At 73.2% G+C, this 57,671-nt stretch carries 47 protein-coding genes and 1 pseudogene (2 of these 48 only partly in view); 26 read left to right on the top strand and 22 right to left on the bottom strand.

Annotated elements, in window-relative coordinates; all coding sequences use genetic code 11:
• From HCJ93_RS17895 to HCJ93_RS17885, 3 genes are all read right to left on the bottom strand, one after another.
• Positions 1-6: the start of a S1 family peptidase gene (locus tag HCJ93_RS17895; protein WP_167996726.1), read on the bottom strand. Its footprint begins 1,158 nt before the window's first position; 6 of the gene's 1,164 nt are visible here — the first part of the coding sequence; the start codon lies at positions 4-6; its stop codon lies beyond the left edge, outside the window.
• A gap of 173 nt (positions 7-179) precedes the next feature.
• Positions 180-1,148 carry a hypothetical protein gene (locus tag HCJ93_RS17890; RefSeq protein ID WP_167996725.1) on the bottom strand — a complete coding sequence of 323 codons (969 nt, stop codon included), beginning with the start codon at positions 1,146-1,148 and terminating at the stop codon, positions 180-182.
• A 232-nt stretch (positions 1,149-1,380) separates the two neighbouring features.
• Positions 1,381-2,691: a cation:proton antiporter gene (locus tag HCJ93_RS17885; protein WP_167996724.1), complete on the bottom strand. Its 1,311-nt coding sequence runs from the start codon at positions 2,689-2,691 to the stop codon at positions 1,381-1,383.
• Positions 2,692-2,962: 271 nt separating this feature from the next.
• Here HCJ93_RS17885 and HCJ93_RS17880 point away from each other — a divergent pair, with 271 nt between their 5' ends.
• The 3 genes from HCJ93_RS17880 to HCJ93_RS17870 all read left to right on the top strand — a co-directional run bounded on the left by HCJ93_RS17880 (position 2,963) and on the right by HCJ93_RS17870 (position 5,200).
• Entirely contained in the window at positions 2,963-3,343 is a 381-nt protein-coding gene (locus HCJ93_RS17880) for a hypothetical protein (RefSeq protein ID WP_167996723.1), read from the top strand.
• Between the two features lie 78 nt (positions 3,344-3,421).
• The gene (locus tag HCJ93_RS17875; RefSeq protein ID WP_167996722.1) at positions 3,422-4,507 is read left to right on the top strand and encodes a GNAT family N-acetyltransferase; all 1,086 of its coding nucleotides are present in this window, start codon (positions 3,422-3,424) and stop codon (positions 4,505-4,507) included.
• A 105-nt stretch (positions 4,508-4,612) separates the two neighbouring features.
• Complete coding sequence (locus tag HCJ93_RS17870; protein WP_167996721.1) at positions 4,613-5,200, top strand: DUF2269 family protein; 588 nt, start codon at positions 4,613-4,615, stop codon at positions 5,198-5,200.
• A 147-nt stretch (positions 5,201-5,347) separates the two neighbouring features.
• Here the strand turns inward: HCJ93_RS17870 and htpG are convergent, their stop codons facing one another.
• Complete coding sequence (gene htpG / locus HCJ93_RS17865) at positions 5,348-7,246, bottom strand: molecular chaperone HtpG (protein ID WP_167996720.1); 1,899 nt, start codon at positions 7,244-7,246, stop codon at positions 5,348-5,350.
• A 79-nt stretch (positions 7,247-7,325) separates the two neighbouring features.
• On the opposite strand from htpG, the gene HCJ93_RS17860 reads away from it, so the two are divergent.
• Together HCJ93_RS17860 and msrA are read left to right on the top strand one after the other, a co-directional pair.
• Positions 7,326-7,799, top strand: coding sequence for a MarR family winged helix-turn-helix transcriptional regulator (locus HCJ93_RS17860; RefSeq protein ID WP_167996719.1), 474 nt, complete (start codon positions 7,326-7,328; stop codon positions 7,797-7,799).
• Positions 7,800-7,900: 101 nt separating this feature from the next.
• Entirely contained in the window at positions 7,901-8,413 is a 513-nt protein-coding gene (gene msrA, locus HCJ93_RS17855; RefSeq protein ID WP_167996718.1) for a peptide-methionine (S)-S-oxide reductase MsrA, read from the top strand.
• Positions 8,414-8,489: 76 nt separating this feature from the next.
• Here msrA and HCJ93_RS17850 read toward each other — a convergent pair whose 3' ends face one another.
• Positions 8,490-8,963 (bottom strand): carboxymuconolactone decarboxylase family protein, encoded by a 474-nt coding sequence (locus tag HCJ93_RS17850; protein WP_167996717.1) that lies wholly within the window; start codon positions 8,961-8,963, stop codon positions 8,490-8,492.
• A 162-nt stretch (positions 8,964-9,125) separates the two neighbouring features.
• Between HCJ93_RS17850 and HCJ93_RS17845 the strand changes: the two genes are divergently transcribed.
• The 3 genes from HCJ93_RS17845 to HCJ93_RS17835 all read left to right on the top strand — a co-directional run bounded on the left by HCJ93_RS17845 (position 9,126) and on the right by HCJ93_RS17835 (position 12,352).
• Positions 9,126-9,350, top strand: coding sequence for a hypothetical protein (locus HCJ93_RS17845; protein ID WP_167996716.1), 225 nt, complete (start codon positions 9,126-9,128; stop codon positions 9,348-9,350).
• Between the two features lie 122 nt (positions 9,351-9,472).
• On the top strand, positions 9,473-9,928 hold the full coding sequence (locus tag HCJ93_RS17840; protein ID WP_167996715.1) for a MarR family winged helix-turn-helix transcriptional regulator: 456 nt from the start codon (positions 9,473-9,475) through the stop codon (positions 9,926-9,928).
• Positions 9,929-10,075: 147 nt separating this feature from the next.
• A complete protein-coding gene (locus HCJ93_RS17835; RefSeq protein ID WP_167996714.1) occupies positions 10,076-12,352 on the top strand; it encodes a catalase in 2,277 nt (758 codons plus the stop codon).
• A 146-nt stretch (positions 12,353-12,498) separates the two neighbouring features.
• Here HCJ93_RS17835 and HCJ93_RS17830 read toward each other — a convergent pair whose 3' ends face one another.
• Positions 12,499-12,951 carry a phospholipase gene (locus HCJ93_RS17830; RefSeq protein ID WP_167996713.1) on the bottom strand — a complete coding sequence of 151 codons (453 nt, stop codon included), beginning with the start codon at positions 12,949-12,951 and terminating at the stop codon, positions 12,499-12,501.
• A 435-nt stretch (positions 12,952-13,386) separates the two neighbouring features.
• On the opposite strand from HCJ93_RS17830, the pseudogene HCJ93_RS30185 reads away from it, so the two are divergent.
• From HCJ93_RS30185 to HCJ93_RS17810, 3 genes and pseudogenes are all read left to right on the top strand, one after another.
• Positions 13,387-14,667 (top strand): annotated as a pseudogene (locus HCJ93_RS30185) (vWA domain-containing protein).
• Between the two features lie 74 nt (positions 14,668-14,741).
• Positions 14,742-16,355 (top strand): MFS transporter, encoded by a 1,614-nt coding sequence (locus HCJ93_RS17815; RefSeq protein WP_167996711.1) that lies wholly within the window; start codon positions 14,742-14,744, stop codon positions 16,353-16,355.
• Positions 16,356-16,571: 216 nt separating this feature from the next.
• Positions 16,572-17,624: a glycoside hydrolase family 5 protein gene (locus tag HCJ93_RS17810; protein ID WP_167996710.1), complete on the top strand. Its 1,053-nt coding sequence runs from the start codon at positions 16,572-16,574 to the stop codon at positions 17,622-17,624.
• A 114-nt stretch (positions 17,625-17,738) separates the two neighbouring features.
• Here HCJ93_RS17810 and HCJ93_RS17805 read toward each other — a convergent pair whose 3' ends face one another.
• Positions 17,739-18,383, bottom strand: coding sequence for a CBS domain-containing protein (locus tag HCJ93_RS17805; protein WP_167996709.1), 645 nt, complete (start codon positions 18,381-18,383; stop codon positions 17,739-17,741).
• A gap of 345 nt (positions 18,384-18,728) precedes the next feature.
• Between HCJ93_RS17805 and HCJ93_RS17800 the strand changes: the two genes are divergently transcribed.
• Positions 18,729-20,276 (top strand): vWA domain-containing protein, encoded by a 1,548-nt coding sequence (locus HCJ93_RS17800; RefSeq protein WP_167996708.1) that lies wholly within the window; start codon positions 18,729-18,731, stop codon positions 20,274-20,276.
• Between the two features lie 79 nt (positions 20,277-20,355).
• Here the strand turns inward: HCJ93_RS17800 and HCJ93_RS17795 are convergent, their stop codons facing one another.
• The 7 genes from HCJ93_RS17795 to HCJ93_RS17765 form a co-directional block, all read right to left on the bottom strand.
• Entirely contained in the window at positions 20,356-22,272 is a 1,917-nt protein-coding gene (locus HCJ93_RS17795) for an AMP-dependent synthetase/ligase (RefSeq protein WP_167996707.1), read from the bottom strand.
• Positions 22,273-22,479: 207 nt separating this feature from the next.
• Positions 22,480-23,556, bottom strand: coding sequence for a tryptophan dimethylallyltransferase family protein (locus HCJ93_RS17790; RefSeq protein ID WP_240967668.1), 1,077 nt, complete (start codon positions 23,554-23,556; stop codon positions 22,480-22,482).
• Positions 23,557-23,803: 247 nt separating this feature from the next.
• On the bottom strand, positions 23,804-25,150 hold the full coding sequence (locus HCJ93_RS17785; protein ID WP_167996705.1) for a cytochrome P450: 1,347 nt from the start codon (positions 25,148-25,150) through the stop codon (positions 23,804-23,806).
• A 30-nt stretch (positions 25,151-25,180) separates the two neighbouring features.
• Complete coding sequence (locus HCJ93_RS17780) at positions 25,181-25,810, bottom strand: GTP-binding protein (protein WP_167996704.1); 630 nt, start codon at positions 25,808-25,810, stop codon at positions 25,181-25,183.
• Positions 25,785-26,162 (bottom strand): DUF742 domain-containing protein, encoded by a 378-nt coding sequence (locus tag HCJ93_RS17775; RefSeq protein ID WP_167996703.1) that lies wholly within the window; start codon positions 26,160-26,162, stop codon positions 25,785-25,787. The genes HCJ93_RS17780 and HCJ93_RS17775 overlap by 26 nt, the downstream gene beginning before the upstream one ends.
• Positions 26,159-26,539, bottom strand: a complete 381-nt coding sequence (locus HCJ93_RS17770; RefSeq protein WP_167996753.1) for a roadblock/LC7 domain-containing protein — start codon at positions 26,537-26,539, stop codon at positions 26,159-26,161. Before HCJ93_RS17770 ends, HCJ93_RS17775 begins: the two co-directional genes overlap by 4 nt.
• Before the next feature lie 14 nt (positions 26,540-26,553).
• Positions 26,554-27,747, bottom strand: coding sequence for an ATP-binding protein (locus tag HCJ93_RS17765; protein WP_167996702.1), 1,194 nt, complete (start codon positions 27,745-27,747; stop codon positions 26,554-26,556).
• Between the two features lie 462 nt (positions 27,748-28,209).
• Here HCJ93_RS17765 and HCJ93_RS17760 point away from each other — a divergent pair, with 462 nt between their 5' ends.
• From HCJ93_RS17760 to HCJ93_RS17750, 3 genes are all read left to right on the top strand, one after another.
• On the top strand, positions 28,210-28,632 hold the full coding sequence (locus HCJ93_RS17760) for an Hsp20/alpha crystallin family protein (RefSeq protein ID WP_167996701.1): 423 nt from the start codon (positions 28,210-28,212) through the stop codon (positions 28,630-28,632).
• Between the two features lie 111 nt (positions 28,633-28,743).
• On the top strand, positions 28,744-29,250 hold the full coding sequence (locus tag HCJ93_RS17755; protein ID WP_167996700.1) for a DUF2267 domain-containing protein: 507 nt from the start codon (positions 28,744-28,746) through the stop codon (positions 29,248-29,250).
• 357 nt (positions 29,251-29,607) lie between these two features.
• Entirely contained in the window at positions 29,608-31,314 is a 1,707-nt protein-coding gene (locus HCJ93_RS17750; protein ID WP_167996699.1) for a hydrogenase maturation protein, read from the top strand.
• A 14-nt stretch (positions 31,315-31,328) separates the two neighbouring features.
• On the opposite strand, the gene HCJ93_RS17745 is transcribed toward HCJ93_RS17750, so the two are convergent.
• Positions 31,329-31,775, bottom strand: coding sequence for a universal stress protein (locus HCJ93_RS17745; protein WP_167996698.1), 447 nt, complete (start codon positions 31,773-31,775; stop codon positions 31,329-31,331).
• Positions 31,776-31,879: 104 nt separating this feature from the next.
• On the opposite strand from HCJ93_RS17745, the gene HCJ93_RS17740 reads away from it, so the two are divergent.
• Positions 31,880-32,326: a helix-turn-helix transcriptional regulator gene (locus HCJ93_RS17740; RefSeq protein WP_167996697.1), complete on the top strand. Its 447-nt coding sequence runs from the start codon at positions 31,880-31,882 to the stop codon at positions 32,324-32,326.
• Positions 32,327-32,381: 55 nt separating this feature from the next.
• Positions 32,382-34,766: an ATP-binding cassette domain-containing protein gene (locus HCJ93_RS17735; protein ID WP_167996752.1), complete on the top strand. Its 2,385-nt coding sequence runs from the start codon at positions 32,382-32,384 to the stop codon at positions 34,764-34,766.
• Here the strand turns inward: HCJ93_RS17735 and HCJ93_RS17730 are convergent.
• The 3 genes from HCJ93_RS17730 to HCJ93_RS17720 are packed head-to-tail and all read right to left on the bottom strand — an operon-like array spanning position 34,751 to position 36,793.
• Positions 34,751-35,002 carry a hypothetical protein gene (locus tag HCJ93_RS17730; RefSeq protein WP_167996643.1) on the bottom strand — a complete coding sequence of 84 codons (252 nt, stop codon included), beginning with the start codon at positions 35,000-35,002 and terminating at the stop codon, positions 34,751-34,753. The two genes, HCJ93_RS17735 and HCJ93_RS17730, sit on opposite strands and share 16 nt — an antisense overlap.
• A gap of 20 nt (positions 35,003-35,022) precedes the next feature.
• Positions 35,023-36,033, bottom strand: a complete 1,011-nt coding sequence (locus HCJ93_RS17725) for a TerC family protein (protein WP_167996696.1) — start codon at positions 36,031-36,033, stop codon at positions 35,023-35,025.
• Positions 36,026-36,793, bottom strand: coding sequence for a dienelactone hydrolase family protein (locus HCJ93_RS17720; RefSeq protein WP_167996695.1), 768 nt, complete (start codon positions 36,791-36,793; stop codon positions 36,026-36,028). Before HCJ93_RS17720 ends, HCJ93_RS17725 begins: the two co-directional genes overlap by 8 nt.
• Positions 36,794-37,013: 220 nt before the next feature.
• Here HCJ93_RS17720 and HCJ93_RS29890 point away from each other — a divergent pair, with 220 nt between their 5' ends.
• The 5 genes from HCJ93_RS29890 (at position 37,014) to HCJ93_RS17695 (ending at position 46,220) form a co-directional block, all read left to right on the top strand.
• A complete protein-coding gene (locus HCJ93_RS29890; protein WP_277350732.1) occupies positions 37,014-40,253 on the top strand; it encodes an FtsX-like permease family protein in 3,240 nt (1,079 codons plus the stop codon).
• Entirely contained in the window at positions 40,250-43,117 is a 2,868-nt protein-coding gene (locus HCJ93_RS17710; RefSeq protein ID WP_167996694.1) for a YML083C domain-containing protein, read from the top strand. Before HCJ93_RS29890 ends, HCJ93_RS17710 begins: the two co-directional genes overlap by 4 nt.
• Positions 43,118-43,119: 2 nt before the next feature.
• Positions 43,120-44,115, top strand: coding sequence for an ABC transporter ATP-binding protein (locus tag HCJ93_RS17705; RefSeq protein ID WP_373563588.1), 996 nt, complete (start codon positions 43,120-43,122; stop codon positions 44,113-44,115).
• A gap of 121 nt (positions 44,116-44,236) precedes the next feature.
• Positions 44,237-45,556 carry a flavin-containing monooxygenase gene (locus tag HCJ93_RS17700; RefSeq protein ID WP_167996693.1) on the top strand — a complete coding sequence of 440 codons (1,320 nt, stop codon included), beginning with the start codon at positions 44,237-44,239 and terminating at the stop codon, positions 45,554-45,556.
• Between the two features lie 91 nt (positions 45,557-45,647).
• Complete coding sequence (locus HCJ93_RS17695; protein ID WP_167996692.1) at positions 45,648-46,220, top strand: GNAT family N-acetyltransferase; 573 nt, start codon at positions 45,648-45,650, stop codon at positions 46,218-46,220.
• Between the two features lie 723 nt (positions 46,221-46,943).
• Here the strand turns inward: HCJ93_RS17695 and HCJ93_RS30345 are convergent.
• Together HCJ93_RS30345 and HCJ93_RS17690 are read right to left on the bottom strand one after the other, a co-directional pair.
• A complete protein-coding gene (locus HCJ93_RS30345; RefSeq protein ID WP_375256634.1) occupies positions 46,944-47,021 on the bottom strand; it encodes a 50S ribosomal protein bL37 in 78 nt (25 codons plus the stop codon).
• Between the two features lie 140 nt (positions 47,022-47,161).
• Complete coding sequence (locus HCJ93_RS17690; RefSeq protein ID WP_167996691.1) at positions 47,162-47,686, bottom strand: DUF488 domain-containing protein; 525 nt, start codon at positions 47,684-47,686, stop codon at positions 47,162-47,164.
• A 929-nt stretch (positions 47,687-48,615) separates the two neighbouring features.
• Here HCJ93_RS17690 and HCJ93_RS17680 point away from each other — a divergent pair.
• From HCJ93_RS17680 to HCJ93_RS17665, 4 genes are all read left to right on the top strand, one after another.
• A complete protein-coding gene (locus tag HCJ93_RS17680; RefSeq protein WP_167996690.1) occupies positions 48,616-49,821 on the top strand; it encodes a S8 family peptidase in 1,206 nt (401 codons plus the stop codon).
• Between the two features lie 142 nt (positions 49,822-49,963).
• On the top strand, positions 49,964-53,338 hold the full coding sequence (locus HCJ93_RS17675; protein ID WP_167996689.1) for a pyruvate carboxylase: 3,375 nt from the start codon (positions 49,964-49,966) through the stop codon (positions 53,336-53,338).
• Positions 53,339-53,477: 139 nt separating this feature from the next.
• Positions 53,478-54,056 carry a TetR/AcrR family transcriptional regulator gene (locus tag HCJ93_RS17670; protein WP_167996688.1) on the top strand — a complete coding sequence of 193 codons (579 nt, stop codon included), beginning with the start codon at positions 53,478-53,480 and terminating at the stop codon, positions 54,054-54,056.
• 82 nt (positions 54,057-54,138) lie between these two features.
• Positions 54,139-54,957: a VOC family protein gene (locus HCJ93_RS17665; protein ID WP_167996687.1), complete on the top strand. Its 819-nt coding sequence runs from the start codon at positions 54,139-54,141 to the stop codon at positions 54,955-54,957.
• 58 nt (positions 54,958-55,015) lie between these two features.
• On the opposite strand, the gene helR is transcribed toward HCJ93_RS17665, so the two are convergent.
• Together helR and HCJ93_RS17655 are read right to left on the bottom strand one after the other, a co-directional pair.
• On the bottom strand, positions 55,016-57,157 hold the full coding sequence (gene helR, locus HCJ93_RS17660; protein WP_240967676.1) for an RNA polymerase recycling motor ATPase HelR: 2,142 nt from the start codon (positions 57,155-57,157) through the stop codon (positions 55,016-55,018).
• Positions 57,158-57,423: 266 nt separating this feature from the next.
• On the bottom strand, positions 57,424-57,671 hold the final stretch of the coding sequence (locus HCJ93_RS17655) for a DEAD/DEAH box helicase (RefSeq protein WP_167996685.1). 1,276 nt of this gene lie beyond the right edge of the window; 248 of the gene's 1,524 nt are visible here — the last part of the coding sequence; its start codon lies off the right edge, out of view — the gene reads right to left on this strand; its stop codon occupies positions 57,424-57,426.

Raw genomic sequence — 57,671 nt, 5'->3', positions numbered from 1 at the left:
TCTCATGGAAGAAGCCCTTCGTCGTTCCAGCGAGGTGGGGTGGAACAACCGAGGTCTGAGAGCGCTCTCACTCGAGTGGGGCAGAGCGTAGCGGCTCTGCGTCGTCAGGTCCATGCCAATGAAGGGCTGAATGTTCCGGAGGGACGGGGCGGTTGTGTCCGCTCACGTCCGCTGCCCGCTCATCTCGCCCGCGCGGCGAGCCGTTTCGCCTCCCGGGCGGCCTCCTTCGCCTCCCGCACGGCGCGGTCCAGGGCGTCTGCGGCCGCACGCGCCTGCCGCTCCGCCTCACGCCGCTCGTGCTCGGCCCGCTCCAGCTCCGCACGCGCCGCACCGAGGTGCTCCTCCAGGTCGGCCACGCGCCGCTCTGCCTCACCGCACCGCTCCCGCGCCTGCTCCGCGGCCGTCTCGGCCGCCGCATGCTCGTCGCGCCGTTCCCGCGCGCGCTCCTCGGCGGCCTCGGCCGTCTCGGCCGCCGCGCGGGCCTGCTCCTGGCGCCGTCTGCGCCGCTCGGCCAGCTCGTCCCGCTTCGCTGCCGGGGAAGCGGTGCTCTCCGACGGGGACTGGGACGGCCCGGACGGGCGCCGTTCCGAGCGCTTCGAGGTGGCGGCCCTGCCCGTGCCGCCCCCGGTGACGGCGAACTCCGCGGGCGGGGTGAGCGCGGTCTCCAGACGGCCCTGCGCCCAGCGGTCGGCGGCCTGCGGATCGGCCAGCACGGCCCGCAGCGTCTCCTCCAGGTCCCGCTGCACCGAGTCCGACAGCGGGTGCCCCGCGTCCCTGGCCAGCCCCGCCGCCTGCCGGGACAGCTCGGCGACGATACGCCGCCGCTGCGCCGACAGCTCCCTCAGCCCGGCCGGATCCAGGGTGCTGAAGGCCTCGCGCAGGGCCCGCCCCAGCTCCAGGAACTGCTCCGCCTCCTCGGGCCGCGAGCGGCGCAGCAGGTTCGCCGCCCAGGCGGCGAGGGTGGGCCGGCGGGCCGCCCGGATGCGCCGGGCGTCGTCGGCCCGCCCGGCCGACCGGGCCTCGGCGGCCCGCTGCTCCCGCCGGGGCACGAAGCCGGACGGCGGCAGCGCGTACAGCTCGTCGAGCACTGCCTCGACGTCGTCCTCCGCCGCGCCCTTCGCGCCCTGCCGACCGCCTCTGCGCCCCATGATCCCCAGACTCCACCGAGCGGGGCCCCGCCGCACGCCGGGCAGCCCACGCCGGGCTGCGCTCGTGCCGGTGGTACTCCCGTCGTGGCCGGCCCCTTCCGTCTGGCAGATGCCCGCGCGCCGGACTCCGCCGGGCCCGCTGAACGGGCGCCGCCGGAAGCCACGAGATCCGGAAAGAGGGGTCAGGACCGTGAGATGCGGACGCCCGCGAAGGACAGCTCCGGCGCCGGCCCTACAGCCGCTCTCCCGCCACCTCGTCCTCGTCCGGCTCCGTTCCCTCCCGGCCCGCCCGGGCGCGGTGGAGGCGCAGCCGGTCGAGGCGGGCGATGACGGGGGAGGCGGAGACACCGTGCAGGGCCACGGAGGTCAGCACCACGAAGGCCACCACGGCCCACAGCTCCTCGGCCGCCACCCCGAAGCCATGGGTGCCGAGGGCGTGGGCGAGGTAGAACAGCGAGCCGATGCCCCGGATGCCGAAGAGGGCGATGACCGCCCGCTCGCGGAAACCGGCCGCCGTGCCCCACTGGGCGCACCAGCCCGCCAGGGGCCGTACCACGCACAGCAGCAGCACTCCGACGGCCGCACCCTGCCAGGTCAGCGGCATCAGACCGCCCTGTGCGACGAACACCCCCAGCAGGAACAGCAGCCCGGCCGTCAGCAGCCGTTCCACCTGCTCCACGAAGTCGTGGAGCACCATGTGGTAGCCGTGGGCGTGCTCGGCCGCGCGGATGCGGTAGGCGGTGACGAAGACGGCCAGGAAGCCGTAGCCGTGCACCAGTTCGGTGACCCCGTAGGCCAGGAAGGTCGCGCCCACCGCGACGAAGCCCTCGCTGTGCTCGGACAGCCGCAGAGCCTGCTTGCCGGCCCGGAAGAACAGCCAGCCGAGCAGAGCGCCCAGGGCGAGACCCGCGGCGATGCCGGCCGCGGTCTTGTAGAGCACGTCCGTCAGGACCCAGTGGGTGAGCTCGCCCCCGGTCACGGTGCCGCCCGCTGCGGCCAGCGCGGCGGCGCCGAGCACGAAGGGGAAGGCGAGCCCGTCGTTCAGCCCCGCCTCGCTGGTCAGCGCGAAGCGCACCTCGTCCTCGTCGTGCTCGGAGTCGGTCGGGGCGCCCACACGCACCTCGGAGGCGAGGACCGGGTCCGTGGGCGCGAGCACCGCGGCCAGCAGCAGCGCTGCGGCCACCGGCCAGTCCAGCAGTCCCCGGGCGAGCGCGGCCACGGCCGCGACCGTCAGCGGCATGGTGATCCCCAGCTGCCGCCAGGTGGCCCGCCAGCGCAGCCGGCCGAAGGGCCGGTTCAGGGCGAGTCCGGCACCCATCAGCGACACGATCACGCACACCTCGGTGAGGTGCTCCACCCACACCCGGTCGGCCACCGGGTCGATCTCCGGCAGGGGCACCCCCGGCAGCAGCTGGATGCCGACACCGCAGAGCAGGAACACCAGGGGCAGGGACAGCGGGCGTCCCGCCACCAGCCGGGGCACCACGGCCGCCGCGAGGGCACCGAGACCGATCAGGGCGAAGAGAAAGTCAGGCATGGTCACGGTTCCCATGTGCCCTGGCCCGCCGCCGGCACGCGAGGGTGCGACGGGAATCCTCGCGGCACCCGGACGTGCCGTGCGGAAGCAGGGGATCCGGTGTGAGACATGAGGTCCCGGAGGACCATCGAGCCCAGGGCGGGGGGAGTGGGCCGCGTTGCGGGGTCCGGGCCTTGACGGGGCGGGACACGCTCGGCGGTACTGGAAGGCGCGCCGGGTTCGTCGGGGGGCTCGCCCGGCGCGAGGACGGCCTCGTCACCCCCCTCTGGAGGTGACCGTGCGGCGACGACGGGCAGCGGCGGTGGTGCTGCTGGCCTCGGTGGTGCTCCTGTTCCTCCGACTCCCGGCGCCCGCCACGGCCGACGCCGGCCCCGCGTCCGCCGCCCAGACCCGGACGGCTCCACGGGAGGCGCTGCCCGAGGGCGCCGGTACGCCCGCCCCCGGCGAGCCGGACGCCGCCGCTCACCGCCCCGTCGCCCGGTCCGCGCGGACCGCCGCCGTCACCGCGGTCCCCCGCCCGGCCGAGGGCTCCCGCCACTTCACCGGCGGCACTCCCGCCGGCCGGTCCGCCGCCGTACCGTCCGCCGGAGACCCACCACGCCCCGCACCGGGCGGGACGGCCCGCGCCGCCGTCGTGCTGCAGACCTTCCGCTGCTGAGCGGACAGGTCCTGGCGGCGCGCCCCCGGCGCCTGCCTCCGTACCCCGGCCACCTCCCACACCACCCAGGAGACCCGCATGCCTGACAAGGGTGTCGTCATCGTGCGTCCCGACGAACTGGGCCCCGCCGAACACAAGACGTGGAGACTTCTGCGGGCCGAGGGCGACGCTCCCGAGAACCCGTTCCTCGACCCGGTGTTCGCCACCGCGGTCGGCCGGGTCCGGCCCCAGGCCCGCGTGGCCGTGCTGCAGCAGGACGGCACACCGGTGGGCTTCTTCCCCTACGAGAAGGGCCCGTTGGGCCACGGCAGGGCCATCGGCCTTGGGGTGTCGGACAGCCAGGGCGCCGTACTGCGCCCCGGCATCCGTCTCGACCCGCGCCGGCTGCTCGCCGCCTGCGGCCTGGCGTCCTGGGAGTTCGACAACCTGGAGGCGGGGCAGCGTCCCTTCCTCCCGCACGCCGCCGAGGCGCTCGCCGACCCGGTGATCGACCTCGACGAGGGCTACGAGCAGTACGCGGCCCGGCTGCGCCGCACGTCCTCCGGCTTCCTCCGCCAGACCCGGGCCAAGGAACGCCGGCTCGCCCGGCAGACCGGCGAGGTGCGGTTCGAGTACGACTGCCGTGACCCGGACGCGCTGCGCGCGCTCAAACGGTGGAAGTCCGCCCAGTACCGGCGCACCGGCCGCCGGGACCGGTTCGCCCAGCCGTGGATCAACGGGCTGGTGGACCTGCTGGCGCACGGCGACGCCCCCGACTGCCGCGGGCTGCTCTCCGTCCTGTACGCGGGGGACCGGCCGGTGGCCGCCCACTTCGGACTGCGCTCGCCGACGGTGCTCTCCTGGTGGTTCCCCGCCTACGACCGCGACCACGGCAGGCACTCGCCCGGCTCGATCCTGCTGCTGCACCTGCTCAGGGCGGCCGCCGCGGACGGCGTCCGGATGGTCGACCTGGGCAGCGGTCCCGCCCGCTACAAGGACACCCTCAAGACCCGTGAGCTGCGCGTGTACGAGGGCGCGGTGATCCGGCCGGGGCCGGCCGGCGCCGTCTGCTGGCTGGGCAGGGAACCGGCGCGGGCGGCCCGCCGCGTGGTGCGCAGCCACCCCCGGCTCGCCCGCCTGGCCCGGCGGACGCTGGAGCAGGCCGGCCGGCTGCGAACGGGCTGATCACCGCGGAGCAGCCGGGCGGGCGGCGCGTACGCCCAGCCCGGTACGCGGGGTTACTCCCGCCGCCGGACGCCTGCGGCGCGCCCGCCCGGCACGGTGGTGCACATGAAGCCACTGACCGAACCGAAGCAGTCTCCGCAGGCGCGGACGTCCGCCGGGCCGAGGCTCGGCCGCCGGGCGCGCCGCACCTTCCTCGTGGTGCACGTCGTGGCCGCGGCGGCCTGGCTCGGGCTCACGCTCGGCCTGCTGGCCCTCGGCATCACCGCGGCCACCACCCGCGGTCCGGCCATGACCGAGGCGGCGCTGCGGGCGATGAAGCTGTTCGCCGACTGGCTGCTGCTGCCGCTGGCCCTGCTGACCCTGGCCAGCGGCCTGGTGCTCGCACTCGGCACGTCGTGGGGCCTGGCCCGGTACCGCTGGGTCTGCACCAAGTTCTGGCTGACGCTGGGCACCACCACCGCGACGGTCTTCGCACTGCGGCCGGGGGTGAACTCCGCGGTGGCGGCGGTCGCCGCCGGGCAGCCGCTGCCGGACGCCGGCGACGTCCTGTTCGGGCCTGCCGTATCGCTGTCGGCGTACGTGTTCATGACGGTGATCTCCGTCCTGAAGCCCTGGGGCCCGACCCGCCGCGGCCGCCGGCTGCGCGCCGCCGCCACGGCCCGCCGGCCTCGGAGGACGGTCCCGGCCGCCTGAGCCTGCGGAACTTCGAGGACGCCGGAGAGGGGGCGGGGCGGCCGGATGCGAACCGGCGTCCTCCGGGCTGCAGTCACGGCGCACTGCCTCCCGGCCACGACCCCGCCCCTGGCCGGCGACCGTACTCCCCGGGGAGTACGGGAGTTGTCACAGCGTCCGCTGCAGACGCTCCGCCGCCAGCTTCACGAAGCGGCCCGGGTCCTTGGGCCGGCCGCCCTCGGCCACCACGGCCAGGGCGTGCAGCAGCTCGGTGGTCTCGGCCAGTTCCGCCTTGTCCTCGCGCTCCTTGAAGGCGCGGTTGAGGCCCTTCACCAGCTCGTGGTCCGGGTTGAGCTCCAGGATGCGCTTGGTGTGCGGTACCTCCTGGCCCATGGCCCGGTACATGCTCTCCAGCGCCGGGGTGAGGTCGTCGGCGTCGGCGACCAGGCAGGCCGGGGACACCGTCAGACGCGACGAGAGGCGCACCTCCTTGATGTCCTCCTCCAGCTGCTCCCGCATCCAGCCGAGCAGGCCCTCGTACTCCTCGGCCCGCTTCTCCCGCTCGCTGTCCTTCTTCTCGTCGTCCTCGGAGCCGAGGTCGATCTCGCCCTTGGCGACGGAGCGCAGCCGCTTGCCCTCGAACTCGCCCACCGCGTCGACCCAGACCTCGTCCACCGGGTCGGTGAGCAGCAGCACCTCGACGCCGCGCTCGCGGAAGGCCTCCATGTGCGGGGAGTTGTCGATGGTCTGCCGGGACTCACCGGTGACGTAGTAGATGTCCTTCTGGCCGTCCGGCATCCGCTCCACGTACTGCTTGAGCGTGACCGTGCGGTCCTCGGACCTGGTGGTGGCGAACGAGCAGACGGCGAGCAGCGCGTCGCGGTTGTCCGGGTCGACGACCAGGCCCTCCTTGAGGACCGCGCCGAACTCCCGCCAGAAGGCGGCGTACTTCTCGGCGTCGTTCGCCATCATGCTCTTGACCGAGGAGAGCACCTTCTTGGTCAGCCGGCGCTGCATCATCCGGATGTGCCGGTCCTGCTGCAGGATCTCGCGGGAGACGTTCAGCGAGAGGTCCTGCGCGTCCACCACGCCCTTGACGAAGCGCAGGTACGGCGGCAGCAGCTCCTCGCAGTCGTCCATGATGAAGACGCGCTTCACATACAGCTGGACGCCGCGCTTGAAATTCTGCGTGAACAGGTCGTGCGGGGCGTGCGCGGGGAGGAACAGCAGGGCCTGGTACTCGAAGGTGCCCTCGGCCTGCAGCTGGATGATGTCCAGCGGGTCGCGCCAGTCGTGGCTGATGTGCTTGTAGAGCTCGTGGTACTCCTCGTCGGACACCTCGTCGCGGGAGCGGGCCCACAGGGCCTTCATCGAGTTGAGCGTCTCGGGTTCCGCGTCCTTGTCTCCCTCGCGCTTCTCGCCCACCAGCCGGATCGGCCAGGTGATGAAGTCGGAGTAGTGCTTGACGATCTCCTTCAGCTTCCACACCGACGTGTAGTCGTGCAGCTGGTTGTCCGGGTCGGCCGGCTTCAGGTGCAGGACGACCGAGGTGCCCTGCGGGACGTCGTCCACCTTCTCCAGGGTGTAGGTGCCCTCGCCGCGCGACTGCCAGCGGGTGCCCTGCTGCTCGCCGGCCCGCCGGGTCACCAGCGTGACCTCGTCCGCCACCATGAAGGCGGAGTAGAAGCCCACACCGAACTGGCCGATCAGCCCCTCGGCGTTCGCGGAGTCCTTCGCCTCCTTCAGCTCCCGCAGGAACTCGGCGGTGCCCGAGTTGGCGATGGTGCCGATGAGGTCGCCGACCTCGTCGTAGGACATGCCGATGCCGTTGTCCCGCACGGTGAGGGTGCGGGCGTCCTTGTCGACCTCGAGCTCGATGTGCAGGTCGGACACATCGGCGTCGAGCGAGTCGTCCCGCAGTTTGGCCAGCCGCAGCTTGTCGAGCGCGTCGGAGGCGTTGGAGACGAGCTCGCGGAGGAAGACGTCCTTGTTCGAGTAGACCGAGTGGATCATCAGCTGGAGCAGCTGACGGGCCTCTACCTGGAACTCAAACGTTTCGGTCGGCATGGTGCGCCCTTACCTCACAGGTCCATGGGGTGACGTGCGTCCTTTGACATAGGTATGAAACCATACCTATTGTGCCGGAGTGACCGACTCGACCAGTGCCACGGGCCGGGAGCTCGACCGCACGGCCTCCGGCCTCGCGGCCTGCCTGCCCGCGCTGTCCCGGGCCCTGGACCGCCGGCCCGCCGGCCACCCGCACCCCCGGCCGCCGGACGGCCAGCTCGCCCTGCTGCGCTTCGTGGCGGGGCGCGAGGGCGCCACCGTGCGCGAGGCGGCCGAGGCACTGCTGATGAAGCCCAGCAATGTGAGCGCGCTGGTCTCCCGGATGACCGAGTCGGGGCTGCTGGAGCGGCGGCAGGACCGCTCCGACCGGCGCGTCGCCCATCTGTATCCGACCGCCGCGGCCCGGCGCCGGCTGGCCGAGGTGCGCGACCAGGAGACCGCCCGGATCAGACAGGCCCTTTCATCCCTCAGCGACGGCGAGATCGGGGCCCTCGCATCCGCGGTGGGGGCGCTCGCCGCGCTCACCCGCCACCTGGACTCCTCCGCCCGCTGACCCCGGGGGACGGCGCCGATGATCATGGCTGGAACAATCATGCCTCCGGTGGGGTTGACCCCGTTGAACGGTCGCCGACGCGCACGCTGGGAGAGGACGAGATGACGAGGACCGAGGAGAAGGCGCTGCTGGCAGGCGGCTGCTTCTGGGGCATGCAGGAGCTGATCCGCTCGTTCCCGGGCGTGATCTCCACACGAGTGGGGTACAGCGGTGGTGACGTTCCCAACGCCACCTACCGCAACCACGGCACCCACGCGGAGTCGATCGAGATCACCTACGATCCGTCCGTCACCGACTACCGCACGATCCTGGAGTACTTCTTCCAGATCCACGACCCGACCACGAAGAACCGGCAGGGCAACGACATCGGCCTGAGCTACCGCTCGGCGATCTTCTACTACAACGACGAGCAGAAGCGCATCGCCGAGGAGACCATCGCCGACGTCAACGCCTCGGGGCTGTGGCCCGGCGAGGTCGTCACCGAGGTGTCGCCCGCCGGCCCCTTCTGGGAGGCCGAGCCCGAGCACCAGGACTACCTCCAGCGCTACCCGGACGGCTACACCTGCCACTTCGTGCGGCCCAACTGGAAGCTGCCCAAGCGCAACGCGTCCTGACCGCGGCCGCAGCCGCCGGCAGCACGGAACGCCCCGCGCCCATGCGGACGCGGGGCGTCGTGGTGCGTGCCGGGGGTCAGTCGAACTGGCCGACCCGGTAGTTGCCGCCCGGCAGCCGGTTGATCACATTCAGCCGGTTGTAGGTGTTGATGATCGCGATCAGCGACATCAGGGCGACGAGCTGGTCCTCGTCGTAGTGCTTGGCCGCGTTCTCCCACGCCTCGTCGCTCACGCCTCCGGAGGCGTCCGCCAGCCGGGTGCCCTGTTCGGTCAGCTCCAATGCGGCGCGCTCGGCCTCCGTGAAGACCGTGGACTCCCGCCAGGCGGCGACCATGTTCAGGCGCAGGGCGCTCTCCCCGGCAGCGGCGGCCTCCTTGGTGTGCATGTCGAGGCAGAAGCCGCAGCCGTTGATCTGGCTGGCGCGGATCTTCACCAGCTCCTGGGTGGCGGCCGGCAGCGTCGACTCCGAGACCGCCTTGCCCGCGGAGTTGATGTGCTTCAGTACCTTCGCGCCGAGGGCGTTGGAGAAGAGATCGACTCGAGCATCCATGATGATCTCCTTGGTCAGCTGGTCGGTTACGCCCTACTGACGGAGCGGCGCCGGGCGGTGTGACCGGCTGCGGATGTGAGGTGCGTCTCACCCCTGGCGGGTCGGGTGGCCGGAGACGGGGGACAATGTGTGGCCGGAGCAGGGACGGGGAGCGGAGCGCCGGTGAGCGAGCGTCAGGAACGCGACTGGACGGACATGACACCGGGCGACTTCGACCGCGAGGCGCCGCTGCGCCTGAACGTCGGCAGCGGCCCTGTCGTCGTCCCGGCCGAGCCCGACGCGTACGGCACCCCCGCTCTCTTCGGGCAGCAGCGCCCGGACCGCCCCGCGCGCCCCCGCCGCCCTCAGGGCCCCTCCGCGCCGGCCGTCCAGGAGCAGTTGTTCTGAGCGGGCTCCTGTGAGCGGGGCCGCGGGCCCCCGTGCGGACGCCGCTTGACCTCAAGTGCGCTCGAGTTTCTACGTTCGATCCCGTCCGGCCCGAAAGGGCGGCTATCGAGGGGATCGCAGCCATGCAGTACTCGCACAGCGACGCGGAACTGATCAAGCAGCCGATCGGCTACTGGGCCTGGGCGGCCCACAAGGCGGTCGTCACCCGCACCCGCACCGCCCTCGCGGAACTGGATCTCACCCAGCCCCAGTGGTGGATCCTGGCGCAGACCGCCCGCACCGGCGGACGCACCCGCGACGAGCTCCTCGACATGCTCTCCGGCTACCTCGACACCGGACGCGAGGGCATCACCGCGGAGATCGACGCCTGCGTCGCCCACACCCTGCTCGACGAGGACGGCGAGGGGCGGCTGACCCCTACGGACCAGGGACGGGCCCGGTACGAGAAGGCTGCCGCGTTGCAGGACGAGCTCTGGGCCGAGCGCCACGCGGGCATCTCCGACGAGGAGTATCTGACCACCATGAAGGTGCTCCAGCGGTTCATCCACAACACGGGCGGCCGGGCCTGGCACCACTGACCGGACGCGGCCGGGCGGCAGGTTCACCCCATCGCGGCACGCCCGGTGCGAGGGGTCCGGGGGCGTGAGAACTTGACGGCATCGTGCCCCCTTTCCGGGTACTCAGCCGTGGCCACTGCCCTCAGCGGACCGTAGGAGTGTCATCCCATGAGCGAGGCCAACCCCTTGAAGCGGGCTTCCCGGAAGATCGCCGACGCCCTCCCGGGGGACGCCGCCCCCTCCGACGGCATCCCCGGGCGCCCGGCCCTCGAGGAGCCGTCCCTCGAGGAGCCGGTCGCCCCCCGCGAACCGCTGCCGCCCAAGCCCGACCAGACCGGCCCCGCCACCATGTCGCCGACCGGCCGGGCCACGGGGGCGGACCAGGCCGACGTCGCCCAGGCGGGCAGCTACCTGACCACCGCGCAGGGCGCCCGTCTGCACGACACCGACCACTCGCTCAAGGCAGGACCGCGGGGCCCCGTTCTGCTCCAGGACCACCATCTGCGCGAGAAGGTCATGCACTTCGACCACGAGCGCATCCCGGAGCGCGTGGTCCACGCCCGGGGCGCCGCCGCGCACGGAGTCTTCCAGAGCTACGGCACCGCCGCCTCCGTCACCAAGGCGGCCTTCCTCGCCAAGGACGTGGAGACGCCGGTGTTCGTGCGCTTCTCCACCGTGCTGGGGTCGCGCGGCTCCGCGGACACGGTGCGCGACACCCGCGGCTTCGCCACCAAGTTCTACACCCAGGAGGGTGTCTTCGACCTGGTCGGCAACAACATCCCGGTCTTCTTCATCCAGGACGCCATCAAGTTCCCCGACGTCATCCACGCCGGCAAGCCGCACCCCGACCGGGAGATCCCGCAGGCCCAGAGCGCCCACGACACGTTCTGGGACTTCGTCTCCCTGCATACCGAGGCCACCCACCACACCCTGTGGAACATGTCCGACCGGGGCATCCCGCGCTCCTACCGCATGATGGAGGGCTTCGGCGTCCACACCTTCCGCCTGGTCGCCGCCGACGGCTCCACCACCCTGGTGAAGTTCCACTGGAAGCCGAAGCTGGGCGTGCACTCCCTGGTGTGGGAGGAGGCGCAGATCATCAACGGCGTCGACCCCGACTTCCACCGCCGGGACCTCGCCGACGCCATCGAGGCCGGCGCCTACCCGCAGTGGGAGCTGGGCATCCAGACCTTCCCCGACACCCCCGAGCAGACCTTCGAGGGCATCGACCTGCTCGACCCGACCAACATCGTGCCCGAGGAGCTGGCGCCGGTGCAGCCCATCGGGCTGCTCACCCTCAACCGCAACCCGGCCGACTTCTTCGCCGAGACCGAGCAGGTCGCCTTCCACGTCGGGCACCTGGTGCCCGGCATCGACATCACCGACGACCCGCTGCTCGCCGGGCGGCTCTTCTCCTACCTGGACACCCAGATCACCCGGCTCGGCGGCCCCAACTTCCCCCAGCTGCCCATCAACCGGCCGCACGCACCGGTCAACGACATGCTGCGCGACGGCATGCACCAGACGGCCGTGCACCGGGGTGTCGCCCCCTACCGGCCCAACTCCCTGGACGGCGGCTGCCCGTTCACCGCCGGCGCCGCCGAGGGCGCCTATGTGGAGACCCCGGTCCGCGTCCCCGAGGCGACCAAGGTGCGCGAGGCCCCCGAGTCGTTCGCCGACCACTTCAGCCAGCCCCGCCGCTTCTGGCTGAGCATGAGCCCCGTGGAGCGCGAGCACATCATCGGCGCCTACACCTTCGAGCTCGGCAAGTGCTACGAGCAGGCCGTCAAGGAGCGCGCCCTGCGGACCCTCGCCAACATCGACCCCGAACTCTGCGAACAGGTCGCCAAGGGCCTCGGACTGCCCGCCCCCGAGCCGACCGTGCCGCTCGCCGACGTCGAGCCCAGCCCGGCACTGTCCCAGATCGGGGGGACCTGGCCGGTGGACGGCCGGATCATCGGCATCGTGGCGGGACCCGACAGCGACCTCGAGGCGGTCCACGCGGTGCGTGACGCGGTGCTGGAGGCCGGGATGGTGCCCCTGGTCGTCGGCCCCACCGGCGGTGTGCTCGGCTCGGGCGGCAACGCGGTGATGACCCAGCGCAGTTACGTCACCGCCCGGTCCGTCGAGTTCGACGCCGTACTGCTGGCCGGGCCGCCCGCCGTCGGCGACGACGCCTACGGAGCGCGGGACGCCAAGGGAGTGCCGTCCGCCGCGCTGCGCCCGGCCGCGGACCCGCGGGTCGCCCTGCTGCTGTCGGAGGCCTTCCGGCACGGCAAGGCGATCGGCGCCTGGGCGGGCGGCGAGGCCGCCCTGGCCGCGGCCGGCGTTCCCGCCGACGCGCCCGGCGTGGTCGTCGCCGGCTCCGGCCCGGCCGCCCTGGAGCAGCTGCGCGCACTCCTCGCCGGGCACCGCGTCTGGGAGCGCTTCGACACCCGGAACTGATCCGCGCCGGCCGCGCACCGGTCGCATCCGACGTACGGCGAGGCGAACGGGGACGAACGGGGGACGAACGGCGAGACGAACGGGGAAGGGCCCGGCCTGGACGGCCGGGCCCTTCCCTTTGACGTCTGCCGTCGGCTGGGACGGCGTCAGCCGAAGGCCTTGACGGCCTGGTAGTACGTCCATGCGGTGCTGTTGCAGGCGGTCCGGGTCCCGCCGCTGTAGTTGGCGCAGACCCGCTTGAGATCTTCGTAGAAGGCGCTGTCGAGTCGTGCCTTGTTGGCGCTGAAGGTGCCCGCGGCCTTGTAGTTGCGGTAGCCGAAGTCGTGGCGGGCGCAGGACATCTGGAAGGGGAAGCCGAACGGATTGTCCGGCGAGGACGAGCAGTAGTCGGTGCTCCAGTCGAACTGGTAGGCGGCCCAGGCGGACTGGTTGGCCCGGGCTGCGGCCCACTGGTTGTAGCTGGACGCGCTGGTCTGGGTCCAGCTCGCCAGCACGGCCGGCTTGTCGGCGGGTACGGCGTCGGCGGTTCCGGCCGTGGCGAGGACGGCGGCGAAGGCCAGGGCCGGGGCAGTGAGTGCGGTGGCGAATCTACGGTGCATCCCACACCTCCGTGAGACTGCGGCCCGCCCACCGGACCGCAGGTTCATGACAAATGAATGCCCGGACTATTGAGCCTTTCAACCACATAGGGGCCGATGAGCCGTCAACTCACCCATGGACGAGCACAATTCACCGTGGCGAGTGAAGCAGGCGAACGCATCTGCTCACCGCGATGACGACTCACTCCGTTGACAGACTGGGGGGCCGTCCGCGCAGGGTGAGTGCTGATGGCCGCTCACACCGCGAACGAGGAACCCCGCGCCGAGGACTCCTCCGGTGACGCCTTCCGCATCTCCCTGTGGCGGCGCGTGCGCAGATACGCCGTTCCGGCCTCCGTGATCGACGTGCCGGCGACTGGGCGGGCGCCTGCTCCGCCGCGCACATCGACCACGAGACCGATCTGCGGTCCCTGGCCCGCACCCACGGCCACGCCCTTGTCTCTCGGGTCCGCGCCGATCTGCGGCACCTGGTCCCCGACCTGTGTGCCGACCACGGCCGTCGACCGGCACCGGCGGTGTTGTGTCTCGCCCGCCTTCGCCGCCCGCACACCTGTGGAGCAGCCGGCCGGGGTGTGGGTGCACGAGGTGTCGCACCTGCTGCGCGACCACCACGGGCGCAGCGACCGGTTCGCCGCGCAGCACGGGCTGAACGGACCGGGGGAGCGGCTGCGCATGAACATCGCCGCGGACTGCGAGATCAACGACGACATCCACGGCGACGGACCGGCCCGCCCGGAGGGCGCCGTCGGCCCGGCCACGCTGCACCTGCCGTCCGGCGAGCCGATGGAGGAGTATCTGCGCCAGTTCCGCCTGGGTCCCCGCACCCAGGACTGGGCCTTGCTGGACTGAGGCAGTGGCGCCGACGGGCAGCGCCGGGAGTGGGACCTCGGTGCCCAGGCAGCGCACGGTCTCAGCGAGCAGCCGCGCGACGCGGTGCGCTTCCGCGCGGCGGAGAGCATCCGGGCCCGCCGCGGCAGCGCGCCCGAGAGCTGGCGGCGCAGGGCGGAGGAGGCCTCTCACCCGCCGCAGCCCTGGCGGCAGTTGCTGCGCGACGCGGTGCGCTTCCGCGCGGCGGCAAGCATCCGGGCCCGCCGCGGCAGCGCACCCGAGAGCTGGCGGCGCAGGGCGGAGGAGGCCTCTCACCCGCCGCAGCCCTGGCGGCAGTTGCTCGGCGCTGCACTGCGCGCCGCCGTCGCGGGCTCCGGCGCGGGCGAGGACCACAGCTACGGCCGGCCGTCCCGGCGTTCGGCGGGCGTGCCCCGTGCGGTGCTGCCGGGTCTGCGCCGCACCCCGCCACGCGTGGCCGTCGTGATCGGCACCTCCGGCTCGGTCAGCGACCGGGAACCGGGCAGTGCGCTGCTGGAGGTCGCCGCCATCTCCCGGGCCGTCGGCGGACGCCGCGACACGGTGTTCGTGGTGCCTTGTGACGCCGCGGCCCACGACCTGCACCGGCTGTGCCGGACCGAGGGGATCCCGCTGGTGGGCGGCGGCGGAACGGACCTGCGGGCGGGCTTCGCCCGCGCGCTGCGCGCCTGTCCCGGTGTGCCGGTGGCCCTCACCGACGGGCATACGCCCTGGCCCGGGTCCCGGCCGCCCTGCCGCACCGTGGTCGGCCTGTTCGCGCGACCGCGGTCGTTCCCTTCCGTGGACGAGGACGCCCCCGACCACATGCCCGACGCGCCGCCGGACTGGGCCCGCGTGGTCACCATCGGCTGACCCGCGGCCCGCCCGCCGGGGGCGGCGTCCGCTCGCCGGATGCGGCGGCCGGGAGGCGGTTGCAGACTGAACGAATGAGCACGTACGAAGGGCGCGGCCAGACCGCTCCCGGACCGCGTGAGACGCCGCGCCAGTATCTGGCACTGGCCGCGATGCTGTTCGCCGTCTCGATGACCTTCATCGACCAGACCATCGTCGCCATCGCCGCCCCGGACATCGTCCACGAGCTCGATCTGTCCACCTCGGGCATGCAGTGGGTCGTCAACGCCTATCTGCTGTCCCTCGCCGCCTTCTTCGCCCTGGGCGGCCGGCTCGCGGACCTGCTCGGACCGAGACGCGTGGTGATCGCCGGAACGCTGATCTTCACCGTCTCGTCGGTGCTGTGCGGCTGCGTGCCCGAGGGCGACGTCGCACAGCCCTGGCTGATCGTCTTCCGGGCCACCCAGGGCTTCGGCGCCGCGCTCATGTTCCCGGCCGCCCTGGCCGTCGTCGTCGCGGTGTTCCCGGTGGAGCGGCGGGGGCGTGCACTCGCGCTGTTCTTCGGTCTGTCCGGAGCGCTGACCGCCGTCGGGCCGCTGCTCGGCGGCTGGCTCACGGCCTGGACCTGGCGCGCCGTCTTCTGGGTCAACGTCCCGGTGGCGGTCGTGGCGCTGGTGCTGACCTTCCTGGCCCGGATCGCCGACCGGCCGCGCCGCGAGTCGCTGGACCTGCCCGGTGCCGCCCTGGTCGCCGTCGGCATGGGGCTGAGCGTGCTCGGCTTCCAGCAGGCCTGGTCCTGGGGCTGGGACAGCCCGGCGACCTGGGCCTGCATCGTGGGCGGCCTCGCCGTGCTCGTGGTGTTCGTCCGCTACGAGTGGCGGGTCCGGCATCCGCTGATCAACCTGCGGGTCTTCCGCGATCGGGCCTTCGCAGCCGACATCGCGGTGCTCTTCTTCGCGATGCTCGCCTTCGTGCCGCTGTTCTTCTTCGCCTCCGTCTACGCCCAGGTGTCGCTGAGCGCCTCCCCGAACCAGGCGGCCCTGTTCCTGCTGTACTTCTTCGCGGGCTTCGCCATCGCCTCCCAGTGGGGCGGGCGGATCCTCGACAAGAGCGGGGCGCGCCCCGCGCTGAAGCTCGGCGCCGTGCTCGGCACCGTCGGCTTCGCGCTCTGGGCGGGGGAGATGACCAACCTGTCGATGCACGACCAGTGGCCGTACGCCGCGCTCGCCGGAGCGGGCATCGGGTTCATCCTCGCCCCGGCGTCCACGGACGCCGTCAACCGCGCCATCGACGCCTCCTACGGCGAGGTCACCGGCGTGACCCAGACCGTGCGCAACTACGCGGCGAGCGTGGGTCTCGCCGTGTACGGCACGGTCCTCACGCACGTCACCACGGACAGGGTGGTCGGCACCCTGACCTCGCGGGGCATGCCGCAGCAGGAGGCCGAGGACGTGGCCCGCCAGGTCACCGAGACGGTGAGCGGAAGCGCCGACACCCGCGTGCCGGAGGGCAGCGGGACGGCCGCCGAGACGATGCGGGAGGTCATGGCGGCGGTGCGGATGGATTTCGCCGAGGCCAACCAGTGGGTGTTCTACGGCATGGCGATCGCCCTGGGGCTCGCCTTCCTGTGCGCCCTGCGCCATCCGGGCGGCCGGGTGGAGACCGCACCGGTGACGGAGGAGACCCGCCCCGGCGTCCCCGACGGCTGACCGCCCGCCGTTCCCCGCCCGCCGGCCCCGCGCCGGTACGCCCGCCGATCGTCCTGCTCGCCCCGCCGACGGGCTTTCGGTCCCGCCCATGGCCCGGGCCGGGCAGGCCGCGGTCGTTTCCGCACGGGCGTCATGGACCTTGCCAACCCGTGCCGGCTCTTGTTCCATGCATCGTCAGGAAAGTTTCCTAACTTCCGCGTGATCGGAGCCCCCCACATGAGACCGGCACGTACTTCCCGGCGCCCGGCCGCACTGACCGCGGCCCTCGGCGGCCTCCTCCTCGCCCTCGCCTCCGCACCCGCGGCCACCGCCGGCTCACCGGCCGCCGCCACACCCGTCGAGGCCAACGGACGGCTCCGGGTCTGCGGCGTCAAGCTCTGCAACGAACGCGGCAACGCGATCCAGCTGCGCGGCATGAGCACCCACGGCACCCAGTGGTACCCGCACTGCCTCACCGACGGCTCGCTCGACGCCCTCGCTCACGACTGGAACGCCGACGTCCTGCGCGTCTCCACCTATGTGCAGGAGGGCGGCTACGAGACCGACCCCCGGCACTTCACCGACCTCGCCGACCGGCTGATCCGGCAGGCGAGCGAACGCGGCATGTACGTCATCGTCGACTGGCACGTGCTCCACCCCGGCGACCCCCACACCAGCCTCGCCGCCGCCCGCACGTTCTTCACCGAGATCGCCCGGCGCCACGCCGGCCGGAACAACATCCTCTACGAGATCGCCAACGAGCCCAGCGGAGTCGGCTGGTCGCGCATCAGGAGCTACGCCGAGCAGCTCGTGCCGGTCATCCGCGGCGTCGCCCCGGACGCGCCCGTCCTCGTCGGCACCCGGGCCTGGTCCTCGCTCGGCGTCTCCGAGGGGGCCGACGAGACCGAGATCGTGAACGACCCCGTGCGGGCCGCCAACATCATGTACACGTTTCACTTCTACGCCGGCTCGCACCGCGAGGAGTACCTGGCGACCCTGTCCCGCGCCGCCGACCGCATCCCGGTCCTCGTCACCGAGTTCGGTACCCAGAACCACGCGGGAGAGGGCGCCGACGACTTCGCGATGTCCCAGCGGTACCTGGACCTGATGGCCGACAAGAAGATCAGCTGGGTCAACTGGAACTTCTCCGACGACCGCCGCAGCGGCGCCGTCTTCGACACCGGCACCTGCGACGCCCAGGGCCCCTGGGCGGGCACCGCCTCGCTGAAGCCGGCGGGGGTCTGGATCCGCGACCGCATCCGTACCCCCGACCAGTTCCCCGCCGCCTGACGGCCTCCGGCCGGCTCCCTCCCCGGCCCCGGTCGCGTCTCCTGACGGTCACCCGGCGTTCACCCGTCCGGGGGCATCCGCTCCCCGACGGGCGAACGCACCCGCCGGCGGAGCTCAGTCACCGGCCTCCGGAAGCGGCCGGAACTCCACGTCCACCACGCCGTCCACGTCCCGGCACAGCTTCTCCAGCTCCTGCACCGTCGCCCCGGTGGTGAGCCGCCCGGTGAGCACCACATGGCCGTGCGACACATCCACGTGCACCGCCGACGGAGCCTCACCGAGCTGCCTGACCAGGACCTCCTCCACGATCTCGGTGCGGATGGCCTGGTCCTTGCGCACGAAGACCCGCAGCAGATCGCTCCGGCTCACCACGCCGATCAGCCGGCCGTCCCCGTCGACGACCAGCAGCCGCTTGATGCCCCGCTCGGCCATCACCCGGGCGGCCTGCACCACGTCCCAGTCCTCGAGGGCGCACACCGGCGGCGAGGTCATCAGACCTCCCGCATCGGTGGCCCAGGCCTTGGCGAGGCGCCGCGCCGCCTCCGGCGTGCCGTCGCCGCCGTCCTGCGACCACCCCCACATCTTGTGCAGCAGATCCGCCTCCGACACCACGCCCAGCGGCCGGTCCTCGGCGTCCACCACGGGAACCGCCGTGATGTCGTACTCCAGCAGCAGGTACGCGATCTCCTTGAACGGCATCCCGGGCGGAATGCGGACGACCGCGTCGCTCATCACGTCGCGCACCTTCTGGTGGCTCATCGGGATGCTGTCCTTCCGTGGTCCGGTCAGTGCTCCTCCTCTCCATCATCGCCGGACGGGCGCCGCGGCCCCCCGCAGCCGGCCGTGTGACGGTCGTGTCACACACGGCGCCCGCCCCGCGCACGGCGGGTAACGCCCGCCGCGGGGGGCGTGCGCACTGGCCCGTGCCTCTTCCGGCCGGTGGCGGCGCGCCTGGCCAGGTCAACGGAAGATCCCCCACCGGTCTCGGCGACCGGTCACCGTGGCCGCTTCGAGACACAGCTGTGACGCTCCGCAGCGCACGTTCCGGTGTGCTCCGCCGTCACAGTCACAGAAGTCGGCCAACGCACCCAGGGGGCACCGAAGATGAAGTGGCACCGGACACGACGGCTCGGCGGGGCGCTGCTCGCGCTCACGGCGGCGAGCGGTCTGCTGCTCACCGGATGCAGCGGGAGCAGCGACGGAGGCGGCAAGAGCGCCACCGACAGCCGCTACGACGGCTCGCGCGGCGACGGCTCGGCGCCGCTGCCCGCACCCGAGGGGCCGAGGAACGGCGCGAGCGAGGGCGAGCAGGACTCCCGCGGCATCGCGCCCGAGCCCGACTACCTGTCCACGTTCGCGCTCGACGTGGACACCGCCTCCTACGGCTACGCCCGCCGCACCCTCGCCGACGGCCGGCTGCCCGACCCGTCCACCGTCCGGCCGGAGGAGTTCGTCAACAGCTTCCGCCAGGACTACGAACGCCCCGGCGGCGACGGCTTCACCGTCACGGTCGACGGGGCCCGCACCGGGGAGAAGGACTGGTCCCTGGTCCGCGTGGGCCTCGCCACCCGGGCCGCCGAGGACTCCGCCCGCCGCGCCCCCGCCGCCCTGACGTTCGTCATCGACATCTCCGGCTCGATGGCCGAACCGGGCCGTCTGGACCTGGCCAAGAAGTCCCTCGGCGTGATGACCGACCGGCTGCGCGACGACGACTCGGTGGCCGTGGTCACCTTCAGCGACGAGGCCGAGACGGTCCTGCCGATGACCCGGCTCGGCGGCAACCGGGGCAGGATCCACGACGCCGTCGAGGGCCTGTCGCCCACCCACTCCACCAACCTCGCCGCGGGGGTCGGGACCGGCTACGAGACCGCCGTCGAGGGATTGCGCAGGGGCGCCGTCAACCGGGTCGTCCTGGTCTCCGACGCGCTCGCCAACACGGGGGAGACCGACGCCGAGGCGATCCTGGAACGCATCGCGGAGCACCGCCGCGAACACGGCATCACCCTCTTCGGCGTCGGCGTCGGCAGCGACTACGGCGACGCCCTGATGGAACGCCTCGCCGACCGGGGCGACGGCCACACGGTGTACGTCTCCGACGAGGAGGAGGGCCGCAGGGTCTTCTGCGAGGAGCTGCCCCGCAACATCGAGCTGACCGCCCGAGACGCCAAGGCCCAGGTGGCCTTCGACCCGGAGACGGTCGCCGAGTTCGCCCTGGTCGGCTACGACAACCGCCGCGTCGCCGACGACGACTTCCGCGACGACCGGGTGGACGGCGGCGAGGTCGGACCCGGGCACACCGTCACCGCCCTGTACGCGGTGCGCACCCGGCCCGGGGCCGACGGGCACCTCGCCACCGCCACCGTGCGCTGGCTCGACCCGGGCACGCGCAGCCCGCACGAGGAGTCCGGCGACCTGGAGACCGGCGCCCTCGAGGAGTCCGTGTGGTCCGCGGACCGGGGCCTCGCCGTCACCGCCACCGCCGCCTACTTCGCCGACGCCCTCCGTTCCGCGGGCCACCGCGGCAGCGGCTTGCCCGGCGCCCCGTCACTCGGCGAACTCGCCCAGCGCGCGGACGACTTGGCGGCGCGCACCGAGGACGAGGAGGTGCGCGGACTCGCCCGGGCGATCCGCACCGCCGACCGCCTGGACTGAGCGGGCGGCGCCCCCAGCCGTCCCGACCGGCGCCCGGGCCGCGGGGCGCCGGCCGGCAGTCCGGTCCGCGGGGCGCCGGTCAGGAGTACAGCGCCTCGATCTCCTTGGCGTACGCCTCCTGCACTGCCTTCCGCTTCACCTTCAGCGAGGGCGTCAGCAGTCCGTTCTCCTCGCTGAACTCGCCCTCCACCACCCGGAAGGCGCGGATCGACTCGGCGCGGGAGACGGCCTCGTTGGCGTAGTCCACGGCCCTCTGCACATCGGCGAGCATCCTCGGGTCCCGCACCACCTCGGACATCGGGGTGTCGGCGGGCATCTTCCGCACCGCGAGCCAGTGCGCGACCGTCTCCGGGTCGAGGGTGATCAGCGCGGCGACGAACGGCCGGTTGTCGCCGACGACCAGGCACTGCCCGATCGGCGGCCGGCTGCGCAGCCGGTCCTCGAGCACGGCCGGGGAGACGTTCTTGCCGCCGGTGGTGACCAGGAGGTCCTTCTTGCGTCCTGTGATGGTGAGGAAGCCGTCCTCGTCGAGGGAGCCCAGGTCCCCGGTGGCGAACCAGCCGTCGTCGAGGACCTCCTCGGTGGCGCTCGGGTTGTTCCAGTAGGAGCCGAAGACGATGCCGCCCTTGACCAGCACCTCGCCGTCGTCGGCGATCCGGACCGCCGTGCCCGGCACCGGCAGGCCCACCGTGCCGGGGCGGGGACTGAGCGGCGGCACGATGGTCGCCGCGGCGGTGGTCTCGGTCAGCCCGTAGCCCTCGTAGACCATGATCCCGGCCGCGTAGAAGAACAGGTTGAGGTCGCGTTCCAGCGGGGAGCCGCCGCTGATGGCGTAGCGCAGCCGGCCGCCCAGCTCCTTGCGGACCCGGCGGTAGACGAGCAGGTCGTACAGCGCCCAGGCGGCGTACAGGCCGGGGCCAGGACCCTTGCCCCGGCCCAGGAACTTGTTCAGATGGGCCTCGCCGAAGCGGACCGCGATGCGGTGGGCGCGTTCGAAGGAGGCGCCCCGGCCGATCTTCTCGGCGGTGGCACGGCCGGTGTCGTGGATCTTCTCGAAGAGGTAGGGGACGCCGACCAGGAAGGTGGGCCGGAACGCCTTGAGGGCCGGCCGCAGGTCGTCGGGCTTGATGCTCGGGCAGTGGCCGATCTCGATGCGGCCCATCAGGCACGCGATCTGCAGGGTGCGCCCGAGGATGTGGGCCAGCGGCAGGAACAGCAGCGTGGAGGCGACCTGGTCGGTGACCTCCTTGAAGATCGGGTGCAGCAGCTCGACCGTGTTGGCCGCCTCGGCGTGCAGATTGCCGTGGGTGAGGACGCAGCCCTTGGGGCGGCCGGTGGTGCCGGAGGTGTAGCAGATGGTCGCCGTGGTCTCGGGGGTCAGGGCCGCGCGCCGCTTGGTCACCTCCTCGTCGGACACGTCCCGGCCGAGGGCGGCCAGCTCGGCGAGGGCGCCCGAGTCCAGCTCCCAGATGCGCGGGGGAGAGGCGTGCGAGGCGGTGCCCGCGGTGACCGTGGCCGTGTTCTCCCCGGTCTCCGTGACGACGTACCGGGCGCCGGAGTCCCGGACGATCCACTCCACCTGGGCCGCTGACGAGGTGGCGTACACGGGGACCGACTGACCGCCGGCCGACCAGATCGCGAAGTCCAGCACCGTCCACTCGTAACGGGTGCGGGACATCACCGCGACCCGGTCACCGGGCTCGAGTCCGGCCGCGATCAGGCCCTTGGCCACCTCGGTGACCTCCCGGGCGAAGGCCGCCGCCGTCACCAGCTGCCAGGCGCCGTCCCGCTCCCGGCGCAGCACCACTTCGTCCGGCGCCTCGGCGGCGTTGGTGAACGGGATGTCGGCGGTGCTGCCGGCGGCCGGCCGCGGGACGAGCGGCTGGGCACGCACCTCGCGGACGACGCCTTGCTCGTCCCGCACGGTCTCGACCCTGGTGCGGGTGGCCAGGTCGGTGCGTCGTTTCGCCCGCTTCAGATCCTTGCGTACGCCCATGGCGGCTCCCGGTCGCGCTGTTGCTGATGTGCTCGGACGGTGCTTGCGGTCCCTCGTTCTTACTCCAGAGTCAACTTACTCATGCGTAAGGATGCGTCAATGGGCCGGACCCTGCAGAAACGACGATGAGCGCCACCGGGGGCGCTCATCGTTCGGTATCGGCCCGGGACGCGAGCGGGCGTCCGGGCCAGGGCGTTGTTCCCGCGCTCAGTACACCGGCTGCGCGGAGCGGGCCGGGGCCCTGTTGGGCGGCCTGACCGCATACGCCTCCGAGGAGAGATACGCGGTCACCCGGGGCGGGCTGCCCTCCTGGTGGGCCAGGGCCAGATAGGCGATCAGACCCACCCCCTCGTCCAGGCGGCGCGAGGTGAGGGCTCGCAGGGCCTCGTTCAGGACCGCGGTCCCGATGCCGAGGTCCCTCATGATCTTCGCCGCCCGTCGCAGGGCCTCCCCGTCGTGCTCGGCGTAGTCACGGACGGGGACGTGCAGCGTGAACCCGCTCGGCCGGGCGGCGCCGGTCTCGGTGAAGGAGTGGCAGGTCAGCCCCGGCCGCCGGGTCAGCAGCGGCACGTCGGCGCCCGCCGCCGCCCGGAAGAACCCCTCGACCGATCCGGGGTCGGGGCCGGCCGGCATCCGCGACAGGCCTCCCGCCGCCTGTGCCGAGAGGGCGTCGTGCCGCAGATAGACCTTCACCCGGGGCGCGTCCCAGTCGCCCAGATCCAGGGCGAGGAACGGGTAGCCGTCCGCCTCCGGCAGGACGTCGGGGGCCCGCTCGTGCCCGAGGCGCCGCAACGCCTCGCGCACCGTCGCGGCGGAACGTTCCTCCCCGTTGGCGGCCGGATTCAGGTACACCTTCAGGCCCGGCACACCGCCCGGACGCAGCTCCAGGGCGTACCACAGGGCGAAAACACCCCGCGGCCGCGCGGGCAGGAACAGCTCCACGAGCGCGTCCAGCGAATCGGTCGCGAAGCCCCACCGCTGCGTCATGGCCCGCACCGCCGCCAGGCCCGCCCGCCCGTTCCGGGCGAGGCTCCCCGCCCCGCACCCCGGTTCCACGAGCACCCGCACGGCCGGAGCAGACCCCGGCCGGCAGGACAGCGAGAACTCGACCGGTGTGTGGTCGTCGGACAGGAAGCTCTGCGACGGCGGCGGCAGATCCAGCGACCGCCCGGCCACCGTGCCCAGCGACCCGGCCACCACCTCCGCGTACCCGTCCGCATCATCCTCGGACAGCCCGGCCACCGCACAGAGCCTGCGCAGCTGACCGCCGGTGAAGCCTCCCAAGGTGGTTGCACCCCCGCTCGCGGGACCACCGGCGAGCCCCGCGTTCACCGGCCGCTCCCGCGCCGCACAGGAAGATACCCGCCTCGAGAGGCGGGTATCGAAGGTCTCGGCGACTGTCCGGCGTCCATGGATATGTGGTCCACGGCATCTCCTCATGCAGAAAAGCAGGTCCTCGTGCCGGGTTCCTCACTACCCCTGCCGTTCAACCATCATGCGGATCAGTCGCTTTGGACCGATGTTGTACATATCACCTCGTGAGCCACCTCAGGAACTGGCTCCACATGCCGGTGCGTTCGGGCTTGGGGGCGGGGCCCGGCTCCTCGTGCCGCTGGGGTGCTGTGGCCGCCTGGGGAGCGGTTCCTCGCGGCACACCCACCGGTGTGAACCGGGCGGGCAGGGCGGTGAGCGCCCGGTGGAACGGGCCCGGCCGCCAGGTGAGGCTCTCCTCGGGAACCGCCAGATGTACGTCGGGCAGCCGGTTGAACAGCTCCTCGATGGCGGTGACCGTGATGTGCCGTGCAGGTTCCTTCGACGGGCAGACGTGCGGCCCCGCGCTCCACGCCAGATGGGCCCGGTTGCTGCCGGACCGCCGCGCCTCCGTCTGCGCCGGACTGGTGTTGGCCGCGGCGAAGCTGATCAGTACCAGATCACCGGCCTGGAGCTGCTGCCCCGCGAACTCCATGTCCGCCGCCGGGTAGTGCGGGGCGAAGTTGGACACGGGCGGGTTCTCCCACAGCGTGTCGTCGAGGGCCTCGTCGATCAGGCCGCCCTCGCGGGCGTACCGGTCGTTGGTGAGCAGCCGGTGCAGGGTGTTGCCGATCAGATTGCGCAGCGGTTCGACGCCCGATCCGAGAAGCAGCGCGAGCTGATGCACCATTTCCTCGTCGGTGAGCCGAGCCTGATGCTGCATCAGCCAGGAGGTGACATCCTCTCCCGGCCGGCTCCGCTTGAGCGTGACCAGCTCGCCGACGGCCTGGTACAGCACCTCCGTGGCCTTGTCGGCGTTGATGCCGTCGAACATCCCGGAGATGCCGAACAGCACCCGGTCGCCGATGTCGGCCGGACAGCCGAAGAGCTCACTGAAGATGAACAGCGGCAGCTGTTTGGCGTAGTCACCGAGCAGGTCCACCGAACCGCGCGCCGCGAACTGGGAGATGAGGTACCGCGAGACCTGCTCCGTGCTGCGGCTCAGCCGGCGCATGTCGATCCGCGCCATCGAGTCCGTGACGGCCTGACGCAGCCTCAAGTGCTCGGCGCCGTCGGCGAACATGCAGTTCGGCCGGTACGCCAGCAGCGGCGTGACCGGGCTGTCCGGACTCACCTTGCCCTCGTTGAAGGCACGCCAGCGGCGTGCGTCCTTGCGGAAGGAGCCGGAGTCGTGCAGGAGCTGCAGCGCCGCCGCGTAGTCGGTCACCAGCGTGGCCTCCACGCCGGGGGCGAGTTCCACGGGCGCCGCGGGCCCGTAGTGACGCAGGAAGGAGTAGTACGCCTGCGGGTCGGCGGCGAAGTCCGGCCCGTACAGCGGGACCCGGCCGCCTGAGCCGTGGGCCGGGCAACCCGGGGGCGGGACCGGGGTGTTGTCGTGAGCGTTCATATGGGCTCTCAGTTCACTGTCGAGCGCGGTCTAATGAGAGGTCTGGTGCGGTGCCGGATGGGTGGTCTGCTGGGAGCGGTCGAGGAGGTAGCGGACCAGGGTGGTCAGGGCGGCGGCCGAGGACTTCTCGTCGCGGGCGTCGCAGGTGACGACCGGGGTGTCGTCGAGCAGGTCCAGCGCCTCCCGCAGGGCCCGTTCGTCGCGCAGCGGGGTGCCGTCGAAGTGGTTGACGGCGATGGCGTAGTCCAGGCCGTAGCTCTCGATGAGGTCGATCACCGGGAAGGAGTCGGCCAGGCGCTCGGGATCGACCAGCACCAGTGCGCCGAGGGCGCCGCGGGCCATGTCCTCCCACATCTGCACGAACCGCTGCTGACCGGGCGTGCCGAACAGGTAGAGCACGACCCGGTCGCTGATGGTCAGCCGGCCGAAGTCCATGGCGACCGTGGTGGTCGTCTTGCCGTGGACCCCCTTGAGGTCGTCCACCGACTCGGCGGCCTGGGTCATCGTCTCCTCGGTGGACAGCGGCTCGATCTCGGAGATCGAGCCGATGAACGTGGTCTTTCCCACCGCGAAGTGGCCGACCACCAGGATCTTGACCGCGGTCTGCGTCCCTCCGCTGCGGACATAGGCCCGCTCACCCAAACTTGGCGCGGAGACCATTGAGCACCTCCTCCAGGATCTCCCGGTCCGCGAGCTGGGCCGGCGCCACCGGCGGGCGGGTGATCAGATAGCCGCCCTCGACCAGCGAGGCCAGCAGGATCCGCACGACTCCCAGCGGCAGCCTGGTGTGGCCGGCGATCTCGGCGACCGAGAGATAGCCGGCGGAGCAGATGTCGAGCAGCATCTGTTCCTCGGGGGACAGCCGCAGCGGCCGCTGCGCATGGCCGGGGGACGCCGTCACCAGGGTGATCAGCGACAGCTGCTCCTCGTCGGGCAGTTCGCGTCCCTTGGTGATGACGTACGCCCGTACTAAGGCGGTGTCCTCCGGGTCCCAGCCGTCGTGGCCAGTCATGAGCGGGCGCCGAGGTTCTCGCGCGGCGGAGTCGTCAGCTCCTTGCCGAGCCGCGTCACCAGCTGCTGCATGCGGAAGGTGATGTCGGCCATGTCCACGTCCGCGGTGGCGGACACACCCAGATAGGCGCCCTCCCCGGCGGAGATCACGAACACCCAGCCGCCGTCGAACTCCACCAGCGTCTGACGCCACCGCTGGCCCGGGTCCTCACAGAAGAAGCCCAGCGTGCGGCTGAGCGACTGCACCCCGCTCATCGCCGCGGCGACCCGGTCCGCGTCGTCCCTGGCGAAGTCCTTCGTCCGGGCCATCAGCAGACCGTCGGCGGATATCAGGACGGCGTGCAGGGCCCCCGGAATCTCCAGAGCGCTGTCGAGCATCCATGACAGATCGTTCACGAGACCTCATGTCCTTCGCTGCTTGCACCGGGTGTGCTGCTCGTCGGGTCTGTCTGGCCGGGCGACGCTGCCCGGCCGGACCGCGTGCCCCGCTGGAAGGCGCCCATGATCCGCGCCTGTTCGGCGTCCGAGCGGCCCGGGCGGGGGGCCGGCTCGCCGCCGGTCTGCGGCACGATCGCCATCGGCCGCTTGCGGCGGCGCCGGGGCAGACCGTCCGCGGTGGTCGCCGGGGCGAGCGCCGGCTCGGGCCCGCCCTCCGAGGTGGCCCGTGCGGCCGGAGGCGCGCCGGTGGTGTGGACGGCGGCCGGAGCGGGAGCCTTCTTCTCCGGCATGGCGGTGAGCAGATCGTGGGGCAGCAGCACCACGGCACGCACACCGCCGTAGGGGGAGGAGGAGTCCACCGACACCTCGAAGCCGAACCGCTCGCACAGCACGCCGATCACCGCGAACCCGAACTGCGGGGGGTTGCCCAGGCTCGCCACACCGGTGGCGCGCTCGCTGCTCAGCAGCTTCATCGCGCGGGCGCGCTCCTCCTCGCTCATGCCGACACCGGCGTCGTCGACGACGATGCAGATGCCCTTCGGCACGGTCCGGATGTTGATCTCGACGACGGTGTCCGGGCTGGAGTAGCTGGTGGCGTTGTCGAGCAGCTCGGCGAGGGCCAGGGCGACCGGCTCGACGGCCCGGCTGGTGATCCCGAAGTCGACCTGGGAGAGGATCTCCACCCGGCGGAAGTGCCGGATCCGGCCCTGGGCGCTGCGCACCACGTCGTAGACGGAGGCGGTGTCGCGGCGGCCGCCCAGCCAGCCGTCGCACAGCACCGCGATGGACTGGGCGCGCCGGCCGAACTGCGAGTTGGTGTGGTCGATCTCCAGCAGGTCCTGCAGGATCGCCGAGTCGCCGTACTTGGTCTGCAGCCGGGAGAGCACCAGCTGCTGCTCGGCGGCGAGGCCCTGAAGGGTCCGCATGGCGGACTTCAGAACCGTCTTGGTCTCCTCCTCGGCCTGCTCCTGCGCCGCCCGCACCGACTTCGTGTGATCGTTCTCCAGCTGCGCGCAGTGCTCCTCGAGCGCTCGTACCTCCTGCCGCACGGTACGCGCCGCCCGGCGCTGGCGTTGGATCACGACGAGGGCGGCAGCGAGGGCGGCGACCAGAGCCCAGAACAGGGGGCTCGCTGCGAATGACGTCATAGGACTCTCTTCAGGCGACTGGCGGCCGGCGGGGCCGGCGAGGTGTCGGCGTCCATGGTAGGCGGTCCGCCCGCAACAAAAACGCGGTGATCGTATCACCGTCCGAACACATGAACTGACGTCAAGACCCTTGTGCGACCGCAGGGTTGTCCCCTTGTCGATGTGCCGATCGATCGACGGACGGACCGGCGGGTGACCGGTGGGCGGGGTGAGGGCCGTCACGGCGGCGGTTCCGTCCGCGCCGATGGGCGGACCGCGGACCAGAACGCTCCGTGAGCGTGCCGTTTCCCGAGGTGGGATGGGGTGAGGGGCCGGGCGCGAAGAGGGCTCCCGGCTACGACGCCGGTTCGGAGCTCACCGAACCTGAGCCGGGGCTTGTCAAGTTTCCTCTCCGGAGCTATATAAGAAGGTGATCGAAGAGCATCGCATCGGACGTCACAGTGAAGGGAGGAGTGGACTGTGATGCTCATGCGCACCGACCCGTTCCGCGAGATGGACCGGCTCGCACAGCAGGTCTTCGGTTCGGTCGCCCGCTCGTCGGGGATGCCGATGGATGCGTACCGGGCGGGGGACGAGTTCGTCGTCCACTTCGATCTCCCCGGCCTCGACCCCGAGTCGATCGAGCTCGATGTCGAGCGCAACGTCCTCAATGTGCGCGCCGAGCGACGCTCTGAGGCCCCCGAGGACGCCGAAATGATCGTCGAGGAGCGGCCCACCGGCACCTTCAGCCGGCAGCTGTTCCTCGCCGACACGCTCGACACCGAGCGCATCGAGGCCGCCTACGACGCCGGTGTCCTGACGCTGCGCATCCCGGTGGCCGAGGAGGCCAAGGCACGCCGCATCCAGATCGCGGGCGGCGACAGCCGCAAGCAGATCAGCAGCTGACACCACTCACGCACGCGTCCCGCGGAGCACGGCCGCCCGCGGGACGCACTCCCGTGCCCGCCGCGGCGCGGGGGAGCGACCGGAGGCCCCGAAGGAGGAGAGGAGCTCCACATGACCACGGTGACGCCGCACGAGACCACGACGCCGAGCCGCAGGACGGTGATACCGGCCCCCGCCCGGGACCGGGACCGCCAGGCCCCCGTCCCCCGCTCCCCGGAGGTCGGCTGGCAGGAACTGGTCGACGCGGTGCGGGAGTCCGGTCAGTACCCGACGCGGGCAGAGGCGGAGAGCGTCACCCGCATCGTCCTCTCCGCGCTCGGCGGTCATGTCGTCGGCGACGAACGTGTCGAACTGGCACGAGCGCTGCCCGAGGAGGCGGCACGGGTGATCGCCTCCCAGATCCCGGCCACCCGCCCGCTCACCGCGGCGGAGTTCGTGGAGTCGGTGGCCGCCCGCATCGAGGGCTCGACCCCGGCGACCGCGCGCTGGGACGTCAGCTCGGTCCTCGGCGTCCTGCCGTCCCTGGTGGGCGAGGACCTGATCACCCGCATCATCGGTCAACTGCCTCAGGGCTACGCCCTCCTGTTCGGCCGGGCCGAGCTCACCCCTGCCGAGTGACCGGCCCGCGCACCGGTTCCTCCGGCCGGTGACCCGGAACCCGCCACCGGGCCCCGCCCGGGCCGCGGAACCGCCGCGGCCCGGGCGGGGCCCGGTCGCATGAGGCCGCCGAACCGCCCGTCACGGCGCACGGCGCCCGCACCCGCCTCACCCGCACCCCCCGTACCGCCCGCGCCGGATCCGGCCAGATCCTCCGTCCCGGCCGGCCCCTCGCACCCGCTGCCCGCAGCGGCGATCACCTCGCTGGAGCAGGGGAGTTCGGATCATGCAGCCGCGATGGCGAACAACCGCCCGAACGGCTGAATTACCGCCGGGTCCTCTGTCGGCCCCCGCCCGGAGCGGCAACCATGCCGCGGCATGGACATTCTCCTCGTCGCCAGCGCGTTCAACAGCCTCTCCCAGCGCGTGTACGCCGAACTCTCCGACCATGGACACCGGGTGGACGTCGTGCTCGCCACACACGGAGCCGACGCGATACGCGCCGCGATACACCGGGCACGGCCCGACCTGATCATCGCGCCCATGCTGAAGTCGGCGCTGCCCGACGACGTCTGGCAGCAGCACACCTGCCTGATCGTGCACCCGGGCCCGCCCGGCGACCGCGGGCCGTCCGCTCTCGACTGGGCTCTCGCCGAGCGCGCCCCCCGCTGGGGAGTAACGGTTCTGCAGGCGGAGGCCGCGATGGACGCGGGCGCCATCTGGGCGTCGGAGCCGTTCGACGTACCGCCGGTCGGCAAGAGCGACCTCTACCGGGGCGAGGTCTCCGACGCCGCCGTCGCCGCCGTCCTGCTGGCGGTGCAGCGCTACGCCGGCGGCGCGTTCAAACCGCGGCCGCAGTCCGACCCGGCGATCCGCGTGGTCTGGCGGGACGCCTTCCGCCAGGAGCGGCGGCGCATCGACTGGCAGGCCGACAGCACCGACACGGTGCTGCACACCCTGCGGGCCGCCGACTCGCAGCCCGGTGTCCTCGACGAAGTCCTCGGCCGGGAGATGTTCCTGCACGGCGGCCACCCCGAGGACCGGCTGCGCGGCCGCCCCGGCGAGCTGCTCGCCACCCGCGACGGCGCAGTCTGCCGGGCCACCCGGGACGGCGCGGTGTGGATACCGGAGCTGCGCCCCCGCCGCGCCAGTGGCGACCCGGCGCCCTTCCGGCGGCCCGCCGCCGGCGTCCTCGCCGCCCTCGGGCAGGCCCCCGGCCTGCCCGAGGTGCCCGCCCCGCTCGAACTCCCGCCGGAGCGGCGCACCTACCGCGACATCCGCTACCGGCAGCGCGGCGACGTCGGCTTCCTGGACTTCTCGTTCCCCGGCGGCGCCATGAGCACCGGCCACTGCCGCAGACTCCTGGCCGCCTACCGGTACGCGCTCACCCGCCCCACCTCGGTGCTGGTGCTCGGCGGCCGGCGCGACTTCTTCTCCAACGGCATCCACCTCAACGTCATCGAGGCCGCCCCCGACCCCGCCGCCGAGGCCTGGGCCAACCTCAACGCCATCGACGATCTGGTGGAGGCCGTGCTGCGCACCACCGACCGGCTGGTCGTCGCCGCGCTCGGCGGCAACGCGGCGGCGGGCGGCGTGATGCTCGCCCTCGCCGCCGACGAGGTCTGGTGCCGCACCGGCACCGTCCTCAACCCGCACTACCGGCGCATGGGCCTGTACGGCTCCGAGTACTGGACCTACAGCCTGCCGCGCCGCGTCGGCCCCGAGACCGCACAGCGGCTCACCGGCGAGGCACTGCCGGTCAGTGCCGCCTCCGCCGCCGCCCTCGGCCTGGTGGACCGCCTCCTGCCGGCCGCACCCCAGGACTTCACCGGCGAGGTCGAGCAGGCGGCGGCCCGGCTCGCCGCCCAGGACGGCCTGCAAGGGCGCATCGCCGCCAAGCGGGACCTGCGGGCCCGCGACGAGGCCGCCCGGCCGCTGGCCGAGTACCGCGAGGCCGAGCTGGCCCGCATGCACGCGATCCTCTTCGACCCCGGCTCGCCGCACCACGCCCTGCGTTCGGCCTTCGTCCGCAAGGCACCCCCGGCCGGCGCCCGGCCGCTCGACCCCGCGCCGGACCCCTGCTGACCGGGGCGCCGGCGTCAGACCCGGTGGCCCTCACGCACCACGACCACGGGGCAGGCGGCGTGCTGGGCACAGCGCTGGCTGACCGAGCCCAGCATGGCCCGCGCGAACCCGCCCCGGCCGCGGTGACCCACCACCAGCAGTTCGGCCCGCTCGGAGGCCCGGATCAGCGCCTCCGACGGGTCCCCCTCCACCAGCCGCTCCCGCAGCCGGGGCGGCCGCCCGTCCGGGAAGACGGCGTTGAGCTCCTCCGTGAACCGCTCCCTGGCCTGCTCCAGATCGAACTCGGGGTCGATGGCGGGCCCGGTCCAGCCCACCGCCGACGGCGTGTCCCAGGCGTGCACCGCCTCCACCTCACCGTCGACCATGTCCGCGTACCGCACGGCCCAGCGCAGCGCGGCGTACGACGACGGGGAACCGTCCACGCCGACCACCACCAGACGAACCGGCTCATCGGCTTGCATGGCCACCTCACACGGAAGTCGTAGGTCCTACGACCACGCTGCCCCGCTCCGGGCGACCCTGCCATTCGAACGCGCGGCGCACCCCGTCGTGGCACGATGCAAGCATGACCGGCAGCAGCGGGGACGCCCCTCACCACCTGCGGGACCTGGCGCGGCTGCGCCGCGTCCGGGACCGCATCGACCGGGAGTACGCCCAGCCGCTGGACGTGGAGGCCCTGGCCCGTGGCGTGCACATGTCGGCCGGGCATCTCAGCCGCGAGTTCCGCCGCGCCTATGGTGAGTCCCCCTACAGCTACCTGATGACCCGGCGCATCGAACGCGCCATGGCGCTGCTGCGCCGCGGCGACCTGAGCGTCACCGAGGTCTGCTTCGAGGTCGGCTGCTCGTCGCTGGGCACCTTCAGCACCCGCTTCACCGAGCTGGTCGGCATGCCGCCGAGCGTCTACCGGCAGGAGGCGGCCCGCGCCACGGAGGGCCTGCCCTCGTGTGTCGCCAAGAAGGTCACCAGGCCGGTCAGGAATCGAGAAGCACCCCCTCTTCGCCGTGACTAGCGTGACGGTCATGGACACCGCCGAGCCGTTCGAGAACCGTCCGAGGAGTCAGAAGATGCCCAGGGCCAAGACGACGAAGAGCCAGTCGCCCGCCTTGCCCGCCGCCGACAGCCACGACGTCATCCGCGTGCACGGAGCGCGGGAGAACAACCTCAAGGACGTCAGCGTCGAACTGCCCAAACGCCGGCTCACCGTGTTCACCGGCGTGTCCGGTTCCGGCAAGAGTTCCCTGGTGTTCGACACCATCGCCGCCGAGTCGCAGCGGCTGATCAACGAGACCTACAGCGCCTTCGTGCAGGGCTTCATGCCCAACGTCGCCCGCCCCGAGGTCGACGTCCTCGAGGGCCTCACCACGGCGATCACCGTGGACCAGCAGCGCATGGGCGGCGACCCGCGCTCCACCGTCGGCACCGTCACCGACGCCGACGCGATGCTGCGGATCCTCTTCAGCCGGCTCGGCGACCCGCACATCGGCGGCCCCGCCGCGTACTCCTTCAACGTGCCCACGGTCAAGGCGGCCGGCGCGATCACCGTGGGCAGCGGCAAGAAGCAGAAGGTCACCTTCACCCGCACCGGCGGCATGTGCCCGCACTGCGAGGGCCGCGGCAAGGTCTCCGACATCGACCTCACCCAGCTCTACGACGACTCCAAATCCATCGCCGAGGGCGCCTTCACCATCCCCGGCTGGAAGTCGGACAACGTCTGGACGGTCGGCCTCTACGCCCAGTCGGGCTTCCTCGACCCGAACAAGCCGATCCGCGAGTTCACCGAGCAGGAGATGCAGGACTTCCTGTACCGGGAGCCCACCAAGGTCAAGGTCAACGGGGTCAACCTGACCTACGAGGGCCTCATCCCCAAGATCCAGAAGTCCTTCCTGTCCAAGGACAAGGAGGCGATGCAGCCGCACATCCGGGCCTTCGTCGAGCGGGCGGTCACCTTCACCGACTGCCCCGAGTGCGAGGGCACCCGGCTCAGCGAGGCCGCCCGGTCCTCCAGGATCAAGGGCGTCAGCATCGCCGACGCCTGCCGCATGGAGGTCCGCGACCTGGCCGCCTGGGTGCGCGAGCTGGACGAGCCGTCCGTCGCCCCGCTGCTCACCGCGCTCCAGGGCACCCTCGACTCGTTCGAGGAGATCGGCCTCGGCTACCTCTCCCTGGACCGCCCCGCGGGCACCCTCTCCGGCGGCGAGGCGCAGCGCGTGAAGATGATCCGCCACCTGGGCTCCTCGCTCACCGACGTCACCTACGTCTTCGACGAGCCGACCATCGGCCTGCACCCGCACGACATCCAGCGGATGAACGACCTGCTGCTGCGGCTGCGCGACAAGGGCAACACGGTGCTCGTCGTGGAGCACAAACCGGAGACCATCGCCATCGCCGACCATGTGGTGGACCTCGGCCCGGGTGCGGGCACGGCCGGCGGCACCGTCTGCTACCAGGGCACCGTCGAGGGGCTGCGCGGCAGCGGCACCGTCACCGGCCGGCACCTGGACGACCGGGCCCGGCTGAAGGACTCGGTGCGCGAGCCCACCGGCAAGCTGGCCATCCGCGGCGCGACGAAGAACAACCTGCGGAACGTGGACGTCGACATCCCGCTCGGCGTGCTCACGGTCGTCACCGGGGTGGCCGGCTCCGGCAAGAGCTCGCTCATCCACGGCTCGATGCCGAAGGACGAGGGCGTCGTCTTCGTCGACCAGGCCCCGATCCGCGGCTCCCGGCGCAGCAACCCCGCCACCTACACCGGGCTGCTCGACCCGATCCGCAAGGCCTTCGCGAAGGCCAACGGCGTCAAGCCCGCCCTGTTCAGCGCCAACTCCGAGGGCGCCTGCCCCACCTGCGACGGCGCCGGGGTCGTCTTCACCGAGCTGGGCATCATGGCCACCGTCTCCTCGCCCTGCGAGGACTGCGAGGGCAAGCGGTTCATGGCCGAGGTGCTGGAGTACCGCTTCGGGGGGCGGGACATCAGCGAGGTCCTCGAGATGTCGGTGACCGAGGCGGAGACGTTCTTCCGCGAGGGCGAGTCACGCCTGCCCGCCGCGCACCGGATCGTCGAGCGGCTGCAGGACGTCGGGCTCGGCTATCTCACGCTGGGCCAGCCGCTCACCACGCTCTCCGGCGGTGAGCGTCAGCGGCTCAAGCTCGCCACGCACATGGGGGAGAAGGGCGGCATCTACGTCCTGGACGAGCCCACCACGGGTCTGCACCTGGCCGATGTGGAGCAGCTGCTCGGCCTGCTGGACCGCCTGGTGGACTCCGGCAAGTCGGTCATCGTGATCGAGCACCACCAGGCGGTCATGGCGCACGCCGACTGGATCATCGACCTCGGCCCCGGCGCGGGCCACGACGGCGGCCGGATCGTCTTCGAGGGCACCCCGGCCGATCTGGTCGCCGGCCGGTCCACCCTCACCGGCGAGCACCTCGCCGACTACGTGGGCGCCTGACCCGGGGAGGCCTGCCCGGTCTCCGTTGCACGGGGCGAGGCCTCCTCCTCGGCGGAGGGGGCCTCCTCCGGCTCGTACTGCGGGCAGTGCGGGTTCCGGCAGGGCCCGGCCACCCACAGCGGCACGTACACGCCCATGGTCTTGTGACGCTCGACCACCGTCTCGACAGGGTGCTTGCAGGACGGGCAGACCTGACCGGCGGGCAGCGTCACCCGGTGTCTCCGCTCACGGTTCATACCCCGATTTTACCCAGTTTTTAATGCTTTTCGGGAGGGCCGGGAGGGTCCTCCGGCGCGGAAACATCGGCGGGTCGCGTTTTCCCGGAATCCTCCGCGGTCACCGGCCGCGTCAGGCTGACCGCCACGGAGACGCTCAGCACGACCACGATCACGCAGAGACTGAGCCATGAGGGCACCTCGGGAACGGCCGGGGTGATCAGTTTGTGGGAGGCCTGCATGATGAGCTTGACGGCGATGAAGGAAAGGATCAGCGCCAGGCCCTGACTCAGATGGCGGAAGCGGTCGAGCAGTCCGGCCAGCAGGAAATACAGGGCGCGCAGCCCGAGGATCGCGAAAGCGTTGCTGGTGTAGACGATGAAGGCGTCGCTGCTCACGGCCAGCACGGCCGGCACGCTGTCCACCGCGAACACCAGGTCCGCGGCCTCGATCGCGGCGACCACCGCGAGCAGCGGCGTGGCCACGCGCCTCCCGGCCTCCTTCACGAAGAACCGCGCCCCCGCGTATTCGTCCCGCACCGGAACGACCTTGCGCAGCAGCCGCACCGCGAAGCTCCGGCCCGGGTCGAAACTCTCGTCCTCCCCGTGGAGGATCTTGTAGGTGCTGTAGAAGAGGACGGCGGCGAAGACGAAAAGCACCGCGGTGAAGCGGCTGACCACCGCCACACCGGCCGCGAGAAACAGCCCGCGGAAGACCAGCGCGCCGAGCACGCCGAGGAACAGCACCCGGTGCTGGTGCTCGCGCGGCACCTTGAAATAGCTGAAAATCAGCGCGAAGACGAAGAGGTTGTCGACCGACAGGCTCTTCTCCAGCAGCCAGGCGGTGGTGTATTCCACCCCGGGCCGCGTCCCCACCACGAGGAACACCACCCCGCCGAAGAGGACCGCCAGGCCCACCCACCAGGCACTCCACACCGCGGCCTCACGGAATCCGATGACATGCGTCTGCCGGTGCGCCAGCAGATCCACCGCCAGCGACGCCAGCACGATGACGGCGAACACCAGCCACAGCCACAGCGGCACGTCATACACGGGCCCGCCCCCCAACGGGATCGACCGGGAGGCCTGTGCCGAGTCCGGGGCATTCGGTAACCATATGTCTCCAGGGCGCCGTGTCTCCAGAACGTGTCGCTAGGACGCCGCGAGCCAGCGGCCCGAACCATCCGGCGGCGGCCCGCGCCACCTCCTCCAGCGCACCCGGCTCCGGGAACAGATGGGTCGCTCCCGGCACCACGTGGATCTCGTGCGTCACCCGCAGCCCGGCCGCCGCCGCACGGTTCAGACCGAGCACCGTCCGGTCGTCGCCGCCCACGATGAGCAGCACCGGCGCCGCCACCCGCTCCAGCGCCCCGCCCGCCAGATCCGGACGCCCGCCCCGGGACACCACGGCCGACACCCGTTCCGGACGCTCGGCCGCCGCCACCAGCGCCGCCGCCGCACCCGTGCTCGCCCCGAACAGGCCCACCGGGAGCCCCGCGGTGTCCGGTCGCCGCCGAAGCCAGTCGATCGTGCCGGCCAGCCGGCCGGCGAGCAGGCCGATGTCGAAGCGGTGCCGCGCGGTCAGCAGGTCGTCGCGCTCCTCGTCCTCGGTGAGCAGATCCAGCAGCAGCGCCCCGTGCCCGGCCCGCTGCAGCTCCTCGGCGACCGCCCGGTTGCGGGGGCTGAACCGCGAGCTGCCGCTGCCGTGCGCGAACAGCACCACCCCCCGGGGCTCCTCGGGAAGGACCAGATCGCCGGGCAGGGCCGCCCGGTCCGGCCCCTGCGCGGGGACCGTCACGGTTTCGGAGAGCATGCCGTGTCACTCCCTCGGGCAGTCGGTCGCCTGCCACCCGGGTACCCGTCCTGACCGGCCGCGCCACCCCCGCCGCCCGGCCCCGGCTGCCTTCCTCCCCGCCCCGCCGGGTCCCGGCGCCCGCTCCCGGCGCGTCCCCCGGGAGTCCGTCGGGACGATTGCCCGGCCCGGGCGGCCGGACCATACTGTGGCGGTCCACGGACGGGGGGAGACGGGGGAGTTGAGCGGGCGACGTATGCCGCCGGCGGCGGTGCGGGCGGTACGGCAGCACGCCCTGGTGCTGGTCGCCGCGCATCTCGCCGTGCTGCTCGCCGCCACCGTGCTCGCCGCACTCGCCGCCCTCACCGAGCAGGCCGTCGAGGGAGGGGCCCAGCGCCGGCTCGCCCGTGACCCCGACGCCGTGATCGGCGTCAGCGGCCCGTACCGGCAGCAGGACGCCGGGCGGGTGGACGGGCTGGTGCGCGACGCCGTGGACCGCGCCTTCGGCGGCGTACCGCACCACACCTGGTCCGCGCTCCGGGTCCCCGCCGCCCGCTCCGCCCAGCTGAGCCTCACCGAGGCGGCCGGCCGGCGCCGCGACGACACCCGCGTATCGCTCGCCGCCCTGCAGCACGCGGCCCGGCACACCACCCTGGTGGCGGGACGCCTGCCCAGGACCGCCCCCGGCGGCACGCCCGAGACGGCGCTGCACGAAGCCTTCGCGGCCGGACTCGGCGTCCGCCCCGGCGACGACCTGCGCATCCAGCCGTCCGGGGGGCCCCGGCTCCGGCTGCGCGTCGTCGGCCTGTACCGGCCCGCCGAGCGCAGCCCCGCCGTCTGGGCCGCCCTCGGCAGCGTCACCTTCGGCGCCTCCGACTCCGTGGCCCTGATGTCCCGTCAGGCGCTCACCGCCACCCCCGCCCTCGCCCGGGACACCGGTGCGCTCTGGCTGGGCGTCCCCGACGCCGGGCGGCTGCACCTGGCCGACATCGGGCCGCTGGCGGAGCGCGCCGACCGGTTCGGCGGCAGCGACGTCACGCTCTCCGTCTACCGCGGCACCCGCCCCACGACCCCGCTGCGGGTGTCGTCCACGCTGGACGACGCGCTCGACGACCTGACCACCCCCATCGCCGTCACCCGGGCCGGCCTCTACATGCCCGCGACCCTGCTCGCCGCCCTCGCCGCGGCCGCCCTCGTCCTCACCGCCCGCCGCCTCGCCGAGCACCGGCGGACCGAACTCGCCCTGCTGGCCGCCCGGGGCGCCGGAACCTGGCGGCTGGCCGGGTCGACCGGCGCCCTCGGGGCGCTCGTCGCCCTGCCGGCGGGCCTGGCCGCGCCCTTCCTGGCCGGCCCGCTGCTGCGGCTGCTCGACGGCGCAGGGCTGCTGCCGGGCGACGTTCCGGCGACCGCCGACGTTCCCGCAGGACGACTGGCCGCGCTGCTCGCCGTCGCCGTGTTCGCGGCCGCGCTGCTGCCGCCGACGCTGCGGACCGCCCGGGACCGCCATGCCCTGCGCGCACTGCGGCAGCGTCTCGGGCGGTTCGCCGCCGCCCAGCGGTTCGGCGCCGACCTGGGCCTCGCCGCCGTCGCCGTACTGGGCTGGCTCCAGCTCGCCCGGTACCGCACCCCGGTGACCCGCGGCGGCGTCGACCCGGTGCTGGTGCTCGCCCCGGTGGCCATGACCACCGCCGCCGCGCTCCTCGTGCTGCGCGCCCTGCCGCTGATCGCCCGGCTCACCGACCCCGCGGCCCGCTCCGGCACCGGCCTGGTGCTGCCCCTGGGCGGCTGGCAGATCGCCCGCCGCGCCCGCCGGCACGCCGGGCCGGCCCTACTGGTGACGCTCGCCCTCGCCGTGGCCGCCCTCAGCAGCACCGCCCTCGCCGTCCTCGACCGCGGAGACCACGACCAGGCCGTCTTCCGGCTCGGCGCCGACCTGCGCATCACACCCGGCGAACGCCCGGCGCCCGCAGACCGGCGCAGCGCCTACGCCGCACTGCCCGGCGCGCGAGCCACCACCCCCGTGACCGAGACCGACGGCTACCTCGGCCAGAGCTGGGTCGCCGTCACCGCCGTCAACACCACCACCGGTCCCGCACCCGCCCTGCGGCGCGACCTCGCCGACCGGCCGGTGGCCGACCTCGTGGCCCCGCTCGGCCGTGCCGTTCCCGCCCACGGCCTGCCCCTCACCGAGGCACCGCGCCGCCTGCCGCTGCGCGTCCGGCTCGCCGCGGACGGCCCCGGCGAACCCCGGCCCGTCCGGCTGACCGTCCACTTCCTCGACGCCGACGGCCTGACCCACTCGGGCACGGTCGGTCTCCGGGACACCGGCGGCGCCCCCCGCACCGTGCACGTGCCCGCCCCGGCCGGCGAGGGCGTGCGCATCGTGCAGCTCGGCCTGAGCATGACCGGTGAGAAGGCCCGGCGCACCTACCGGCTCACCATCGACCGCGTGCCGGGTCTGACCCGGCCCGCCCGCTGGCACGACCTGCGCGCCGACCGCCCCGACCTGCACGCCGCCGGATGCCCCGGCGCGAAGCCCCCGAGGCGCCCCGGCACCGCCCCGGGCCCGGTGCTCTGCTCCGACCGGCGCGCGCCCGGCACCCTCCTCGACGCCGTACTGCGCGGACCCGACACCGCCCTGAAGTACCCGACCTGGAGCGTCCGCCTGGGCACCGACACCACCAGGGGACGCCCCGCCGCACCCGTGCTCGCCGACCGCACCCTGCTCGGCTCCGGTGTGGTCCGCGTCGGCGACACCGTGACCCTGCAGGCCGCCCAGGGCGGCACCGCACGCCTGAAGATCGTCGGGGAGATCGACGCGGTGCCCGGGGCCGACCGGGACCGGCCCCGGCTGCTCGCCGACTCCCGGGCGATCGCCGCCCAGCTGGTCCTCTCCGGAGCGCTGCCCCGCGCGGAGTCCGCATGGTGGGTGGCCGCCGAGGGGCACGACGCCTCGGCGGCACTGCGCGCGGTGCGCGCCGACCCCCGCCTCGGCACCGCCACCGACGTCCCGCACACCCGTGCGCTGCTGGCCGCCGACCCGCTGCGCCAGGGCGCCCGCGGCGCGCTGACCCTGTGCCTGCTGCTCGCCCCGGCGTTCGCCGTGGTGGGCTTCACCCTGCACACCGCCCTCTCCGCGCGCGCCCGGGCGGGCGAATTCGCCCTGCTGCGCGCCCTCGGCCTGCGCCGCCGCCAGCTCGCCGCCTGCCTGTGGACCGAGCAGCTCGCCCTGGCCGCCGTCGCCGCCCTGCTCGGCACCCTGCTGGGCACCGGGCTGGCCGCGACGATCACCCCGCTGGTCACCGTCGACGACACCGGTGCGCCCGTCCACCCCGCCCTGCTCACCGACGTCCCCTGGCTGCGCGTCACCTGCACCGCGACCGCGACGACCCTGCTGATCTGCGCGGTCGTCACCGTCGCCGCCCGCTTCCTGGGCCGCATCGACCCGGCCCGGGTGCTGCGCGCGGGGGAGGACCGATGAGACGGACACAGCGCCCGCCCCGCGCCCCCGCCATCCCGGGGAGGCGCCGGACCCATGCCCCCGCCACCCCGGAGAGGCGCCCGCCCCGCGCCCCCGCAGCCCTGCGCGAGATGCGGGCCGAGCTGCCGCTGCTGGTCTGCACGACCCTGCTGATCGCCCTGCTCAGCGCCGTCGCCGCCGGCGCCCCCGCCCTGCTCGACCGGTTCGCCGGAGAGGCGCTCACCGCACGCCTGGACCAGGCACAGCGGTCGGCGCCCGGCCTGCGTCTCAGCGCCCGGTTCGAGCCGGCGACCCGGCGGGGCCCCCGCGACCTCGCCACCGGTCTCGGCGAGGGCCTGCACGCGGCCACCACCGTCATCGGCAACGCGGTACCCGGCCCGCTGAAAGGCCGGCTCGCCCCCTACGCCACCCGCGTCGAGCTGGCCTCCGTCGGCATCCGCACCGCCGGCCGGGAGACCGCCCTCGGCCTGATCCACGCCTCCGACGCGCCCGGCCGCGCCGTCTACGCCGAGGGACGGCCGCCCGACCCGCGGAGCCGGACGATCGAGGTCGCCTTCTCCACCCGCACCCGCGACACGCTGAAGCTGCGCCTGGGACAGCGACTGCCGCTGCGGCCCGGCTCGTTGGAACCCGCCGGGGCGACGGCCGTGGTCGTCGGCTTCTTCACCGCCGACGAGCGGGGCTCGGGACCCGGCGCCCGGCTCTGGCGCGAACAGCCGCTGCTGGCCCGCCCGTCGCAGCAACCCCCGCGCGACGGCTCCGGGCCGCGGTGGGAGGCCCGGGCCCTGGTCGCACCGCGCACCCTCACCACGCTCCAGGACCGGACCGGAGTCACCCTCACCGCCGACTGGAGCCTGCGCCTCGATCTCGACGTGGCCGCCGCCGCGCGCTTCGCCGGCGAGGAGGGCCGGAAGGAACTGCGCCGGCTGCTCACCCGGTATCCGGACGACGCGCGCACCGCCTACTGCGGCGACATCGGCAGCTTCGGCGGCATGTACTGCAGGATCGGCGACCACGCGGCCTCGAGCCTGGACGACCGCACACCGCTGCTCGACTCCCTCGACACCTTCGGCCGGCAGTGGCGGCACGGCCGCGTGGTGATCTCCTTCGCGCTCGCCTCGCTGCTCGCCGTCGGGGTGCTCACCGTCGTGGCCACAGCCCTGCTCGCCCTCCGCCGCCGTCTCGACGTCCACCGACTGCAGCGCGCCCGCGGCGCCAGTGCCCACCGGTTGGCGCTCACCCGGGCCGCGCACACCGCGCCCGCCGCCCTCGCCGGGCTCGCCGCCGGCCTCACCGCGGCCCGCTCCCTTCCGCCTGCCGCACCCGCCGACCACTACGGCGCCGGTGTCGCCGTGCTCGTCTGGCTGCTGCTGCCCGCCCTCACCTGGTACGCGCTGCGCGACCGGACCGCGCGCACCCGGCAGGACGCCCCCGGCCCGCGCCGTGGCGGACGCAGAATCGTCGCCGAACTGCTCGTCCTCCTCCTCGCCGCGGCCGGGGTGGCGGCGCTGCGCACCCGGGGCACCGCCGGCGCCGGGCCCGATCCGCTGCTCGCCGCGGTGCCGGCCCTGCTGGGCCTGGCCGTCGTCGCCGTCCTGCTGCGCTGCTACCCGCTGCCGGTGCGGCTCGCGGCCCGCTGGGCGGCGCGCGGGCGTGGCGCGGTGGCGCTGATCGCGCTGTCCCGCGCCGCCAAGGAGGCCCCGGCCCGCGCCCTGGCCCTGCTGGTCCTCGTGGTGACCCTGGCCGGCGCGGTCTCCGGCGGGATCGTCGTCGGCACGCTCGCCGACGCCCGCCGCACGGCCGCGGCCTGGCAGGCCGGCGCCGACGCCGCGTACCTGGGTGCGGCCCACCATCCCGGCGTCGCCGAACGGCTCGCCCGGGCCCGCGGGGTGGAGAGCACCGTGCGGGTGCGGCAGCTGCGGGTCGACCCGACAAGCGCGACGAGCGGCGAACGCCACGGCGTCGGCAGCCTCCTCGCCGTGGACGGCGACCGGCTCCGCGCCGCGTCCCCCGACTCGGAGGCGGGGCGGGCCCTGGCGGCGGCCCGCATCGGATCCACCGCGCCGTCAGGCGGGGACATCCCCGTCCTGGCCTCCGACGCCCGCACCGGCGAGGCGCTCACCATCGTCTCGCACGGCAGAAAGCTGCGGCTGCGGGTCGTCGGACGGCTCCCCGCCGAGGTACTGCGCGACCCGGCCCTCGGCCCGGTGCGCAGCTCCACCACGGCCCGGGACCGCATGCTGCTCACCGACAACCGGGCGCTCACCGCCATCGACCCGGGCGACTACGAGCAGACCGCATTGCTGCTCTACGGCCCCCGGCTGGACGTGCGGGAGCTGCGCGCGGTCGTGCCCGAGGCGGCGTCCGCCGCCGCCCTCGGTGAACTGCGGATCCGCGCCGAGGAGGAGGCCGAGGCGTCGTCCGACGGTCTGATCCGTGTGCTCGTGACCGCCCACACCGGCTGTACCGCTCTCGCCGTCGCCCTCGCCCTGCCGGCACTCCTCCTCGATCTTCTGCTGTCCGCCCCGGCCCGCGTCCGCACCGCCGCCCATCTGCGCACCCTCGGACTGAACTGCGGCGCCACCTCGGCGCTGCATCTGCTGCAACTGCTCCCGATGGTGCTGGCCGCCCTCGTCGGCGGCGGCGCGCTGGGCCTGATGCTGCCGGTGCTGCTCGAACCCGCCCTGCGCCTCGACGAGTTCACCGGCGGACCCGGCACCCCCGGCACCGCCCCCGACCCGCTGCTCGCCGCCGCGGCCGGCGCCGGTCTCGGGCTGCTGGTGCTCACGGCGGTGGGCATGGAGACCTGGTGGGGAGGGCGCCGACGGCTCGGCGCGGTCCTGAGGCTTACGGAGGAACGGTGAGCGTGAGCGAACCCGAGGCGACCGGCGCGACCGGCCTGCGCCGGCTGGAGGAGCGGGCCCGTGCGGCCCGCCGGCCCCTGCCCGACGCGGGCCTGATCGTCTGCGACAACCTGGTCCGCGTCTACCGCACCGAAGGAGTGGAGGTGCAGGCCCTCCAAGGGCTCGACCTCGTCGTCGAGGAGGGCGAGTGCACGGCGCTCGTCGGCGCCTCCGGCTCCGGCAAGTCGACCCTGCTGTCCATCCTCTCCGGCCTCGACCTGCCCACGGCAGGCCGCGTCCGTGTCGCCGGACACGACCTGCTGGCGCTGGGCCGCCGCGAACGCCTCGACTACCGGCGGCGCACCGTCGGCTTCGTCCGGCAGCAGACCGGACGCAACCTGGTGCCGTACCTCACGGCCGAGGAGAACGTCGCCCTGCCGATGAAGTACACCCGCACACCGCGCCGCAAGCGCCGCGACCGGGCCGCGGAACTCCTGGACATGCTCGGCGTCGCACACTGCCGGCACCGGCTGCCCGCGCAGCTCTCCGGCGGGGAACAGCAGCGGGTGGCCGTGGCGGTGGCCGCCGCCAACAGCCCGCGCGTCCTGCTCGCCGACGAGCCCACCGGCGAACTCGACACCGCCGGCGGCGAGCTGGTCCTCGAGGCGCTGCGCCGCGCCAACGAGCAGCTCGGTGCGACGGTCCTGATCGTCACTCATGACCCGCTCGTCTCCGGCCAGGTCCGCCGCACCGTGCGGATCCGTGACGGCCGCACCTCCACCGAGACGCTGCGTGGCCCCGGCGCCGCCGCGTCCGAGGAGTTCACCGTCCTGGACCGGGCCGGACGCCTCCAGCTGCCCCGCGACTACGTGGAGCGGTACGGCCTGCGCGGCAGGGTGCGCCTCACCCCGGAGCCGGACCATGTGGGCGTGTGGCCCGACCGTGCCCCGGCGGACCCGGACGACGAGGGCCGGGGCGACGGCCCGGACGCCGCGACCCGCCCGCAGGCCGGACCGTGACGAGCGCCACGCCTGTTCGGCACGGGTACTGGTGTGCGGCGTGTTTCCGCTGGGCAGGCAAAGGCTGACCCGGGAGCGAGTGGCCGACCGGGAGGCAAGTCGTGGCTGTGGGGAGTGGGACGTGCGGGTCTGCGTGATCGGGGCGGGGCTGTCGGGGCTTGCGGTGGCACATGCCCTGAAGGAGGCCGGTACCGATTTCGTCTGCCTGGAGAAGTCGCCCGGCGTCGGCGGCATCTGGCGCAGGCCGCAGGCGGGGGAGCGGGGCCCCGGCTATCTCTCCCTCCACCTCAACACGGCCAAGCAGCTCACGGGGTACCGCGACTTCCCGATGCCGGACTCGTATCCGCTCTATCCCAGCCACCGCGACATGGCCGCCTATCTGCGGTCGTTCGCCGAGTGGGCGGGCGTGCTGGACCGTGTGGAGCTGCGCACCGAGGTGGTCTCCGCCGACCAGGAGGCCGACGGCACCTGGACGGTGGTGAGCCGGGACGCCGAGGGCGCCGTGGCGGCCCGGCGCTTCGAGCACGTGATCGTCGCCTCCGGGCACCACACGGAACCGTCGCTGCCCGATCCGCTCCCCGCCGGCGCGGACGGGTTCACCGGCCGTGTCCTGCACTCCCTCGACTACCGCGACGGCAGCGACTTCACCGGCCGGCGCGTGATCGTGGTGGGCCTGGGCGCCTCCGCGGTGGACATCGCCGCCGATCTCTCCCGCCACGCGGAGCAGACGTATCTGTCCGTGCGCCGCGGGCTGCACGTCGTGCCCAAGCAGCTGTTCGGCATGTCCCTGGACGAGATCGCCGACACCCCGTGGTGGAACGAGATGACGCTGGCCCAGAAGCGCCGCTTCGTGGAGCAGGCGCTGCTGGTGGCCCGCGGCCGGCTCTCGGACTACGGGCTGCCCGAGCCGGACCACCCGATCTTCTCCTCCGCCGTGACGATCTCCGACGAGATCCTCAGCCGCATCCGGCACGGCCGGGTGACGCCGAAACCGGCCATCGGATCCTTCGACGGCGGCCGGGTGGTCTTCACCGACGGCACGTCCGCGGAGGCGGACGCCGTGGTGTACTGCACCGGCTACCGGATGGCGTACCCGTTCCTGCCGGCCGGCTGCCCGGCCGCCCCGGACGGCCCGGTCGAGCTGTACCGGCGGGTCGTCGCGCCGGACCGGCCCGGCCTGTACTTCGTCGGCCTGGTCCGCCCGGTGGGCGCGATCACGCGGCTGGTGGAGGCGCAGGCCCAGTGGGTGACGCGGATCGTGCGGGGCGAGGCCGTGCTGCCCTCGCCGGAGGAGATGCGCGAGGAGATCGCCGCGTACCACGCCTCCATCGCCGAGCGCTACGGCCTCACCCAGGGCGCTTCCATCCAGGTCGATGTGGGCCCGTACCTGGGGGAGTTGCGCGAGGTGCTGAGCGCCGGGACCGAGGTGGACGCGGGGTGAGGGAGCCCGGCCCGCGGACGTTGGGTGGACGGCAGGAGGCAGTCCGCCGTTCGGGACGGCATCGGGCCCGACGTCGTGCCATCGTGGTGCCATGAGCATCGATGTCCGCCCGGCCACGGTCTTCGAGGACGTACGTGCCGTGCTCGGCCCGAAGTCGCCGACGGCCAACGTCTGCTGGTGCCTGAGCTACCGCATCCCGTCCAAGCTCAACAACGAGCTGCGCGGGCCCGCCCGCGGCGAGTACGTGCGCAAGCTGTGCGCCACGGAGCCTGCGCCCGGGGTCCTCGCCTACGACGGCGACGAGCCGGTCGGCTGGGCGGCGGTGGCCCCCCGGTCCGAGACCTCCTTCGCCCGCAATCGCAAGATCCCGCACCTGGACGACCTGCCGGTGTGGTCCCTGTGGTGCATCCGCGTCCGCCCCGGCCACCGCAAGCAGGGCATCTCGCATGCGCTGATCGCCGGTGCGGTCGAGTTCGCCCGCAGCCACGGCGCCCCGGTGGTCGAGGCGTATCCGCTCGACAACGGCGACGCGAAGGTCGACCTGACGATGGCGTACGCGGGGCTCCGCAAGAACTTCGAGCGGGCCGGCTTCGTGCACGCCGCCGACACCACCTCGGTACTCGCCGGTCACCCGAGGATCCTGATGCGGCGCGATCTGCGCTGACCGGCCGGAGCGGAGGCGCCCGTCCGCGCCGGCACCTCGTCCCCCGGGGTGACGCCGCCGGGCTCAGGATCCGGTGTTCACACCGACGGGCTCACACCACCGCTCCTGCGCCGGCCTGCCGTGGCCTGCCGCTGCCTGCCCATGGCCCGGAGCAGTGGGGATCGAGGCGGGACTGCGGGCGCTGACCGCCGGCGGCCCGGACGCCGTGCGCATCGAGGCGCCGGCCCGGCCGCTCGGCGTCACCGAGGGCGGCTTCCCCGGGTGCTTCCGCGCCCGGGAGGCGCTGCTCACCGAGATGCTCGACACCTGGGAGCGTGCGGTCACCGACGACGTGATCGAGCAGACCGAGAGCGGGGGCGGGGACGCACGGGGCAAGCCGGAGAGGCTGTTCACCATCGCCTCCTCCACCGAGGAGACGGTCACCGGCGTGCCGGTGGAACCCGCCGTCCGTGACGGGGCCCGCCGCGATGCGTCCGTAGCCGGACGCCTCCGGCGGGTGGACAACCCGGCGCATGGCCTACCCGCGCGGCCTCTTCCGAGTTCTGCGCCGACCCCGACGACGTGGAGGTCCACTGTCCGCTGGCCTTCTCGCTGCGCGTCGGCCGGCACTGCATCGCGGCCGAACACGGCTCGCGCAGCCGGTCCGAGGTCATGGAGACGACCCGCGGCCGGCTGCTCCGGCAGAGGAGGGGCGGCGGGACCGCGGCGACGCGGCCCCCGCCCTCAGGACTGGGGCCGCTTGCCGTGGTTGGCGGCGTGCTTGCGGCGTGCCTTCTTCTTGCGGCGTCGCTTCGAGGACATACCGGCCTCCTGCGCTGAGGTGAACGTGCACCGCCGTGCCCGGCGGCATCCGACCAGCCCCAGGCAACCACCGTTTCCGCGTGTCCGCGACTCCGGCGCCGTCCTCCGCGACCACGGCCACGGAGCACTCCCGTACCCGGTCAGGAAGGCGGCGGGTAGACCAGGTGCCCGTCCCGCAGCCGCGCGTGCTCGCTGAGGACGGCGGGCTTCGTCACCGTCGGGGACATGATGTGCACGACCTCCGCACCGGCGACGATCAGCGCGTCGGTGATCAGCCGGCGGTGGCACCGCCAGGGCACCGCCTCGCTGCACACGATCGCCGGGCGTTCCTGCACCGCCAGCTCCAGCAGCTCGTCGAGGCCCTCCCGGAACTCGTCGGTCGCCATGTGGTCGGCGTAGTCCCGGAACGCCTTGACCCGCCAGGCCCCGTTGGGACTGGGCACACCCGCCGGAGTGTGCCGCCGGCCGCCCAGCGCCCGGATCCAGCGGTAATCGATGCCCGGGGGCAGCGCCTCGGTGAGCGCCTGCCGATTCCACTGCGGGAACTTCCGCGAGGACGGGTAGGAGCGGACGTCCACCAGGCAGGTGACGTCGTTGCGGCGCAGCATCCGCACCACCTCCTCGACCTCCCGGGTCGAGTGCCCCACGGTGCAGATCCGGTTCACCCTTCCCGAGTCTAGGCCCGGCACCCCGGGCCTGCGCTCGCCGGCAGCCTGCCGGGATGTCAGTGCCGCACGGCAGAGTGCGCGGCATGACCGAAGCCAGCGTTCAGGCCGGCCTTCTCCGCTGTCTCCAGGACGCCCGCGACGCACTGCTGTGGAAGCTGGAAGGGCTCTCCGACTGATCGACCGGATGGCCGCCCAGGGCACCGCCTTCGTGCCGGCCCTCACTGCCTTCGCGGGCGCCGGCCGCAGGCGCGCGGAGCGGCCGAGTGCCCGTCGCGACGTGGCTGGACGGCCGGCGTGGCCTGCCGCCCGACGTCCGGGCCGCCCACGAGGCCGGAGTCAGGGTCCTCGCGGGGACGGACAGTCTTCCCTGCGGCACGGTCTCCTCCGAGGCGGAGTGGCTCGTGAGGGCGGGGCTGCCCGCCGAGGCGGCGGCTCGGCGCGGCCTCCTGGGCCGCACGCGCCCGGCTCGGCCTGCCGGGGCTGGTGGACGGGGCACCGGCGGACCTCGTCGCCCACGACACCGATCCCGCCGCCGACCCGTCGGCGCCCGCCCACCCGAGCCGTGTCGTCCTGCGCGGCCGGGTGGTCGCCTGACGCCTCGAAGGACGTGGCGGGCCGCGCCGGACGGCGTCCGTCCGTGAGCGGCTCCGGCACGGAGAACGTCCGGCTCGTGAGGGTTGGGTGAGGGGATGGTCACGAATCTCGCCCAGCCGCTCGTTTGATCTTCAACCAGCCCTGCCAGCAGGGGTTTTGCCGACAGGTTGGCTCGGCTTTGGGCGGACCTTGTGGAGATGGCATCTGATGTGGCGTCAGTCCGCCGGCGGAGGCATTGATCTGGTCGCGACAAGTGGCCACGCTTCTCGTCATCCTCCGACGCCTCGCCGCGCCGGAGGTGAATCCCCCCACTGACGAGGAGACCCCTCTTCATGACGCATCACACGCACACCGGTGCACGCAAGCTCACCACCGCGGCGATAGCCGTGGCCGCCGCGACCTCCGCGGCGCTCCTCACCGCGCCGACGGCCCACGCCGAACCTCCCCAGGGCACCGTCCTCGGGCTCGGCGCAGAGAACGCCGTCGACGGCAGCTTCATCGTGCTCCTCGACGAGAAGGCCTCCGCCGGCGAGAAGAAGGAGCTGGCCCGTGAGTACGGCGGCAAGCTCCGGCGGACCTACGGCTCGGCCGTCAACGGCTTCTCCGCCACCGGGCTGACCGAGACCGAGGCCAAGCGACTCGCCGCCGACCCCGCCGTCGGCGCCGTCGTCGCCAACCGCACCCTGCACACCACCGCCACCCAGGACAACCCCCCGTCCTGGGGCCTGGACCGGGTCGACCAGACCGACACCGCGGGCGACCACAAGTACACCTACCCGGACAAGGCCGGTGAGGGCGTCACCGCCTACGTCATCGACACCGGGGTGCGCGTCACCCACAAGGACTTCGAGGGCCGCGCCGAGCACGGCTACGACGCCGTCGACAACGACGACACCGCCGACGACGGCAACGGCCACGGCACCCACGTCGCCGCCACCATCGCCGGCGCCCAGCACGGCGTCGCCAAGAAGGCCCGCATCGTGGCCGTCAGAGTCCTCGACGACAACGGCTCCGGCACCACCGAGCAGGTCGTCGCCGGCATCGACTGGGTCACCGAGCACCACCAGGGACCGTCCGTGGCCAACATGAGCCTCGGCGGCGCCGCCGACCCCGCCCTCGACGCGGCGGTCAGCAAGGCCATCGCCTCCGGCATCACCTTCGCCGTCGCCGCCGGCAACGAGTCCACCGACGCCGGCCAGGGCTCGCCCGCCCGCGTGCCCGAGGCGCTCACCGTCGCCTCCAGCACCGAGGACGACGCCCAGTCCGACTTCTCCAACTACGGCTCCGTCGTGGACCTCTACGCCCCCGGTTCCGAGATCACCTCCGCCTGGAACGACAGCGACGACGGCACCAGGACCATCTCCGGCACCTCCATGGCCTCCCCGCACGTCGCGGGCGCCGCCGCGGTGTACCTGTCCGCCGACCCCGGCGCCACGCCCGACGCCGTGGCCGAGGCGCTGACCGAGAGGGCCACCCCCGACAAGATCAGCAACCCGGGCACCGGAACCCCCAACAAGCTGCTGCGGGTCACCGAGTAGACCACGCCACGCACCCGCCGGGGGCCGCGGAGGAGGACGTCCTCCGCGGCCCTCGGTTCGTGGAGTGGCCCGGCTCACATGGCGTATCCGGCCGGCCACCGACACGATGGTCTTCGTCACCGGCAGGCTGAAGGGATCACCAATGTTCCGCAAGGTGCTCGTCGCCAACCGCGGTGAGATCGCGATCCGGGCGTTCCGCGCGGGGTACGAGCTGGGCGCCCGTACCGTCGCTGTCTTCCCGTACGAGGACCGCAACTCGCTGCACCGGCTCAAGGCCGACGAGGCCTACGAGATCGGTGAGCCCGGTCACCCGGTGCGCGCGTATCTCTCCGTGGACGAGATCATCCGCGCCGCGCGCCGCGCCGGAGCCGACGCCGTCTACCCGGGGTACGGCTTCCTCTCCGAGAACCCCGAGCTGGCCCGCGCCTGCGAACGGGCCGGCATCACCTTCGTCGGGCCCAGCGCCGACATCCTCGAGCTGACCGGGAACAAGGCCCGCGCGGTGGCCGCCGCCCGCGAGGCCGGCGTCCCCGTCCTCGGCTCCTCCCAGCCCTCCACGGACGTGGACGAGCTGCTGCGGGCCGCCGAGGACATCGGTTTCCCGGTGTTCGTCAAGGCGGTCGCGGGCGGCGGCGGGCGCGGCATGCGGCGCGTCGAGGACCCCGCCCAGCTGAGGGAGGCCGTCGAGGCGGCGTCCCGGGAGGCGGCCTCCGCCTTCGGCGACCCCACCGTCTTCCTGGAGAAGGCCGTCGTCGACCCCCGCCACATCGAGGTGCAGATCCTCGCCGACGGCGAGGGCGACGTCATCCACCTCTTCGAGCGGGACTGCTCCGTGCAGCGCCGCCACCAGAAGGTCATCGAGCTGGCCCCGGCCCCCGATCTCGACCCGGAGCTGCGCGAGCGGATCTGCGCCGACGCCGTGCGGTTCGCCCGGCAGATCGGCTACCGCAACGCCGGCACCGTGGAGTTCCTCCTCGACCGCGACGGCAACCACGTCTTCATCGAGATGAACCCGCGTATCCAGGTCGAGCACACGGTCACCGAGGAGGTCACCGACGTCGACCTCGTCCAGTCGCAGCTGCGCATCGCCGCCGGTGAGACCCTCACCGACCTCGGGCTCTCCCAGGAGTCGATCACCCTGCGCGGCGCCGCCCTGCAGTGCCGCATCACCACCGAGGACCCGGCCAACGGCTTCCGCCCGGACACCGGACGGATCAGCGCCTACCGCTCGCCGGGCGGCTCCGGCATCCGCCTGGACGGCGGCACCACCCACGCCGGCACCGAGATCAGCGCCCACTTCGACTCCATGCTGGTCAAGCTCACCTGCCGCGGGCGCGACTTCGCCACCGCCGTGGGCCGCGCCCGCCGCGCCGTGGCCGAGTTCCGCATCCGCGGCGTGGCCACCAACATCCCGTTCCTGCAGGCGGTCCTCGACGACCCCGAGTTCCAGGCGGGACACGTCACCACCTCCTTCATCGAGCAGCGCCCGCACCTGCTGACCGCCCGTCACTCCGCCGACCGCGGCACCAAGCTGCTCACCTATCTCGCCGACGTCACGGTGAACAAGCCGCACGGCGAGCGGCCCGACCTGCCCGACCCGCTGGTCAAGCTGCCGCCGCGCCCCACCGGGCAGCCGCCCGCCGGCTCCCGGCAGCGGCTCACCGAACTCGGCCCCGAGGGCTTCGCCCGCCGGCTGCGCGAGTCCCCGGCCCTCGGCGTCACCGACACCACCTTCCGCGACGCCCACCAGTCGCTGCTGGCCACCCGGGTGCGCACCAAGGACATGCTGGCCGTCGCGCCCGTGGTCGCGCACACGCTTCCGGAGCTGCTGTCCCTGGAGTGCTGGGGCGGCGCCACCTACGACGTCGCCCTGCGGTTCCTCGCCGAGGACCCCTGGGAGCGGCTGGCCGCCCTGCGCGAGGCGGTCCCCAACATCTGCCTGCAGATGCTGCTGCGTGGCCGCAACACCGTCGGCTACACCCCCTACCCGACCGAGGTCACCGACGCCTTCGTGCAGGAGGCTGCGGCCACCGGCATCGACATCTTCCGCATCTTCGACGCGCTCAACGACGTCAGCCAGATGCGTCCCGCCATCGAGGCCGTGCGTGAGACCGGCACCGCCGTCGCCGAGGTCGCGCTCTGCTACACCGCCGACCTGTCCGACCCGGGCGAGCGCCTCTACACCCTCGACTACTACCTGCGCCTCGCCGAGCAGATCGTCGAGGCCGGCGCCCATGTACTGGCCGTCAAGGACATGGCGGGCCTGCTGCGCGCGCCCGCGGCGGCCAAGCTGGTCTCCGCGCTGCGCCGCGAGTTCGACCTGCCGGTGCACCTGCACACGCACGACACCGCGGGCGGCCAGCTCGCCACCTACCTCGCGGCGATCCAGGCCGGGGTGGACGCGGTCGACGGGGCCGTGGCGTCCATGGCCGGCACCACCTCCCAGCCGCCCCTGTCGGCGATCGTCGCCGCGACCGACCACTCCGAGCGGCCCACCGGGCTCGACCTGCAGGCGGTCGGCGACCTGGAGCCGTACTGGGAGAGCGTCCGCAAGGTCTACGCCCCCTTCGAGGCGGGCCTGGCCTCCCCGACCGGCCGCGTCTACCACCACGAGATCCCCGGCGGCCAGCTGTCCAACCTGCGTACCCAGGCCATCGCCCTCGGTCTCGGCGACCGCTTCGAGGACATCGAGGCGATGTACGCCGCCGCCGACCGGATGCTCGGCCGCCTGGTGAAGGTGACCCCCTCCTCCAAGGTGGTCGGCGACCTCGCCCTGCATCTGGTGGGCGCGGGCGTCTCCCCGGAGGACTTCGAGGCCGACCCCGGCCGGTACGACATCCCGGACTCCGTGATCGGCTTCCTCCACGGCGAGCTGGGCACCCCGCCCGGCGGCTGGCCCGAGCCGTTCCGCACCAAGGCGCTCAAGGGCCGCCCCGCACCCGAGCGGGTCCAGGAGCTGTCCGCGGACGACCGGGCCGGGCTGGCCAAGGACCGGCGGAACACGCTCAACCGGCTGCTGTTCCCCGGACCCACCCGCGAGTTCGAGACGCACCGGCAGAGCTTCGGCGACACCAGCGTCCTGGACAGCAAGGCCTTCTTCTACGGGCTGCGCCCGGGCAAGGAGTACGGCGTCGACCTCGAGCCCGGTGTGCGGCTGCTCATCGAGCTGCAGGCGATCGGCGACGCCGACGAGCGCGGCATGCGCACCGTGATGTCCACCCTCAACGGCCAGCTGCGGCCCATCCAGGTCCGCGACCGGGCGGCGGCCTCCGACGTCCCTGCCACCGAGAAGGCCGACCGGAACAACCCGAACCATGTCGCGGCGCCCTTCGCGGGCGTGGTGACCCTCGCGGTCTCCGAGGGCGACGAGGTGGAGGCGGGCGCCACGGTGGCCACCATCGAGGCGATGAAGATGGAAGCGGCGATCACGGCCCCCAGGGCCGGCACGGTCGGCCGCCTGGCCATCAACCGCATCCAGCAGGTCGAGGGCGGCGACCTCCTCGTCGAACTCACCTGACGGCACCCCCGCGGGGAGGCGCCGGCCCGGCATCTCCCCGCGGGTCCCCGCCTCCCGGGGACCAGAGGACTCCAGGCGTAGTACTGTGCCTGAAGTACTCCGAGTCCGGCGCAGAACGCGCGCACCTCCGGGAGGGGCCATGGTGAGGCGGAACGACCAGCGGCGCGCCGCCCTCGTCGACGCCGCGATCGAGGTACTGGCCAGGGAGGGCGCCCGCGGCCTGACGTTCCGCGCGGTCGACGGCGAGGCCGGCGTCCCCACCGGGACGGCGTCCAACTACTTCGCCAACCGCGACGACCTGCTGATGCAGGCCGGCGCCCGGGTCTACGAGCGGCTCCAGCCCGACGAGGCCACCATCGCCCGCCAGCGGGCCGCCGGACGGGACCGCGAGACCTACGCCCGGCTGATGCGCGAACTCGTCGGCCGCATCGCCTCCTTCCGCACCGGCTACCTGGCCCTGCTGGAACTGCGCCTGGAGTCCACCCGCCGGCCCGGCCTGCGCAAGCTGCTCACCGAGCGGGTCCGCGCGGACGTCGACGCCAACGTCTCCTACCACGAGGAGTCGGGACTGCCCGGCGACGCCACCGCCGTGAAGCTGCTCTACCTGGCTCTCAACTGGCTCATCGTGGAGCAGCTCACCCTGCCGGACGTCTTCGGCGAGGCCGAGCGGGAACGGCTGGTGACCGCCGCCGTCGAGCGCGTCGTGGCCGCCGAGTAGGCCCGGACGGCGCCGGGCGACGGGCGGTTGTCAGTGGCCGGTGTCACGCTGAGTCGAGGAGCACTCAGCGAAAGGGACCATCGTGATCACCACCGACTACGCCCCCGGTGCCCCCTGTTTCCTCGACCTCGGCGCCCCCGACGTCCCGGCCGCCGCCGCCTTCTACAGCTCGGTGTTCGGCTGGGACTACGAGGCCATGGAGGGCGAGAACGGCGATGGCGGGAACGGACAGGACATGGAAGGGGGGATGTTCCGCAAGAACGGCAAGATCGTCGCGGGGCTCGGCAAGCTCACCGAGAAGGGAGCCCGCCCGGCCTGGATGATCTACTACAGCGTTCCCGACGCCGACGCCACCACCCAGGCCGTGGAGCGGGCCGGCGGCAGCGTCCGGGTCGCCCCCACGGACCTCGACGAATGGGGCCGCATGGCCCAGTACACCGACCCGCTGGGCGGCCAGTTCGCGGTCTGGCAGTCGGGCACCAGCAAGGGCGCGGAACTGGTGGACGAGCCGGGCTCGCTGTGCTGGACCGAGCTGATGACCACCGACGTCGCCGCGTCCAAGGAGTTCTACACCCAGGTCTTCGGCTGGCGGTACACCGAGATGGGCATGCCCGGCGACGGCGGTACCTATCACATGATCACTCCCGCGGGGCAGCCCGAGGAACGCATGCACGGCGGCATGATGCAGCTCGGCGAGGAGGACCTGGCGCTCAACCAGGGCCGCCCGTACTGGCATCCGGTCTTCGCCGTCGACGACTGCGACGCGGCCGTCGCCACCGCCACCGAGAACGGCGGCACCGTGCAGATGGGCCCGGAGGACGCCGAGGGCGTGGGCCGGCTGGCGGTGTGCCTGGACCGGGCGAACGCCGACTTCGTGGTGCTCGATCCGTCGCAGGGCTGAGCGCTCGCCCGCGCCCCGGCACCTCGAGAGCCGCGAGCGGGCACCCGGCCGCGCACCGTCAGCGGCCGGTCAGGACCACGAGCCGCTGGGTGGCGCGCGTCATCGCGACATAGTGGTCCACCGCCCCCTCGATGCCCTCGCCGAAGCTCTCCGGACCGACCAGGACGACCAGGTCGAACTCGAGGCCCTTCGCGAGCCCGGGGGTCAGCGAACGCACCCGCGGTGAGGACGGCCGGAACGCGGGATCACCGATGACACACGCGGTGCCCTCGGCGTGCTCGGCGAGCCAGGCGTCCAGGACCGAGTCCCGCTCGGCGACGGATCCGTACTGGACGGGGACGCCGGTGCTGCGCACCGACGTCGGCACATTGGCGTCCGGCAGCACGGCCCGGATCACCGGTTCGGCCTCGGTCATGATCTCCTCGGGCGTCCGGTAATTGATCGTCAGCGACGCCGACTCGATCCGGTCGAAGCCGACCCGCTCCAGCCGCTCCCGCCAGGACTCCGGGAACCCGTGCCGCGCCTGCGCGCGGTCCCCGACCACGGTGAAGCTGCGGGACGGGCACCGCTGCAGCAGCATCTGCCACTCGGCGTCGGTGAGCTCCTGTGCCTCGTCCACCACGATGTGCGCGAACGGGCCGGCCAGCAGATCCGGCGCCGGCACCGCCAGCTCGGACTCGTCGACCAGGCTGACCTGCGCGTCCTGCCCGCGCAGCATCGTCACCAGGCCCTCCCCGTCGTCGCCGTCCGCACCGGAGTCGGCCGCGGCCGCGATCAGGTTGTCGACGACCTGGTTCATCCGCTCGCGCTGGGCGGCCAGCACGGCCTCCTGCCGGCGCTTGCGCCGGGCCGTCTCCGGGTCGCCGAGCCGCTGCCGTGCCGCGTCCAGCAGCGGCAGGTCGGACACCGTCCACGCCCGCGGCTCCGCGCGCTGCAGCAGGCGCACCTCCGCACGGCTCAGCCAGGGCGCGCACATCCGCAGATACGCGGGCACGGACCACAGGTCCGCGACGACATCGGCCGCCTCCAGCAGCGGCCACGCCCGGCCGAGCGCCGCGACCAGCTCCCTGTTCCGCCGCAGCGAGACGCGCAGCTGCTCCTCGGGAACCGTGTCGTCGTGCCTGCTCACCAGGATGGTGAGCAGCTCCTCCCAGACCTGTTCGCGCGCCTCGTTGTGCGGTGTCCCCGGCTCCGCCGCATCGAAGGCCGCGGCCCAGTCGGCTGCGGTCAGCCGCACCTCGGACCACGGGGTGACCACGGTCATGCCCTCGGCGGGCGGCTCCTCGTAGAAGCGGACCGCCTTCTCGATCGCCCGCACCATGTCCGCGGACGCCTTCAGCCGCGCCGCTTCCGGATCGGTCTCCGCCACCGCCGAGGCGCCCTCCGCGACCAGATCCCGCAGGGTGCAGGTCTGCACTCCCTCCTCGCCCAGGCTCGGCAGCACATCGGCGACATACGCCAGATAGGGCCGGTGCGGTCCGACGAACAGGACACCGCCGCTGCGCTGCCTGAGCCGCGGGTCGGAGTGCAGCAGATAGGCGGAACGGTGCAGGGCGACGACCGTCTTGCCGGTGCCGGGGCCCCCGTCCACCACGAGGGCGCCGCGCGATCCCGCGCGGATGACGGCGTCCTGGTCGGCCTGGAGGGTGGCCAGCACGTCCCGCATCCGTGCCGAGCGGCTGCCGCCGAGGCCGGCGATGAACGCCGACTGGTCGTCGAGCGCGGCATGCCGCTCCAGCCCGTCCGGGGTGAACACCTCGTCCCAGTAGTCGCTGATCCGGCCGTCGGTCCAGCGGTACCTGCGGCGGCTGGTCAGTCCCATCGGGTTGGCGTGCGTCGCGCCGAAGAAGGGTTCGGCCGCGGGGGAGCGCCAGTCGACCAGCAGCCGCCGCCCCGTGCTGTCCGTCAGGCCGAGCCTGCCCACGTAGACGGGCTCCGTGCCGTCCTCGGCGACCATGCGACCGAGACACAGGTCGAGCCCGAACCGGCGCAGGGTGCGCAGGCGTGCGGAGAGCCGGTGGATCTCCGCGTCCCGGTCCATGGCGTGCCGCCCGAGCCCGCCCGGCGCCCTGCGCTCGGCGTCGAGCCGGGCCGAGAGCTCGGCGATCGTCTGCTGAAGACAGGCGGCCAGTGCCGCGAAGTGCCGCTCGTCGTCGGCGATCAGCGCCGGATCGGCCTTGGCCGCCGGCCGCTCGGGCAGGGCGAAGACGCCCGTGGCAGGCGGGGCGACGCCCTGATACGACCCCTGGACGGATGAATCGGCATACACGTGATGAACTCCCCGTTTCCGCAGCTTCCCGGCTCAGGCCGGAGATTCTGCGGCACAGTGGGGGCCTTGCCGCAAGCCCCCCACTGCGCTATACGTTGAGAGTGGCAAGGAGGGACTCCTTGCCTTTCGTGTTTCCGCACCCGCTGCGAGGCTCTGTGAGTGTGCCGTGGGCCGTGTGCCGGGCGCCTCGCGGGCGGTTACGCGTCCCCGGAGCGGGAACCGGCGCGCGAGCGGGCCGCACGCCGGGCCGCCGCACCCGCGGGCCCGCCCTGAGCGGTCCGGCGGCGACGCCCACGCGAGGACTGCTGCGATGCCTGCGAAGACGCGGCCGGCGCGGCCGGCACAGTGATCACCACGGGCACCCCGGACGGCTGCCGGGCACCGGTGATGCGGCTGAGCTCCGCCTCGCCCGAACGCACCGAGGTGGTCCGCGCGGTGACACCCG

It is taken from the genome of Streptomyces composti, assembly GCF_012034205.1.
Lineage (GTDB): Bacteria > Actinomycetota > Actinomycetes > Streptomycetales > Streptomycetaceae > Streptomyces > Streptomyces composti.
This window is presented reverse-complemented; position numbering and strand designations above follow the sequence as displayed.

Coding starts and splice junctions, on each gene's coding strand:
- HCJ93_RS17755 (WP_167996700.1), top strand. CDS start 28,744: ATGACCACGGTGACGCCGCACGAGACCACGACGCCGAGCCGCAGGACG.
- HCJ93_RS17850 (WP_167996717.1), bottom strand. CDS start 8,963: ATGGATGCTCGAGTCGATCTCTTCTCCAACGCCCTCGGCGCGAAGGTA.
- HCJ93_RS17745 (WP_167996698.1), bottom strand. CDS start 31,775: ATGCAAGCCGATGAGCCGGTTCGTCTGGTGGTGGTCGGCGTGGACGGT.
- HCJ93_RS17835 (WP_167996714.1), top strand. CDS start 10,076: ATGAGCGAGGCCAACCCCTTGAAGCGGGCTTCCCGGAAGATCGCCGAC.
- HCJ93_RS17805 (WP_167996709.1), bottom strand. CDS start 18,383: ATGAGCCACCAGAAGGTGCGCGACGTGATGAGCGACGCGGTCGTCCGC.
- HCJ93_RS17810 (WP_167996710.1), top strand. CDS start 16,572: ATGAGACCGGCACGTACTTCCCGGCGCCCGGCCGCACTGACCGCGGCC.
- HCJ93_RS17870 (WP_167996721.1), top strand. CDS start 4,613: ATGAAGCCACTGACCGAACCGAAGCAGTCTCCGCAGGCGCGGACGTCC.
- HCJ93_RS17760 (WP_167996701.1), top strand. CDS start 28,210: ATGCTCATGCGCACCGACCCGTTCCGCGAGATGGACCGGCTCGCACAG.
- HCJ93_RS17710 (WP_167996694.1), top strand. CDS start 40,250: ATGAGACGGACACAGCGCCCGCCCCGCGCCCCCGCCATCCCGGGGAGG.
- HCJ93_RS17890 (WP_167996725.1), bottom strand. CDS start 1,148: ATGGGGCGCAGAGGCGGTCGGCAGGGCGCGAAGGGCGCGGCGGAGGAC.
- HCJ93_RS17830 (WP_167996713.1), bottom strand. CDS start 12,951: ATGCACCGTAGATTCGCCACCGCACTCACTGCCCCGGCCCTGGCCTTC.
- msrA (WP_167996718.1), top strand. CDS start 7,901: ATGACGAGGACCGAGGAGAAGGCGCTGCTGGCAGGCGGCTGCTTCTGG.
- HCJ93_RS17695 (WP_167996692.1), top strand. CDS start 45,648: ATGAGCATCGATGTCCGCCCGGCCACGGTCTTCGAGGACGTACGTGCC.
- HCJ93_RS17795 (WP_167996707.1), bottom strand. CDS start 22,272: ATGGGCGTACGCAAGGATCTGAAGCGGGCGAAACGACGCACCGACCTG.
- HCJ93_RS17750 (WP_167996699.1), top strand. CDS start 29,608: ATGGACATTCTCCTCGTCGCCAGCGCGTTCAACAGCCTCTCCCAGCGC.
- HCJ93_RS17770 (WP_167996753.1), bottom strand. CDS start 26,539: ATGCTCGACAGCGCTCTGGAGATTCCGGGGGCCCTGCACGCCGTCCTG.
- HCJ93_RS17800 (WP_167996708.1), top strand. CDS start 18,729: ATGAAGTGGCACCGGACACGACGGCTCGGCGGGGCGCTGCTCGCGCTC.
- HCJ93_RS17875 (WP_167996722.1), top strand. CDS start 3,422: ATGCCTGACAAGGGTGTCGTCATCGTGCGTCCCGACGAACTGGGCCCC.
- HCJ93_RS17675 (WP_167996689.1), top strand. CDS start 49,964: ATGTTCCGCAAGGTGCTCGTCGCCAACCGCGGTGAGATCGCGATCCGG.
- HCJ93_RS17765 (WP_167996702.1), bottom strand. CDS start 27,747: ATGACGTCATTCGCAGCGAGCCCCCTGTTCTGGGCTCTGGTCGCCGCC.
- HCJ93_RS17730 (WP_167996643.1), bottom strand. CDS start 35,002: ATGAACCGTGAGCGGAGACACCGGGTGACGCTGCCCGCCGGTCAGGTC.
- HCJ93_RS17780 (WP_167996704.1), bottom strand. CDS start 25,810: ATGGTCTCCGCGCCAAGTTTGGGTGAGCGGGCCTATGTCCGCAGCGGA.
- htpG (WP_167996720.1), bottom strand. CDS start 7,246: ATGCCGACCGAAACGTTTGAGTTCCAGGTAGAGGCCCGTCAGCTGCTC.
- HCJ93_RS17720 (WP_167996695.1), bottom strand. CDS start 36,793: ATGCTCTCCGAAACCGTGACGGTCCCCGCGCAGGGGCCGGACCGGGCG.
- HCJ93_RS17670 (WP_167996688.1), top strand. CDS start 53,478: ATGGTGAGGCGGAACGACCAGCGGCGCGCCGCCCTCGTCGACGCCGCG.
- HCJ93_RS17775 (WP_167996703.1), bottom strand. CDS start 26,162: ATGACTGGCCACGACGGCTGGGACCCGGAGGACACCGCCTTAGTACGG.
- HCJ93_RS17735 (WP_167996752.1), top strand. CDS start 32,382: ATGCCCAGGGCCAAGACGACGAAGAGCCAGTCGCCCGCCTTGCCCGCC.
- HCJ93_RS17740 (WP_167996697.1), top strand. CDS start 31,880: ATGACCGGCAGCAGCGGGGACGCCCCTCACCACCTGCGGGACCTGGCG.
- HCJ93_RS17785 (WP_167996705.1), bottom strand. CDS start 25,150: ATGAACGCTCACGACAACACCCCGGTCCCGCCCCCGGGTTGCCCGGCC.
- HCJ93_RS30345 (WP_375256634.1), bottom strand. CDS start 47,021: ATGTCCTCGAAGCGACGCCGCAAGAAGAAGGCACGCCGCAAGCACGCC.
- HCJ93_RS17815 (WP_167996711.1), top strand. CDS start 14,742: ATGAGCACGTACGAAGGGCGCGGCCAGACCGCTCCCGGACCGCGTGAG.
- HCJ93_RS17680 (WP_167996690.1), top strand. CDS start 48,616: ATGACGCATCACACGCACACCGGTGCACGCAAGCTCACCACCGCGGCG.
- HCJ93_RS17840 (WP_167996715.1), top strand. CDS start 9,473: ATGCAGTACTCGCACAGCGACGCGGAACTGATCAAGCAGCCGATCGGC.